We start from the raw sequence: 57,671 nt of genomic DNA, 5'->3' as shown, positions 1-57,671 counted from the left end.
GCCGTGAAATTGAATATCCCGTCCATTTCATCTGCCGCATGGTGGTAGTATTTTGCTCTCCATTCTTTCACAAAAGCATCGAGATTAAATCCGGGAACATTGGTCTTGTTGCCATACTTGATGTGCAAAGCCGGGATTCCACTGACTACAAAGCTGTACTGATCACTTCGCACAAATCGGTTTTGCTCAGGCTCGGGATCGGCTTCGATCTCCAAACCCAGGTAATCCGCTGCGAATTTTACATTGCCCAAAATACTGGAATGCTCCGCTCCCAATGGTACCACCGATAGTAAAGGAGCAATCACTGTTGGCATATCCGTATTCACATCAGCCACTATCGAAGACTTGGGCACGGTAGGATTGGCTGCAAAATACGAAGATCCGACCAAGCCCATTTCCTCTGCAGTCACCATCACGATCAACACTGAGCGCTTGGGTTTAGCATTCCCTTTGGAATAAATCCGGGCAATCTCCAGCAGGGATGCCACTCCGGAAGCATTGTCATGGGCGCCGTTGTAAATAGAGTCGCCGTTTTCAGGCCGTCCTATTCCCATGTGATCCAAGTGGGCAGAATGGACCACGTATTCATTTTTCAACTGGGGATCAGATCCGGGTATCAAACCTACCACATTGTAGCTTTCAAACTCACTATGGGTATTCGAATAGCTGGCTGAGAATTGAAATGGGAATTCAAAGGATGAATTTTTCCTGGATTTGATGTCGGCTAACACTTGGTTGAGGTTTTTCCCGGAATTCAAAAACAACCCGGTGAGTAAGGTTTTGCTTCCGTTGAGCGCAAAACCCAGATTGCCGACAAAGCCACGGCCGTATGCAGTAGTCTTATTCGGATCTAAGGCTACATTGGATTGAAGCGTTGGATTTGTATTGGTAAAAGGTTGATTAGGATTGACCAAAATCGCACCTACTGCACCTTTGCCAAATGCAGTGTTCATCTTATTTCCAGGACTGGAAAAATGTGAAATCAAAGTTGAAGCAGGAATACCATCCGGCACTCCGGTAACCATGACGACTACTTTTCCTTTGACATCTACCCCTTCGTAGTCAGAGTACAATCCAGGGATATCCACTCCATATCCCATAAAAACCAAAGCGCCTTCACCTGAAGCCTTTGCCAGCATGGGATGGGGAACAGGAAGGAAGTCTTTGGCAAATACCAAGGAATCCATATTTCCGTTTTTGTCTTTAATCCAAGCTCGGGCAGTTGAATTATTCACCACCGACTTTCTCAAAATCAGTTTCTGGGTGTATTGTCCGGGATCTCCACCGGGCTGTACTCCCATCTTTTTATACTGATCCACCACATAATCTACCGCCATTTGGTAGCCTTCGGTACCGGGCATTCTCCCTTTAAGCTTGTCATCAGCCAGGTAAGCGATGTGGTTTCGAATAGTAAGGGTATCGATTTGGTTCATGGCTCGCTTGACCGAACCGGGGATGGATACTTTTTGGGAAAATGCTTGGAAAGAGGTAAAAACCAGGATTAGGAATAAGTATTTTTTCATTTTTTGGATCATCTGTCCGCGAGAATTTTTTGACCGGCAATTTAAGTCAAAGCAAGTCCATAAAACCAAGCCGAAAACTCCTGCCAGGCAGGAATTTTATAAAAGGTAAAAAGCGAAACATGATAGATCAGCAATAATAGGAGTACAATCAAAAAGGCATCTTTTCTTCGGTGGGTTTTCCAATCCCATAATGCCAGTCCAATTACCAGTAAATCCGCCAACAAATAGCCGAAAAAGGGAACGATAGGAATTCCTTCCAATTTTGGTGCAAGCTCCACCAATCCGGGAATGTAGTTGAAAATGATCCGGTCAGTGATCGGAGTGAACAAGGGGAAAATCGTACATACCATGTATCGGGCATGGGTAAAGCGGTCCTTTTGGAAGTAAATCCCAAGACCGTAGATAATCGCCAACACAACGGTTGCATTGAGCATCAAGGCTAAAGAGAGGTAAGTGTCCAAATTGACCTCAGGACTTTTCCTAACTGTGGCATGAATCAGGAGAATGGTGGAAAGGATCAAAATGGGAAAAATCAGGTAAGATGCTTTGCCAACACCAGTATGAATTCGGTACTTTTTTACCCGGATCAGAACCGCCTGAGCAATCAGCATCAGACACCATAAGGTCATGAAAATCCCATGGAAATGGACATAAAAAGACATGTCCTGACCCAAAACAGAATAGTAACTACTCCAAAAGGCAATCAGGGTAAATCCAAAAAAGACAATCAAATAGATCGCACTTTTTTGATAAAGAAATAGGTTAAGATTAAGGGATTTTGCCATGGTTAGCGTCTTTTCCAAATCGGTTTTTTTCCGTTGTTGAATGAAATATCCGGATATACCTGCGCGTGCTGGATCAACCTTAAGGTCAGTTTTGATCCATACTTTCAGATGCTTATGATACTCTTTGAAAGTAGCAATCTGGTTGATTTCCCAAATTTTTGTACTCTGAAATCTAATTTAGTCCGCATACAGGGAACCAGAATAAGAAAGGAAGTTTGGGTTTAGAATGACTTACTTATTTTTTGAGCCCTTCTCCTTCTCGAATGAAATTGTTTGCTGGTTTAACAAATAGTGGTGAATTGCTTCCACATCTTCTTCACTCAGTGAATTACTGAAATTAGCCATCCCGTTTTCTGAAAGAATCCCCTTCAATACAATTTCATTAAATGTCATGTGTTTGGCCTCAGTCATCTTGGAAAGATCGGGATGTTGGGACAAATGATTATCACCAAAATTTCCATGACAAGTAATGCAGTAAAAATCATACAAAGTCGCTCCTTTTTGCAGCAACTCAGTTTTAATTACAGTATTTGGAGGAGCAGGAGTAGCAATGGGTTTTTTCTTCGGAGGCAGGGGAGTTTCGCCACCACCTAATTTGAAGGTGAGAATCCGGCCTTTATTCTCGTATTCAAAGACTACCCCATCAGGCAAATAGGCGTATGTCTCCGCCCCACCATACCCAGCCATAACAGAAACATACTGTTCGCCGTCAACAGTATAAGTGGTAGGTGCCGCCATGATACCTACACCTGTGAAAATTGATTTAAGCTTCTCACCTGTCTTTGCATCGTGGACATTCAAATATCCTGTACGTGTACCTTGAAACACCAAATCCGGCGTAGACATGATTCCACCATCAGGGCCGCCTTCGGTAAATTTCCAAACAGCTTTTTGTTGCACCGGATCATAGGCCAGCAAACTTTCTGACCGCAGTGTATCCTCAGCGCTTTTAATTTGATTTGCCACATTTTTTTTGAATTTATACATGTTGGCATAATCCAGGTTGGTATTGTCCACATCGGGAAGCCAATTATATGTCTCAAAAGTTTTAAATACCTGCGGAACTGACCGTTCGGGTATGTAGACCAAGCCTGTAACCGGATTGAAAGCCATGGGCTGCCACACATGTCCTCCACCCAGATAAGGCACCACGAGTTTAGGCTCTTTATCATACCACTGACCTTGTTCCGTCAACACAGGCCTGCCGGTTTTCAAGTCTACATGACTTGCCCAATTTACTTTTGTGTATTTCTCGGCAGAGATCAATTCCCCAGTGGCTCTATCCAACACATAATAAAAGCCGTTTTTTGGAGCCATCATCAACACCTTTCTTGAACTTCCATTGATATCCAGATCAGCAAGCACAATATTTTGAGTAGCGGTGTAGTCCCATATTTCACCGGGCGTGGTTTGATAGTACCAGGCCATTTTTCCGTTGTCAGGATTGATTGCGATGATGGAAGAAAGAAACAAATTATCTCCTCCAGCAGGACTTCGAAACCAAATGGGATAGGGTGTTGAGTTGCCCGTGCCAATATAAAGTAGGTTGAGTTCGCGATCATAGGCCGATTCGCCCCATACCGTGCCACCCATGCCAGAGGGCCATTGTGAATTGGGGTCCCAGGTTTTTGCAGCCATTTCCATTTCTTCACTTTCATGACCCTTGGCAGGGTCTCCGGGCACGATCCAGAAGCGCCACTTTTCCTCACCACTTTTCAAATCATATGCGGTCACGTAGCCACGCACCCCATATTCACCTCCGGAGTTTCCGATCATTACTATATTCCCAGCGACATGTGGCGGACTGGTAATGGTATAGGCTTTCGTGCGATCGGTAAAGGTATCCACACGCCATACCTCTTTCCCGTTTTCGGCATCCAAGCTTACGAGATACCCATCAAGTGTGCCCACATATACTTTACCTTCCCATACCGCCAACCCGCGATTCACCACATCACAGCATGCTCTACGTCCGTAGGAGGCATCTACTTTTGGCTTGTAAGTCCAGAGTTCTTTTCCGGTTTTAGCATCCAATGCATAGACCGCACCCCATGGGCCGGAAGTGTACATGATTCCATCCACTACAATTGGAGTTGCCTCCAGACCACGTGGCACATTGCCGATATAAGTACTGGCATCATATTCCCATGCAAATCCGAGATCTTTAACATTCTCCTTATTGATTTGACTTAGCGGAGAAAAATGTTGCATCATTTGGTTGCCACCCAGTGTGAGCCAGTCCTTCGAATCCTGATTTGCTAATCGATCGTAGTCGATCCAACCTTTTGGTTTCTCTTGCTTGCAGGATAAAACCAGAAAAAAAACAAAAAGGAAAACATATGTAAGTTTTTTCATAAGTATGAGGTTGGCGGTAAAAGTATAAGTTAGCAATTCCGACCTTATGAATCATGTATCCCTTACCCAGGAATTTTCATCTAGATGAAAAAGTCATCAACATTTTTGAACCAAAGTGCTCTTATAAATTAAACGAGTAAATATCTATTAAAACGGTGCATCCTTTCCTTCAAAAGTCGTCTTGGGTAGACTGATCACCTCGAAATCCGGAATGAGCCTAACTCCTTAGGTCGGTAGAAAAAGCAGCCAAAGGGTAATGCCGAACAGTTTTTCATACTGTTGGAGGCTTGGACTCATTCTGATAGTTAGAGAAGTTAGGAAAAAAGGGAAGGCTTCAATTCCTCAATTTTCATGACTTCCCGGATTTTTTGAAAAACGATCAAATCTTTGCCTGTTTGTTAAAATAAAACCAATCAGCACATTAGGATTATTTCAGCTATTTACACAACTTGAGACAATAGACATTAAACCCGATTAAACCATGAAAAATAACCGCCGCGACTTTTTACAGAAAATCGGCTTGGGAACAGCAGGTCTTGCCGCAGTTCCTTTTGCAGCAAGTGCAAGTCCTCTTCATCAAGCAACCGCCGAGGCGGATGATGAGCAATATTTAAAAATCGGAGATGATATCGCTGTGGCCGACACCGGTTTTGGAAAAATCCGTGGCTATCAGCTAAACGGCGTTTACACCTTTCTGGGAGTTCCTTACGGCGCCGATACTTCAGGCAAAAACCGCTTTATGCCACCCCAAAAACCTGAAAAATGGGAAGGCATCAAGGATACCATCTGGTGGGGTAATACCGCTCCGCAGATCATGGATCGGCGATATGCCAATGTCCACGCTTCTTTTGCCGATCACTGGAATTATGACGATGTCTCTGAAGACTGTCTAAAACTCAACGTTTGGACCAACGCAATTGCTGACGGGAAGAAGCGTCCGGTGATGGTTTGGTTGCATGGTGGAGGATTTACAAACGGCAACGGAATCGAACAGGACGGCTACCATGGAGAAAACTTCGCAAAAAAAGGAGACGTGGTTTTTGTCTCCATCAATCACCGACTAGGCCCAATTGGGTTTACAGATCTATCCGGTGTGGGTGGAGAAAAATACGCTGCCTCTGGCAATGTGAGCCAGTTGGACATCATCGCTTCGCTTCATTGGGTGCGAGACAACATTGCAAACTTTGGCGGTGATCCGGGCAATGTTACCATCATGGGACAATCCGGAGGAGGTGCCAAAGTCACTTGTACCATGGCGATGCCTGCCGCAAAAGAGTTGGTTCATAAGGGTGTCGCCCTCAGCGGCAGCATGCTGAAAGCAAACGACCAGGAGTATAGTAGAAAGCTGGGGCAATATGTGCTTGAAGCAGCTGGACTGACTTCAGGAGAAGTAGAAAAGCTTCAGGAAATCCCCTGGAGAGAATACATTGATATTGCGAACAAGGCCTTGGATCGGATGAGAAAGGAGTTTCCTCAACCTGGATTCAGAGGGGGATTTGGTCCAGTAGCTGATGGGGTAAATGTGCCGAAAGGGGAGTTTTTCTCCGACCCAAACAGTCATGAATCCGAAATGCCCCTGATGATCTGCACCACCTTCCATGAGTGGGGAGCTACAAGGACCAATCCAAAGTTGGAAGCTGCCGGTGAAGCGGAGATAATCGAGGCGATGAAACAACGTTTTGGAGACAAAGCCGGAGAAGTGTATAAAGCTTACGCAGCAAATTTCCCAGGCAAAAAGCCCGCGGAAATCATGACTCTGGCAGCCTCAAACCGAGCCAACGCAGTCTCCTGCGGAAATGCAAAAGCCAAGCAAAAAGCTCCAGTCTACATGGCTTGGTTCGGTTGGGAGCCCAATCTCTACAATGGCAGAATGCGGGCTTTTCACTGCATAGACATCTGCTTCTGGTATGACAATACCGACAGAATGTACACCCATACCGGAGGAGGCAAGCGTCCGAGAATGCTTTCAGAGAGAATGTCGTCTTCCTTATTGGCGTTTATGAAAACCGGGAATCCGAATGCTGGAGTACTTCCCAACTGGCCAAGATTCACCCCCCAAAATGGAGAAACTATGGTCCTAAATGATGTAAGTGAAGTGAAAAACGATCCCGATCGTGCGGCAAGAATGGCACTTCCTGTAGTTTAAAACTTGAATTGTCAGTAGTTCAAAGACTTGGATTTCCTAAAAGGCATCTGCTTTTTGGATTTTCAGGTCTTTGTTTTTTTTGGTTTATCAAAAGGATAAAAAACCATTTTTATCTTACTGACCGAATAGTTTTTTGGTGTAGGGTATTTCTTCCTTTCTGGGGAAAAAGTAATTTTCACCCTATGGTCCGGATAAACCTTGTTAACTTACCCACTCTATTTTGTCATCGAACCGATTTATTACTATGACCGACTTTAGAAACTATAAAGTTCCTTACGAACTGACTCCAGAATACTCCAAATCAGTGGCCTATTTCTCTATGGAATTTGCCATCCACCAGCCCCTCAAAATTTACAGTGGTGGCTTGGGATTCCTGTCTGGCTCTCATTTGCGAAGCGCGTATGAGCTCAAGCAAAACCTGATCGGGATCGGTATCCTTTGGAAATACGGCTACTACGATCAAGGCCGAAATCAGGACCAGACCCTGAAGCCAGAATGGTACGAAAAAACCTACAGCTTCTTAGTCGATACCGGGATCAAGTTCCAAGTGCCTGTGCACAATCAACCCGTCTGGGTAAAGGCTTGGTACCTTCCGCCGGATACATTCAAAAGCGCACCGCTTTTTCTATTAAGTACCGACTTGCCGGAAAATGACTACTTGAGCCAGACTATCACGCACCGATTATATGATGCAGATACGGCGGCCAAGATCGCCCAAATGATGATTCTTGGAATCGGCGGAGCCATGCTCGTCGACCAACTCAACTTCAATCCGGAGATCTATCACCTGAATGAAGCCCACGGCGTGAGTAGTATTTTCTACCTGATGAAAAAATTTGGAAGCAAAGAGGAGGTAAAAAAGAGACTCGTCTTCACTACGCATACTCCGGAGGAAGCAGGAAACGAAAAGCACGACTTTTTCCTCTGCGACAAAATGAGCTATTTCTATGGCTACTCAGTTCCGGAAGTTCATAAAATGACCGGAATTGATGGGCATTTGTTTAATCACAGTTTGGCAGCGTTGCGATTTGCCAGAGAGGCCAACGGCGTGAGCAAGCTTCATGGAGAGGTCAGCCGCAGGATGTGGGGACATTACCCCGACATTCCCGAAATCCAGTCCATCACCAATGCGCAAAATTGGAAATACTGGGCGGATAAGCAGCTTTATCGATTTATGGAAGAAGCTGACAACCCGGGGTTTGATGATAGAAAACGGTACCTGAAGAAAAGAGCATTTGACATCGTGGCCGACCAAACCGGTAAATTAATGGACCCGGATGTTTTGACGATTGTTTGGGCAAGGCGATTTGCGGCATATAAGCGCCCCGACCTTATTGCTCAGGACATGCAGCGATTTGAGGACCTCATGAGCAACACTGCCATGCCCGTTCAGATGATCTGGGCTGGCAAACCCTACCCGATGGATTATGGAGCCATCAGTGTATTCAATTCACTCGTGCACTTGAGCAAGCGATTCAAAAATGTCGCCGTGTGTGTGGACTATGAATTGACGCTTAGCAAACGCCTTAAGCAAGCCTCAGACGTATGGCTCAACAACCCGCGGGTGCCTCGAGAAGCGTCAGGTACCAGTGGAATGACAGCCGCCATGAACGGATCAGTGAATTTCAGCACCTTTGACGGGTGGATCTGTGAGTTTGCCCGCCATGGTGAAAACTCATTTATTGTCCCACAGGCAGACTATCACAATCTCAGTATTCAGGATCAGGATGATCAGGATCTGGATCACCTGTATGAAATTCTGAAAAATGAAATCCTGCCTATTTACTACAGCAACAAGCGAAAGTGGAGAGATATTGTCCAGGCAGGTATGCACGATGTACGCTTTGAATTCGAAAGTAACCGAATGGTCAAAGAATACTATGAGTTGATGTATCAGTAAGCCTCAATAATCCTAAATCAAAAAAGCCCGTTCAGTCGGGCTTTTTTGATTTAAAGCAATTGGTCGGGTCAAATTCTGGTTTTTGTTCTTCTTAACTTATGCCCTGATTAAACCCAAATATTGCTCCCAAGGTACAATGCAACAGTTTGATTTTATCATTGTTGGGGCTGGTTCGGCAGGATGCGTCCTAGCCAATCGCCTTTCTGAACTTCCCCAAAACTCAGTCTTACTTATCGAAGCCGGAGGGCCTGACAAAAAACCGGAAATCGGAATTCCGGGTGGATATGGAAAACTTCATCGCTCGGAAGTGGATTGGGGGTTTTCAACCGAGCCACAAGAATTTGTCGATAACCGAAGAATTTATCTCCCGAGAGGAAAAGTGCTCGGTGGCTGCAGTTCTACAAATGCCATGGCTTACGTTCGCGGAAATCGATCCGATTTTGATCAATGGGCAGAATTGGGAAATCCGGGCTGGAGTTATGACGAGGTCTTGCCATTTTTCAAAAAATCAGAGCACAATGAAGATCTGACGAATTCATTTCATGGGCAAGGTGGACCACTTCACGTGGGGTTTGCCAAGTCTTTCCGTACTCCATTTGCCTCGGCTTTTGTGGCTGGTTGTCAGGAGATTGGGATCCCAAGAAATGAGGATTACAACGGAGAAAAGCAGGAAGGATGCGGATTTTTTCAATTCACCATCAAAAACGGAAAACGCCACAGCACCGCAGCGGCATTTCTTAAGCCGGTACTCTCCAGAAAAAATCTCAAGGTAGTAACTGACACCCGGGTTACTCAGATTTTGATCAAAAAGGATCGGGCTGTCGGAGTCGAAATTTTTCAAGGCAAAGGAGCCCCTCAAAAAATATTTGCCAAAAAGGAAGTGATCCTTTGTGCAGGATCTTTTCAGTCTCCTCAGCTCTTGATGCTTTCCGGAATCGGCGAGCCGGAAGAATTGAAGCGGGCAGGCATTGCGGTCAAGCATGCACTTCCCGGAGTTGGGAAAAATCTTCAAGACCATCTTTTCTTTCCCGTTTCAGGATTGTCAAGCATTCAGCAAGGGTTCAATCATCACCTTTCTCCTTTGAATCAGGCAAAAGACCTGATCGTTTACCTATTGACTCATCGGGGCGTGTTGACTTGCAGCCCATTGGAAGCAGTAGCGTTTTACCATTCAAAAGGAAAAGAAGGGGTCGATTTTCAGCTTCATTTTACACCCATCCAAGTTGGAGATCGGTATGAGACCGATATGTACGATTTGAATACTTACCCCAGAACTGATGGATTCACCATTTTGCCAAGTTTGCTCAAGCCAAAAAGTGTGGGTTTTGTGGGACTCAGATCGGCAAATTATCTGGAAAATCCCCTGATCCAACCCAATTTCCTGTCCGCTGAGGAGGATTTGAACTCCTTGGTTGCCGGTGCAAAAAAGGCTCTTGAAATTCTAAAGTCCGATGCTTTTGGTCCTTACAGAAAGCGAATTATTACTCCTCCGCAAGAATCCGAAGATGCCATTGCCCAACATATCCGAAAATCAGTGGAGACGATCTACCATCCCGTTGGTACCTGCAAAATGGGAAATGATGCTGACTCGGTCGTGAACTGGAAGCTTCAGGTGCGAGGAATTGAAGGGCTTAGAGTGGCGGATGCCTCCATCATGCCAACCATCGTCGCTGGAAATACCAATGCTGCGGTGATTATGATCGGAGAAAAAGCCGCAGACTTGATTTCGAAATCCTAGGGCTTGATTTCATTTTTGCGATTTAGAACGTAATGGTAAAGGAGGTTCCCTCATTGACCGTGCTCTCCACCTCAATTTTTCCCCCCATCTGGGTTACGTGATTATAAACCAGATAAAGGCCGATGCCTTTGCTGTCGCTATAGCCGTGAAACTTTTGATGAAGACCAAAAATCCGGTTCCCTACTTCTTGCAAGTCAATTCCGATCCCATTGTCTCGGATAACCAGTTGCTTTTTACCGGATTTGAGTTTGGTTTCCAAGTGAATTTCAGGAGCAATCCCGGGTTTGGCATATTTGATCGAATTGGTAATTAGGTTTAGGAGAATACTTTCGAGTAGTCCCCTATTAAATTCAACCACTTCAAATTGCGTTAAATCGGTGTGAATTTTTGCCTGAGAACTACTCACCAAGGTACTGATGGATTCCAGTACCATATTCAGCGTATTTCCAAGGTTGACATCCTCGCGGATAGCCACTGATTCGTGTCTTTCCGTTAGGACATCCACATAACCATTCAGGGTTTTTTTCAGATTTTGGCCTGATTTTTTTAGAATTTCTACCAGTTCGAGCGTTTCCGGGTCGGTGATTTTGCCGGAATCCAAGAGATTAAACGCGGATAGCAAATTATTCACCGGGGCACGCAAGTCATGAGAAGTGGTGTAGGTCCATTGTTTAAGCCCATCATTGATCCTTGTCAACTGAGCTAAAAGTGAGTTGCGATCTGCTTCCAATCGCTTTTTGTGGGTGATGTTTTTGGCTATGGCGAAGACGACCTGTTGATCTTCCACAGGCATTGAAGTCCAGGAAAGCCAAACTATCTCCCCATTTTTGGTCAGATAGCGATTCTCAAAATTTAAAAGGGGCTTGGACTTGTGTAGCTGATCGCGAACCTGAGAGGTTGTACTTTTGTCCTCGGGATGGACAAATTCATTGATTGGCCGACTGTAAAGTTCTTCAAAAGAATAGCCCAAAACCTGTGTTACAGCAGGGTTTACTTTTTTGAAAAACCCATCAAAGCCTGCAATGCAAAGCAAATCAGGAGTCAGGTCAAAAAAAAGCGCGTAATTGAATTCAGGGTGGATCATAGAATTCCTAGAAACGGAAATTACAAAGCCTGAATTTCCTGATTTTCTAATACATGACGAATTGTTGAAATATGTAAACCAACTTCATGTTGCTAGGACCAGGGTTTTAAAGTCACTGAGGATGTCGGGTATTTGATGATCATCATGCGGTGTGAATATTATATCCACTCGATTTCATTTGAATTTGTACACTTTTCCTTCCGTTTTGCTCATGATGTACACATTCTTTTCGGCATCCAAACCAAACTTCAGGTCTACCCGGTCGTGATTGACCAAGGTCTTCATGGAGACTTCTTTTCCTTCAAAGCGGACTCCCCAAGTTTTCACCTGTGGGCTTGGGAAATCCTTTAGATCTGCAAAAAAGAGCCTTCCAGAAGGCACATCTCCGAAAACGAATTTTCCTTTCAAGGGACCCTCCGAAACCAAGTATCCTCCGATGATCGCTACCGTCTCATCGTGTTCCAATTGGATTAAAGGATAGGAAACGCCCAATTTTGCGTCATCTTCTGGCAATGGGTAAAGCGTACGAAAGCTGCCATAGGGATTTATCACAAATGTCCCTTCACGAACTGGCCAACCGTAGAATTTTCCCGGTTCAATCCGATTGATCTCTTCGATACTGTGCTGTCCTATGTCTGTAGCATAAAGTTGCCCCGCTTCATCCCAAAAAATCCGGTTCGGGTTCCGAAATCCATAAGCAACGACTTCTCCTGCTTTTCCTTTCATTCCCGCAAAAGGATTGATTTTTGGAATTCCATATTTCCCATTCTTCCCGTCAGTGCCCGCGGGATCAATTCTCAAAATGCTGCTGTAAATTCCAGCCCCATTATGGTTGGAAATTCCCGCAAACCGCTTTTCTGCAGTCCCTCCGTCACCGTAGCCAATGTAAAGAAGTCCATAATCAGGATCCCCTTTTTTGGAAGTTGGATTGAAGGTAAGTTCCTGCATCCCATGGGCTTGGGAAGCATTGTCGATTCGGAGGATTTCCCGGTCTGTCCCCTTGAAAACTTTAGCCTTTGGGTCTTCCGCTTTCCATTCGGTTAGGACCCACTGCATAAAAACACTCAAACTGTCCGTGTATCCAAAGTCCGAAGGTTTTGTGCCTCCCGGTTCGGTGTGGGAAGTGTAGAATAGTCCGTTGGTTTCAAAATCAGGGTGAAAAGCAAAACTTCCTACGCCAGTGGCCCAACCGGGCTTGCTGACCATGGCCGGACGCTTTTCCTTCAGATTGAGGTAAAGCGTTGGCTTTTGATTTTCAAGCTCATAAAGACCGACTCTTTGGTCGTTGATGAATAGCCGCTTACTGCCTGGAATGGGTTCCATTTTGGTCATTTTGGCCAGTGGAGGAACAGAGTCAGATGCAGGTAGTTGCGCGAATAGCTCCAGCTCCACCCGAATGCCTGAGTCTTGGATTTTCTCTTGAATCAGGTTGGAAGTGGTGTCTCCTACGATCTCAAGCGGGATGGTTTCGAAAGTATGAAGGTAGCTGAGCAAAGCCTCGATATCCTGATCGGTTAAATTCGGGAATCCTGGCATTTGACTTTTATATTTTTCGAGGAGCTCCACTGCCCGAGGATCCTTGGCTTCGATAGCTGCAGCAGGATTTTTGATAAACTCCCTTATCCACTGAGTTTCGATCTGTCGGGTAATTCCGCTGAGGTTTGGCCCGATGGCATCTTCATTGAAATTATGGCAAGTGGAGCAATTTTGCTCGAACAGTGCTTTGCCTTTTAGAATCTGATTGGCGTCTGTTGAGATCTCCACACCGAATTCTTCCTGTTTTGGTTTGCAGGAATAGACTAGTGTAACACAAACTACGGAAAGGATCAGGAGCTTTTTCATCGCTGCTAATTTGGGATTTTACTTTCCCAAGAAAAACAGTCCCAAGATTTCTTTATCCCTTTTCTACGCAATCCTTTTCCGATACAAAAAGCAAAGTTGCTCACCACTACCTGATATTCGTCATAAATTAACCCCAAACCAACCCATAACTTGTCGAAAACTTTGATTACAAAGGGAATCAAAGAGCCATTTGGAGTGAAGAAAAAAACCAACCGATGAAAAGTCCCATGATTCAACTTTCCTTTATTGATTTTATCAGTCCATGGGTGATTGGATTGATTTTGTTTTTTGTGCTGATACTGGCTTTCGTAGCGGGTTTTAGAACCAGAAAGCGGAAGGTAAAAAAGGATCCTACTCTGGAGCATGAAGACTTGGGCTCTATCAGTTCTACCTTGTTGGGTTTGTTGGCCTTGATCCTTGCCTTCACATTCAGCATGGCCAATTCTAGGTTTGACACCCGAAGGGAGCTGGCTATTCAGGAGGCAAATGCGATTGGAACTGTTTTTTTGCGTACTGAATTTTTCCCGGACAGTGTTCAAAAGGAGCTTAAGTCCAATCTGAAAATGTATGTGGAAGAACGTATTGCATTCTATTATGCCGGAATGGATATGGATATATTGATTGGCCACATGAAAAATTCGGATGTCTTGGGGAAAAAGATTTGGGATCAGGTTACTGCCTATTCCAAAGTAGACCCAAATCTGGTCAAGACCTCGGAGATAGTTTCGTCCCTAAATGAAATGATTGATCTGACTACCTCTCGAAGGGCAGCCGGGGAAGCCAATATTCCAGGCTCCATTCAATGGTTCCTGATCATTTTGAGCATTTTTTCCACCTTCTTACTGGGATATGAGCGGAAAACCCATTTTGATTGGATCATCGTCATGGTTTTTTCCCTGATGCTTTCACTCACTGTCTTTTCCATTTTTGATCTGGATCGGCCGCGGTCCGGATTAGTCACATTGGATGAGGCCAACTCAAAGATTCTTGAACTAAGGCAACTCTTTGAATAAGTGATTTTTCTAAACTTAAGAGTCTAAAGAATTTATGCCCAACTGACTTTTCTCATTAAATAATTTCGACAAGAATGTCACATTTGAATAGAAAGTATCTGAATTCACATTATATCAATCACTCCATTATACGATGAACACGTTAAAATTATTTCTTCTGATAATTTTTGTCGGGACGGGCTATTTGGCCAGTGCCCAGCAAACTCCTACTGTGCCGGACACCGCTAAAATGTCCTACAATCAAATCTCCCAAGCTATGGGCCTGTTTGTGTATCCTTCCAAAGGACAAAGCAAGTCTCAGCAAAAAAAGGATGAGTTTGAGTGTTACAATTGGGCTGTGGAGCAATCGGGAATTGACCCGCTAAACCTTCCAAAAATTGAAGCTGCTCCAGTTCAGTCCGGACCGACAGGTGCAGGAATCGGCGGTGCCGCAAGAGGTGCTGCTGCAGGTGCTGCCATCGGGGCCATCACGGGTGACGCAGGCGAAGGAGCCGCAGTGGGAGCAATAGTTGGAGGTCTTGCAGGTAGAAGAGCAGGAAAGGCTGCTCAACAGCAATCAAACCAACAGGCCCAAGCAAATGTCAAAGCCCAGGAACAACAAATGAAAGACAGCTTCAAAAAGGCCTTCACGGTCTGCATCGAAGGTAAAGGCTACACCATCAAATAATCCCAAACTTAAAAGAACCATGAAATCAATACAAAAACTCGTGCTATTTGCAGGATTGGGATTATCCTTAGTTGCCTGCTCCCCATCTGCGGAAAACACCAATGCGGAAGACTTGGCTGTTGTCAAAAACTACGTGAAGGCAGTTGAATCCTTGGACTATGACGCCATGAATAATTTTTTGGCTGACAATTACCTTGGGCTTGGTCCATCTTACGGGGATTCGACCAACAAAACTCAGGCTGTAAATAGCTGGAAATTCAACGCGAGTAACCTTTACAAAAAGATTGAACATACCAAGGCGCAATACGCCTATGTCTCGATTCCTGAAGGTGGTGGAAAAGGGAATTGGATCGCTTCCTGGTCTGAACTTAAAATTACCTTTCAAAATGAACAGACAGTCATGATTTGGGCGAACAGTAACTATCAGGTCAGTGATGGGAAAATTGTAAAAAGCCTCACCTTTTACAATGAAGCGGATGCCCTTCGACAGTTGGGGTATGACTTTTTCCCTGTCGAATAGGTTGGGATTTTGATTTATCTATTCTAAATCAATTGATTCATAAAAAAAGAAAGGGGCCTTAGCCCCTTTTTTAATTATCATCATCCTCATCGAAGTCCTCGTCTTCTTTCATGTCAAACATGGAACTGAAGAGGTCTTTGAACTGGAGCCCGGTGTCCAATAATTTTTTGCTCAACTGGGAGTACTCGGCCAAGCCATGAAGCGCAAATTCCATAAAGAACTCTTTTTCTTTTTCAGGCAAAGTTTTCACCATCTGGGTTACTACTTCTTCCAATCCGGGCACGGAATGAAGAAGCATTTTATACTCCTTATCTGACTGGGATGCCAAGATATCGAGCTCGTTTCCTTCCCCAAACCAAGCCAGCGGAATCACATAAGGATTGCCGCTTTTGTCCTTTTTCTTTTGCTCAGGAGATGGGAAATAGTTGACAAACTGAGTGCGGATAGCTTTTCCGATCAGGTTGTATGCCACCAATCCGGCGCCTTCCTGCTCGCCTTCATAGACCAATTCAACCTTACCTGTAATCGCAGGAATTACTCCGATCAAGTCAGCGATGCGGACTACGGTATTAGCTTCCCCATTGAGGTAAAGTCGTCTTTCCGCGGCAGAAATCAGGTTTTCATAGGCCGAAATGGTCAATCGAGCAGATACTCCACTTTTTTCATCCACAAATTCGGATCCTCTTGCCTCAATGGCGATCTGCTCAATCAAATCCTTCATGAGTTCGGGGACATGGATATTCTCCACGGGTTTTCCTGCAAGATTGGCTTCCTGAGCTGTGATTTTCCTGCCGATCTCAATGGATTTGGGGTAGTGCGTGATGATTTGACTTTCGATTCGGTCCTTAAGTGGAGTTACGATGCTTCCCCGGTTAGTATAATCTTCCGGATTGGCGGTGAAGACAAACTGAATATCAAGCGGTAACCTCAACTTGAATCCCCTGATCTGGATATCTCCTTCCTGCAGAATGTTGAACAAAGCTACCTGAATCCTCGCCTGCAAGTCAGGCAGCTCGTTGATCACGAAAATGCATCGGTGGGAACGCGGAACCAATCCGTAGTGAATCACCCGCTCATCATTATAGCTGAGCTTCATCGTAGCCGCTTTGATTGGATCCACATCTCCGATTAGGTCGGCCACGGAAACATCCGGTGTGGCAAGTTTTTCCGCGTAGCGATCGTCCCGATGTAACCAAACGATCGGTGTATCATCTCCTTTTTCCTCAATCAGATTTTTGGCAAATGTGGAAAGTGGATGCATCGGGTCATCGTTGAGTTCGGAGCCAAAGACCACCGGCACATATTCATCCAGCAGATGCGTCATCATGCGGGCGATACGGGTTTTTGCCTGACCGCGAAGACCGAGAAGGTTGATGTTGTGACGGGAAAGAATGGCCCGTTCGATGTCCGGGATCACCGTGTCCTCGTAGCCCCAAATGCCTTCGAAGACATTTTCTTTGGACTTGATCTTCAGGATCAAGTTTTTACGGAGTTCTTCTTTGATGGACTTGGGTTGGTATCCTGAGGCCTTCAACTGGCCCAGGGTTTTGATTTGAAGGAGTTGATGTCCGGTGAGTTTTTTGTAGTCCATGCTTAGAAGCGTTTGGTTCGGTTTCGTCTATAATCTTCAAAAATGAGGTCCCCTAGTCCCTTCAGGCTGCTGTAGTAGGCATTTCCATTGTTGACTTTGGTAAACTCTTTAACAAATTCTTTGAGGTAAGGATCCGAGGCGATCATAAAGGTCGTCACGGGAATTTTCAGTTTTCGGCATTGTGCTGCCAGTTTGAGCGTTTCGGCCAGAATTTTACTGTCAATGCCAAAGGCGTTTTTGTAGTACTTGATCCCGATTTTGAGACAAGTTGGCTTACCGTCGGTGATCATGAAAATCTGTTTGTTGGGATTTTTTCTTCGCCTGAGTAAATCCATGGCAAGTTCCAATCCGGCAACGGTATTGGTGTGGTAAGGACCGACCTGGAGATAAGGCAAATCTTTGATTTCTATTTGCCATGCATCATTTCCGAAAACGATGATGTCCAGCGTGTCCTTTGGATAGCGGGTTTTGATCAGTTCGGCCAAAGCCATGGCAACCTTTTTTGCAGGCGTGATACGGTCTTCACCATAAAGAATCATCGAGTGGGAAATGTCGATCATCAGGACAGTGGAGGTCTGGGATCGAAATTCATTTTCAACCACTTCCAGATCATCCTCAGTCAGTAGGTAATCTCCTGAAATACCATGATTTGCCTGGGCATTCCGCAGGGAATCTGTCAGGGCGATTTGATCCAAATTATCGCCAAACTCATACGCACGGCGGTCGGTTCCTCTTTCCTCTCCCTGCCCAGAATGGGTGGTTTTGTGCTGACCCGATTTGCCCCGTTTGAGTTTGCCGAAGATTTCTTCCAAGGCGGATTTTCGAATCGTTTGCTCGGCTTTTCCGGTGATTTTGAACTCGCCCTTCTGGTTTTCTTCGGTCAGGTAGCCCTTGGACTTGAGGTCTTCGATAAAGTCGCCAATGCCATAATTGGGATTGGTCATGTTGTAGCGCTTGTCCAGGTTGGTAAGCCAACTCAAGGCCTCGGCCACATCTCCTCCGGTCATGGTGACAAGCTGAAGGAAAATATTCAGCAGGTTTTCAAATGTATTTTTTTCCGGGTCTAGGGGCGGGACGTATTGGGTAAATCGGAAGCCTTTCATGGAATATTATTAGAAGCAAGACATAAAGAAGCAAGAATAAAGGACTTGCGAACTGGCTTTAATAAAAGGTTTAACAAAGCGATGGGCTGCTGAGTTTAATATTTCTGGCAAATTCCAAGGAAAAGATGAAATCGAGCATTTCATTCAGGTTAAACACTATGAGATTTAGCTTGAATGCGAGATTCCATCTGACCATCAAAAATCAAATTATTGACAGATGAAAAACTATCATAGCGCAGTCGGAATTGTGACGGGGGTATTGATCCTGTTTGTCACTTTAATTCAGTTTAATATTGCTCAACCAGTAATTTGGTCGATTTTTTTAGCGGGACCTTTTTTGATTTTGTGGATGGTTTGGGCGGTTTTGTCTGCCCCAGTGGAAATCAAAGAGAAGTTTGAAGACCAGTGGTATCAGGATCGTTCTGATCTCAAAAGAATGGAATAATCCCTAAATTTCGGTCATGACCCCAGCCGAAAAACATGCCCAAGTACTCAAATCCACCGCCAAAAGACTGGGCTTTGACTTTTGCGGGATTGCCAAGGCGGAGTTTTTGGAGTTGGAGGCACCACGACTGGAAGAATGGCTGAATCGAAACTATCAGGGCAAAATGTCCTACTTGGCCAACCACTTTGAAAAGCGCCTAGATCCCACCAAACTCGTCGAAGGCGCCAAAACTGTTGTTTCCCTGATCTATAATTACTTTCCCGAAAAGCAGCTTCCCCATCAGCCCGAGGACATAAAACTCGCTAAATACGCCTATGGAGCCGATTACCATGACGTGATTCGAGCTAAGCTCACCGAGTTTTTGGAAATCCTGGGAGAAGAAGTTGGAGATATCAACGGTCGCTCCTTTGTGGATTCGGCACCTGTAATGGAGCGGCAATGGGCACAGCGGGCTGGGCTGGGCTGGACCGGGAAAAACAGCCTTTTACTCAACAGGGAAATGGGTAGTTTTTTCTTTTTGGCAGAGCTGATCATTGATCTGGAGGCGACTCCGGACACACCCTTGGCCAAGGATTACTGCGGTACCTGCACTGCCTGCATTGATGCTTGCCCGACCGATGCGATTGTACAGCCGGAGGTGATCGACGCGTCCAAGTGCATTTCCTATTTGACCATAGAATTAAAAGAGGCTATACCCAATGAGTTTGCCGGTAGGATGGAAAATTGGGTTTTCGGCTGCGATATCTGTCAGGATGTGTGTCCTTGGAACCGCTTTTCCCGACCGCATCAGGAAACTGCTTTTCAGCCCAATGCCGAGCTTTCCCATTTCACCAATCGGGAATGGGTCGAAATGACCGAAGAAACTTTCAAACGGGTATTTGACAAGTCCGCTGTGAAGCGGACCAAGTTTTCGGGAATTAAGCGAAATGTGGATGTTCTAATCCTTAAAAAGCCTTCAAGCTGATATCCAGACTTTTCACGGAGTGGGTCAAAGCTCCCATCGAAATGTAATCCACTCCACACTCAGCTACAGCTGCGAGAGTTTCTTCTGTGATTCCTCCCGAGGCTTCTGTGGAATATTTTCCGTCAATCAGTCGCACAGCTTCCTTCATGGTGGCATAGTCCATGTTGTCCAGCATGATGTAGTCAACTCCTCCTACGGTCAAGACTTCTTTTACTTCCTCCAGATTCCGCGTTTCCACCTCGATTTTTAAGTTGAGGTTATGGTCCGAAAGGTATTTTTTGGTTCGCTCGATCGCAGGACGAATTCCCCCTGCAAAGTCCACATGGTTATCCTTTAGCATGACCATGTCATAGAGTGCAAAGCGGTGATTTACCCCTCCGCCAATATAAACAGCCCACTTTTCCATCAGTCGGAAATTTGGAGTGGTCTTGCGGGTATCCATCAGCCTTGCTTTGGTATGGAGTATCAATTGGGTGAGGTGATGGGTTTTGGTGGCGATCCCACTCATGCGCTGCATGCAGTTGAGCACGAGTCTTTCGGCTGAAAGGATGGAAGCAGAAGGCCCGGAAACAATCAATCCCACATCGCCGAATTTGACTTCATCCCCATCTTTTTTCAGGAAGACTACTTCAAGGGAAGGATCGACAGCCTTGAAAATTTTTCCGGCCATTTCCACTCCTGCGAGGATTCCTTCGTCTTTGATCAGAAGCTGGGCCTTGCCCGTCTTGCCTTCCGGAATGGAAGCTAAAGAGGAATAATCTCCTGGACCGATATCTTCTCTAAGAGCTGAATCAATGAAATTTTGGAGGGCTTCCGGAGTAAGGTAGGCAGGCTTCATGTCCCAAAAATAGCCAAAACCCTTGGGTTGAACCTTGGGAATTTAGTTTTTTACGAAATCCAGGCTGTAAATCCGGAATGAATTGTCGTTTTGGGAAACCTTGATAAAAACTTTAAATGTCCCCTGTCCTGAGGCATATTCACCGATATAAGTGCTGAGGCTGGTCGGTTTTTCACTTCTAAAAACGAGGGAAAAGCCAAGAGGAGGGTTCTTTTTAAAAAAATCTTTCAGTACAATTTCCGCCTGATTTTTTGAATATTCTCCCTGCTGACCGTTGACATTCAAAGAGATACTGGTATTGAAGTATCTTGCCAAATCACTGCTTGAGCCACTGTCAATCGCGGATACGACCGGATCAATGGAATCCACTGTTTCCTTGCCGGGGTCCGGGAAGGAAAACCAAAGAAATGTGGATAATATGAGGTTGAGCAGTAGCATCAGCCTTGTTTGGCAAAATCCAAGCCAAAAAAAGAAAGGCTAGTTTAATTTTCAGATAAGAAAAGTGGGGCGTACATCCAGTGTCAGAAAAGATTTCACGGGAAAGATTGGACCGAAAAGTAATATATTTGCCCCATGGACAAGAAAGTATTACTGATGATTTTGGACGGTTGGGGCATTGCGACCAACCCTGCAGTTTCTGCCATTGACAAAGCCAAAACGCCTTTTGTAGACAGCCTTTATACGAAATATCCACATGCCACATTGGAAGCTTCCGGACTTGCCGTTGGTCTTCCCGAAGGACAGATGGGTAATTCTGAGGTGGGGCACATGAATATCGGTGCCGGAAGGATTGTATTTCAGGATTTGGTGAAAATCAACCTTGCAGTCGCAAACGGTGAACTTAATTCTCATCCCGTATTAGCCGCAGCTTTTGCCAAAAACAAAGCCGCAGGTAAGAAAGCACACTTTATTGGACTCGTTTCCGACGGAGGAGTTCATGCCCATATCGATCACCTCAAAGGCCTTTGTGATGCCGCAAAACATCATTCCATGGATCAGGTGTTCATCCATGCATTTACGGATGGACGTGACACCGATCCCAAAGGAGGCCTCAAATACTTGGCGGATCTTCAGGATCACCTTAAAAACTCAGCTGGTCAGATTGCTTCCGTAGTCGGCCGGTATTATGCCATGGATCGCGACAACCGTTGGGAAAGAGTAAAATTAGCCTACGATGCCATGGTGCACGGAGAAGGGGAAAAGTCAAAGGACATCCTCGCGGCTATCAAAAAATCCTATGATAACAACGTGACGGATGAGTTTATCCGACCAATCATTCATGTGGGGGCTAACAATAAGCCGTTGGCAACTATCGAAGAAGGGGACTTGGTTATTTGCTTCAATTTCCGAACTGACCGTGGTCGCGAAATCACCCAAGTGTTGACTCAGAAGGATTTCGAAGATTACAACATGAAAAAGCTAAACGTGGATTACATCACGTTTACCAACTATGACGATACCTTCCAGGGAGTGCAGGTGCTTTTTGAAAAAGACAACCTGAACAACACCATCGGGGAAGTCCTGGAGCGTGCCGGGAAAAAACAGATTCGCATCGCTGAGACAGAAAAATATCCTCATGTTACCTTCTTCTTCTCCGGGGGAAGAGAAAAGGAATTTGTAGGTGAAAGCAGAATCCTGTGCCCTTCACCGAAAGTGGCCACCTACGATCTCAAACCTGAAATGAGTGCGTTTGAAATCGCTGCCAAAATTAATCCTGAACTGAAAAAGAAAAGCGCGGACTTCATCTGCCTCAATTTTGCCAATGCGGACATGGTTGGTCATACCGGAGATTTTGATGCGGCAGTGAAAGCCTGCGAAGCGGTGGATGCCTGTGCACAGTCGGTAGTTACGACGGCTTTGGCCAACGGCTACACCATCATTGTAATTGCCGACCATGGCAATTCCGATATGATGATCAATGAGGACGGTACTCCAAATACCGCCCATACCACGAATCTGGTTCCTTTTATTATGGTTGATGACAACGAACAAATTCCGGTGAAAGACGGGAAATTGGGAGATTTGGCGCCTACTATTTTGAAATTGATGGGTGTCGAAATCCCAGCCGAAATGACCGGAGATATCCTGTTGAACTAATGAAAATTCAAAGACTGATGCTTTCAGGGCTGCTCCTTTGGGCAGCCTTTTCCTGTGTATCCAGTGAAGGAGAAAAGAAGCTCGAGAAGTTGCCTTATTTTGACCTTTCCGGGTTTATTGATTTGGAAATTTCCAAGCTGGATGGTGCCCAAGTGACCAAAACCTCCCGAATCAACGGTGAGGAAAAAATTGTAGACACAACTTATTCCATTACGGATTGGAAGGAAGAAATGGAGGCCTTTTATCAGGCTGACATCAATACTCCATCCCTTGCCCTTTCCTATTCTACCGAAACGAAGTTTGAATACCTAATCCATAAACTTCTACCTGAGGCGAAAGGGAAGGTAAAGGAGATTAAGGTTTCCTACTACAAAAACTATCCTTCCTCGGTGACTTTCAAGATGTCTGATGAAAATATGTTTTTCTCCACAGTTACGATGGGAGAGTTTTTCATGAGCCAAAGCACCAATAAGCTGGATCATTATTCCATTGAGACCACCCAAAAAGTCTGGTTTTTGAAACCTACCAACATCAAAATCTCAGGAATTGTAAAGTAGGAACTGAATCTGATTGGAATTAAAAAAGGCCCTGAATTCGAAATTCAGGGCCTTTTTTGTCATTTATTTATCAAACATCGGCGGACGCTTGGCCTGCCAGTCTGTATTTTCCTGGATCAATCGACCAAGCATGATGAGCTTTTCTTCCTCAAAAAGATTGGCAAGTAAGGTGATGGAGGTAGGGCTTCCATTTTCTGCAAATCCATTGGGCAGACAAAGCGCCGGATGTCCGGTCAAGTTGGTAATCTGAAGTTGCTGTCCGGCAAAAGAAGGCGTCACGATCACATCATATCCTTTCATCAGTTCATGCATTTCCTGGATCAGCAGACTTCGCTGACGGCTCATTTGCACATATTCTACGGCAGGGATAAATCTCGCAGCCCGGAAGATGTTTGGCCATGCATTTCGGTGCTGTGCCACGAGTTGGTCATCGAGATTCAATCGGGTAAGGTCATCAAATGCTGCGGCACCTTCGACCAACAGCATGTTGACAATCGGTGCGGGATTCATGCTCGTCTTCAGCTCAAGGGGATGCAACTCGATGCCCTGGCTTTTCAACACTTCAAGGACTGCCTGGTCATTTTTGATGTTGGGTCGGTCTCCTTCAAAGAAAGGTTTGAAGTAGCCCACCTTTAGTTTTTTGACCTCGTTTTTTGCCGAATAATTAAATGCCGCCGGGATGGTGGAGGCATCTCTTTCATCCATTCCATTGATGATGGACAGCACAATCGCATTGTCCAAAACAGATCGAGAGATGGGACCGATTTTGTCCATGGACCAGCTGAGTGCCATGGCTCCATGCTTGCTTACCCGTCCATAAGTTGGGCGTAGTCCGGTGACTCCGTTTCTGGTAGAAGGCGATACGATTGATCCCAAAGTTTCTGTTCCGATTGCAAAGGGCACCAAACCTGCACTGACCGCTGATGCCGAACCAGCAGAGGAACCGCTGGATCCTTGCTTCAAATTCCAAGGATTTTTGGTGACTCCACCGTACCAGACATCACCCATCGCCAAGGCACCCAAGGTGAATTTTCCCACCAAAACTCCTCCTGCAGCATCCAGTTTTTCGACCACGGCAGCTGTTTCCTCGATCACCTGATCTTTGTATGGGTTAGCGCCCCATGTCGTTTTGGTCCCTGGGACCGCCAAAAGATCCTTGATGCCATACGGGATTCCGTGGAGTGGTCCCCGGTATTTTCCCTCAGCCAACTCTTTGTCCATGGCTCGAGCCTTTGCCATTGCAGGCTCTTCCAATAAAGAAATCAGACACTGAAGCGTATCCGAATAGGTTTTGATTCGATCCAGGTAAATTTTAGTCAGGCGCTCGGAGCTGATTTGCTTGTTTTTGATCAAAACTGAAAGGTGGCTAACCGGTAGATAGGCGATGTCATTTTCTTTGGTTGGCAACTCCACTTTTGCAGGCAATCCCCAGTCGAAGGCTTTTTGATCCTGGCTTGGGTAAAATCCCTGAGGCAACGGGTTAAACACCAAAGCCGGAGCAGTGGAGTTTTCAAGCTTGGTCTGCCGGAGGATTTCAAAATTATTCCGTTGAGTTGTGAGAGTATTGATCATGCTGTCTTTTTCCTGAGGTGTAAAAGACAATCCAATCAGGTCGGCGGCGTAATCAATATTAGCTGGGGTGATTTCACCGGCTTTTCGACCAAGTGTAAATCCAACTGCCAAGAATGCAGTGGCACCCAAAATCATAAAAGCGCGGGAGCGGAGGTGTTTTTTTCGTTCCATTGGATAGTTTTGTACAAATACCAAACATTGAGCGCCTGAAGGTGTTCAAATCACCCAAATAAATCAAACCACCCATGGATCAAAAACCCGTGTTTCCCACTTTTCCCATGCATTTTAGGGGATTATTGCTCTTGGCCGGAATGTATACAATTGCCTGGTCGGCGTTTTACAAGTGGTTTGGTCCGCAGTTGCTGAAGTGGATGGCGATGGGCAATTCCGAATTGGCAAGTCTCCCTTCCAATTATTTTGGCACTTTCGGGATTGTGGTCGGGTTGGTGATTTTTGTTTCGGCTTTTTATCCGGTGAGCTGGGTTTGGCTGATTCTGGCAGGAATCACCGGAAAAATAATCACGGCGATATGGTTTACGCTGGGATTTGCACCTGAACTCAGCTGGAACAAGCGGAGCATCTTTCATTTGATTTTCAATGAACTGGTCTGGCTGATTCCTTTGATTTTGATTTTTTTAAGGTCTCTTCAAGTGAAAAACTACCTAGATCGGTCAGATTCAGGAGCTTGATAAAGCAAGCCGTTTCGGAGAAAAATCAGATTAAAAAATTATTCTCCGGCAAAAATCAAGGAGCTCTGATTAATGTCAAAAAATAAAACCTTCGTAAAAATTTTAGGAGCGAAGGGTTTTAAAGGCTTTAAGGAAAATTGAGTTTACTCCCCTTATACCAGAAGGATTAAAAGGAGTATTATGATAATGACTGCACCAATAGAAAGGTAAACACCGTTGCCGGATGCTCTTGCCTCTGCTTTCATTTCCTTCATCTCCACTTTCACATTTCGGATCTCATCCTTACTCATGGATTTGAAATCCATGGCTTTGATTTCTTCAAGTCTGCTTTCCATTTCTTTTGCCCGGATTTTTTGAGCTTCTGTCAATTCTGGGTTTTTGGTTTTTGGATTGGAATCCGGAGCGGCTGTAAGCCCCTGCATACTGAATACAAAGACTAAAAGAATAAGTAATTTTTTCATGATTTTGTAAGATTGATGATCTGTTACATTTGGCTTATCAAAGCGGTGTCCAAAGTGTGTCTGTAGGTGGCAGAAATAAAAATCTAAGAAATCCGCTAAAGGAAAAATTGTAACTTACCGACTTGTGTTTTAGAGCACATTCAATTCAAAAAATCCCGAAAATGTCCCAAAAACAAGCCCATAAGCTATTTTTATTGGATGCCATGGCCCTGATTTACCGGGCTCATTTTGCCTTCAGCAAAAACCCAAGAATTAATTCCAAAGGCCTGAATACCGGAGTTATGCTGGGCTTTACCAACACCTTGCTGGAGGTCCTCGAGAAGGAAAAACCTACCCATATTGGGGTGGCTTTTGACACTTCTGCCCCAACTTTCCGACATGTTCAGTATGATAAATACAAGGCCAATCGGCTCGAGCAGCCCGAGGATATTACGGCCTCAATTCCTTGGGTAAAAGAAATCGTCAAGGCGTTCCGGATTCCGATTTTGGAAATGGATGGTTTTGAAGCAGATGACATCATCGGCACCATAGCCAAAAAAGCCGAAAAAGATCATTATACCGTCTACATGATGACGCCGGATAAGGATTATGGACAAATCGTGGACGACCATATTTTTCTGTACAAGCCTGCTTTCATGGGAAACGGAGTAGATGTGATGGGGCCGAAGCAGGTTTGTGAAAAATGGGACATTGAGCATGTGGATCAGGTCCGTGACATACTTGGACTCATGGGAGATGCTGTGGATAACATTCCCGGTATCCCGGGAATCGGTGAGAAAACCGCCGTGAAGCTTTTGAAGGAATTTGGTACAGTCGAAGGTCTCATCGCCAACGTGGATAAGCTGAAAGGAAAGCAACGGGAAAATGTCGAAAACTTTGCCCAGCAGGGTTTGCTGTCCAAGGAACTAGCAACGATCAAAATCGATGTTCCTGTTGACTTTGATGAAGCCGCACTTCGGTGTGACGGGATAGATGAGGAAAAACTCCGGGCCCTTTTCACCGAGCTTGAATTCAGAACGCTTGCAGCCCGGATTTTTAAAGAACCGAGCGCAAAAAAAGCCACCATCAGCGCCCCTGCCCAGATGGATTTGTTTGGAGCTGCGGCTGCTCCGGTTGTCACAGGAGCTGTCCCCGAGGAGGAAGGCGAAGCCGGAACCTTGGAAGTTGGCCCACCTCCTATCCTGGATACGATCTGGTCCAACGTGCACAATTACCATAAAATCAAGGGAAAGGCAGAGGTCACTGAATTGGTGGAATACCTGCAATTGCAAAAGGAAATCTGCTTTGATACGGAAACCACCGATTTGGATGCAATGAAAGCTGAATTGGTCGGACTTTCTTTTTCTTACGTTCCCGGGGAGGCTTACTATATCCCGGTTTCAGCGGATCAAAAAGAAACCCAGGAAATCCTCGAAATCCTCCGCCCGGTATTTGAGAATGAGGCCATCACCAAGATCGGCCAAAATGTAAAGTATGACATGCTGGTCCTGAAAAATTACGGGATTGAAGTCAAGGGGACACTTTACGATACCATGCTGGCGCACTACCTGATCGAGCCGGAAGGCAAGCACAGCATGGATTGGCTGGCTCAGCAGTACTTGCAATACAGGCCGGTTTCCATTACCGAACTCATCGGTAAAAAAGGGAAAAACCAGGGAAACATGAGGGATGTAGACGAGGACGAAGTCACCGCCTATGCCGCTGAAGATGCAGACATTACGTTGCGATTGAAGGAGAAATTTGATCCGATATTAAAGGCCAATGGTTTGGTAAAGCTTTTTGATGAGGTGGAAAATCCTCTGATTCGGGTTTTGACGGATATGGAATTTGAAGGGGTGAGAATCGATATCAACAGCTTGGCAGATCTTTCCGTTTTGCTGGAAAAAGAAAGCAAGGAAATCGAAAAGCAAGTGTACGAACTGGCTGGTGTTCGATTTAATCTGGCTTCACCCAAGCAGTTGGGCGATGTCCTTTTTGAAAAACTGAAACTCGATCCCAAAGCCAAAAAGACAAAAACTGGTCAATATGCGACTGGGGAGGAGATTTTGAGCAAATTGGCCAACGAGCATCCCATTGCCGAGGCGATTTTGGATTACCGTCAAATGGTCAAGTTAAAGTCCACCTACGTGGACGCCCTGCCGACCATGATCAATCCAAAGACCGGTCGTATTCACACGACTTACAATCAGTTTGTGGCGGCTACCGGACGCCTTTCGTCCATCAATCCCAATCTCCAAAATATCCCGATCCGAACTGCAAGAGGGCGTGAAATCCGGAAAGCATTTGTGCCTCGGGACGAAAACCACGTCTTGCTTTCCGCGGATTATTCCCAAATCGAATTGCGCATCATGGCGGCATTTTCAGGGGATGAATCCATGATCGAGGCATTTAAAAGCGGACGGGATATCCATGCTACCACGGCAGCGAAGATTTTTAAAGTACCCTTGGAGGAAGTCACATCTGACATGAGGAGAAAGGCCAAAACTGCCAACTTTGGAATTATTTATGGCATTTCAGCTTTTGGGCTTTCTCAGCGTCTGTCGATTCCAAGAACAGAAGCCAAGGAAATCATTGATGCGTATTTTCAGGAATTCCCTGCTGTAAAGCAATACATGGATGGGGCCATCGAAAAGGCCCGAAAGCATGAGTATGTGGAAACCATCCTAGGGCGTCGCCGCTACCTGCGCGATATCAACAGCCGAAACATGACTATGCGCGGCTTTGCCGAGCGAAATGCCATCAACGCACCGCTTCAGGGTTCGGCCGCAGACCTCATCAAAGTCGCCATGATCCATGTGTACGACTGGATGAAAACCGAAAAACTCCAATCCAAAATGATTCTCCAAGTGCATGACGAATTGGTCTTTGATGCGCATAAAGACGAGGTCGAATTGCTTAAAAAACATATCCCCGGCCTGATGTCCAACGCAATCAAACTGGCCGTGCCGATTGAGGTGGAGGTGGGTGTTGGAACCGACTGGCTGGAAGCGCATTAAGATTGAAAGATTGGAAAATTTCGTTCTCCACTTTTCAGACTTCGATAAAGGTTTTAGGCTAAAAATTTCTCATCCCGCCGTAATTCGAATTTCGTCCCTCGTACTTAAAAAATGTCTAAAGTAAAAACCACCTTTTTCTGCCAAAACTGCGGAGCGCAAAGTCCAAAATGGTTAGGCAAGTGCCCTGCTTGTGGGGAGTGGAATACCTATGTGGAGGAAATACTCCAAAAGGAAGAAACAGGAAAAGGGAGTTGGAAGCCACAAGGCTCCGGCACCAAAAAGGCCAGTGTCCCCAAGAAGATCACCGAAGTCAACTACGAGGAGCAGCCACGCTGGATCACCGGAGACCCGGAATTGGATCGGGTACTTGGTGGGGGCATCGTTGCAGGTTCCTTGGTGCTGATTGGCGGGGAGCCTGGAATCGGCAAGTCCACCCTGATGCTTCAGATTGCGCTGACATTAAAGGGGAAAAAAGTACTCTACGTCTCCGGTGAGGAAAGCGAAGCCCAAATCAAAATGCGGGCGGATCGGATGAGTGCCAAAAATCCAGATTGCTACGTCCTGTCCGAGACCAATACCCAGCAGATTTTCCAGCAGATCGAAATCTTAAAGCCGGATTTTTTGATTATCGATTCCATCCAGACCCTGAATAGTCAGCATGTGGAATCTGCCGCCGGATCGGTTTCCCAAGTACGTGAATGCACCGCCGAGCTGATGAAATTTGCCAAAGAAACTGGAACGCCTGTTTTCCTGATCGGACACATCACCAAGGATGGATCTATCGCCGGACCCAAAGTATTGGAGCATATGGTGGATACAGTCCTGCAGTTTGAAGGAGACCGACACCTGACCTACCGGATTTTGAGAACTTCGAAAAACCGTTTTGGCTCCACCCACGAATTGGGCATCTACGAAATGCGGGCGGAAGGCCTCCGGTCTGTAGCCAACCCTTCGGAAATTTTGTTAACGCAGCGGGAGGAAGTCCTCAACGGAGTCGCAATCGGCGCCATGATGGAAGGAAATCGCCCGCTGTTGATTGAGATCCAGTCTTTGGTCAGTCCGGCGACTTATGGAACCCCGCAGCGAAGCAGCACCGGCCATGATGCCAAGCGACTGAATATGCTCTTGGCAGTATTGGAAAAAAGAGGAGGCATGCGATTGGGTCAGCAGGATGTTTTTTTGAATGTAGCAGGCGGACTTCGGGTGGATGATCCCGGATTGGATTTGGCGGTTTGTGCTTCGTTGATCTCCAGCTATGAGGATACACCGGTTTCGGAGCAGATCTGTTTTGCTGGAGAAGTGGGACTTGGTGGAGAAATCCGCGCTGTCTCCCGCATCGAAAACCGAATCGCCGAAGCAGAAAAGCTGGGATTTAAAAAGATCGTTGTCTCCAAATATGCGGTCAAAGGATTGGACTTGAAGAAATTCAAAATTCAGGTCATCCAGGTTAGTAAGTTGGAGGAGATGTACAAGCTGATTTTTTAGGATAAAAAGGATTATCGGGAGACAAACTCTTGGAGTTGCCTGATAAGCTGATCTCCTGAACTCGGACGGTGGATACCTTCACGGATTAGCTTACCCTCTTTAGTAAGGATCAAGTAGGTAGGAAACCCAGTGATCTTAAATTCTTTATCGAATTGTTCAAATTCTGTCTGGCTGAGGAAAAAATGTTCTCCTTCGAGACCAAATTTTTTGACCAGATTTTCAAAGGCACCTCGTTCGGACTGGGCGCAGATATAGGCAAATACGACCCCTTCAGGAGCATCCTTTTTTAATGTTGCTGCATGTTTGAACTCACTGATACACGGGCCACACCAAGTAGCCCACACATCAACGTAAATCACTTTTCCCGGATTCTTATCCTTAAGTTGGGATAGAATATTCTCGCCGTTTGCAGCGATGGATACCCATTCGACAAACCGTTCATTTTTGCCCCGCTCAAAATCCTCTATTTCTTCTCTGATAATCGCCAAAATCCTAGGCTCAAGGTTGATCTCTTCCAATTGATTTTGAATGGACAGTGGAATTTCCTTTCCTACAGACTGATAGTTCATATCGAGGTAAGTGGCAATGACACTGGAGCGGGGAATCAACTCCAAATCCTGGATTTTTGCCAGCAAATGAGGCCATTGTACTTCCAAAAAAAAGTCAGACAACTGATTTAGATACGTTTTGGATAAGGATTTATATTCTTCAGAAAGAATAAGGCTGTCTCTTGGTACACCCTTTTTGATTTGATCATACCAAGCGTCCACAGCTTCCGATTGCGCGGAATTCAATTCCTGTTTTTTGAAAAAATCATACGTCATTTCATCCATTTTACCAATCAAAGATTTCATTTCTGAGGGCTGAATAGGCATTGTAAACTCCCGAATCAATCCCGCATAGTCAGGAGCCATAAGATCGGCTAAATCACCGGTCATGAGTTTTTCTACCTCCTGAAGGTAGGAATCTGGGACATCGACGGGATTCAGCCGTCCTTCATTGATGCCTCCGTGAAGCCAGATATATCTTCTCAGGTCGTTGGCAGCATAGATTCTGGCACCGCGCAGACTGATCTCCTTGGTTAGTGGACTTACCGGAATGGAATCAAAATAGCTGTTAAAAAAGGCCTGATGCTTTTCCATCAAGCCGATTCTGTACTTCAAAAAATCCATGGGTTCAAGGGCTTTTTGGAGGCTGTCTGTCACGAAGTAATCCCGAACTTTCATAAACTCGGGGTCCAGCAATCTTCGTTCTTCATTTTCGACCGCCAAGTCACCCATAAAATCCAATTCTTTTAAGGTTGTCCAAGCCTCTATTCCATTTACAAATGACTTTTCATAGACTACCATAGCTTGTTGTGCTCCTGGTTTGGAAAAAAAAGTAAAGATTGCACTACCTGCCCTGACCATGACCTCTTGAGGATAGTCCAAGGGGAAAATCAGTTTGAATCTACCTTGGTCATCCACACTACTGCTAAATTGTCGCTGACCTTCTCCAAAAGCATGGTTATAAATGACACTAACAGTGGTGGGCATGGAGTCTTTTGGCACGATCAATCCCTGCAAAAGCACTTGATCCTTTTTGAAAAAAGAATCGGAAACATCCGTTTGTCCGACTTGCCGAGTTTTGAGATTGGTTGATTTTTCAGGTTGAACTGAGATTTTGACTGCCCCTTCTTCCAGAAAAAAGTTTTCTCCTGCTTTGGAAATGGAAATCTGCTTTTCATGATCCAGATTTTTCAACAGGTACTTTCCGGGCTGAATGGAATCCATTTCCCATATCTGACTTTGATAAAGAGCAAAATCATCGGCCAGTAGAAGGCGAAGTTCATTTCTTCCGTCAGTGGAGTACCAAGTATGCTTGATTTTCCGTTGGGGCGAGTTTTGGGGAAAAACAGAAAAGGAAATTAAAAGGAAACAAATTAAACAATATGATATTTTCATAGATAGAAATACTTCTTAGGTAAATGTATCTACTAATCAGTTATGCACTTAGCTAAAAAGTAAATTTTATTTTTATGAAGTCATTTTTTGAGTTTCAGATTTTAATGCCATTCCTCCTATTAATTTTAGTCCTTCCAGTTTTTCAATTAATACTTCAGATTTGAATCAACAAAGAATTGCCATCCTAGGCGCAGGCGGATTAGGAGCATGTGCCGCCTTGGAACTTTCCCAGCGTGGTTATAAGGTCGACCTTTTCGAAGAACATTCCGAGCCAATCAAGAAAGCAAGCTATGCCAATGAAGGCAAAGTCCATGTGGGGTTTATTTATGCAATGGACCGGAGTTTTCATACGGCGCATCAGATGTTGGTTGGTGCAGTACATTTTATGGAATACCTGCAACGGTGGGTCGACGTGAAGCCCGAAGAAATGATCTCCACTCCGTTTTATTATTTGGTCCAAAAAGGCTCCCTGCTCAATTCTCAGGAGCTGAATAGTCATTATCAGCGTTGCTGCCAGGTTTATAAGGAGCTTTCAGGAGGAGGGAAAAAGAAGTACCTCGGATTATTTGATTCTTTGGAGGCGAGACTTCTGCACAAATCCAGAATTGATGGAATAGCCAATCCGGAATTCACAGAGGATATTTTTGAAACGACCGAGTATTCTGTTGAGCCTCGTTATATCGCAGAGAAATTAACCCAGGCGATTTCTTCTGACCCCAATATCAATCTCTTTTTGGACTCCAAAGTTGAAGCTGTGGCTAAAGTTGGGGATCGTTTGAAAGTGATTTTCCGAAATGCTGGAATTCAGATAGAAGAAGAATATACCGATGTTGTTAATTCCACATGGAACGGGCTTCTTGAAATTGACCGAACCATGGGGATTGAGCCACTGGGTACTTGGTCCCACCGCTATAAGTTTGGTAACAAGCTTTTGATCCCGCTCAAAGAAGCAGATTTGCCTTCCTGCACGATGGTGCTGGGACCATTTGGGGATATAGTCAATTTTCGGGAACGAGGCGCATTTATGTCTTGGTATCCAGTTGGACGTACAGGTTGGTCAGAGGACTACAGACCTCCCGAGTGGGATTCGATGTATTCTCCGGAGGAACGAATGGATGTATTTCAGCGAAGCTTTGAAGAACTGAAAAAGCGAATTCCTGCTGCTGGTAATCTGAAATTTCCTTTAGAGGCAGTGGATCCGGTGGGAGGTGACATTCTTGCCCTTGGCAATACCGAAGTGGACCAATCCAAAAGCAGATTTCATGAGCGATTTGAAGTGGGCATTCGGTCATTTGGAAATTACCATTCTGTCGATACTGGAAAATATACCCTGATTCCTTATTTGGCGGTCAAAGTGGCCGACCGATTGGAAGGCATTGATTGAAAAAGACATGAACTCACCGCTCGTATCCATCATTACCGCAACCTACAATTCCAGCCACCTGCTGAAATATGCGATTCAAAGTGTGTTGGACTCATACTTTCAAGATTGGGAGTTGATTGTAGTTGGGGATTGCTGTACCGACGATACTGAGGAGCTGGTTAGGAGTTTTGGGGATCCGAGAATTTCTTTTTTCAATCTGGAGCAAAACAGTGGGCAGCAAGCTAAGCCCAACAATTTTGCTTTGGAAAGAGCCCGTGGACAATACATCGCTTTTCTCAACCAGGATGATATGTTTTTCACTTTGCATCTTCGGGAATGTGTTGCTGAGATTCAAATCAGCGAAGCCGATTTTTTAATCGTTCCTGGACTGGAAATTCTTCCTTCAAAGAAGGAGAATCTGGAAGAAGGAAAAATTGAAGCCCAATTGTGCAGTGTTCATCCCGACGGGAATTTTTCAGCGAATGTATTCAGTGTGGCTTCCACTTGGTTTTTTAAGAGATCCCTTGTAGATCGGTTGGGCCCATGGAAGATGGAAAAAGATCTCTACGTTACTCCTTCCCAAGAATGGCTTTTTCGGGCTTGGAAATCGGGGATAAAATTTCATTTCCCCGCCCGGTGTGGGATTTTGGTTATTATCAGTGGTGCGCGAAAGGGGTCCTATAAAATGAACTCAAGTTTCGAGCATGAATTTTTTTACCAAAGGCTAAATGATCATGCTTTGAAGTCCAAGCTTTACGAAAGGGCCGCAATTTTTGTATCTAAAAAGCTTCACAAGGAATTGTTCTTTGATCCCAAGTTGTTGATCAAAAGGCTGGGAGGCTACCAATTGGATTGGTTCCTGAAAAAGTTGGGGATCCATCCGACGGCGGTTCGTTTCCGATTTGCTTGGGGTAAAAAGGGGGGTCTGATTGAGTATGCCCGAAAGAATTCCGGCCTTTAACTCGAATAAAAACTTTACTTTTTGGGCATTCCCTACTCAGTAAAATCTTTTGCAAATATGATTTTTATCATGATAAAATTTGGCAAAAAATGGAAATAAAAGGTCAAATTTAGACTAGAATCGCAGTGCACCCATCAATTCTTAGTCTACTTTGCCATGAAAAAGATCCTTAAAAACGCTCCTGTATTCTTCCTTTTTCTTTTTGCCGCATCTCTGCTTAACCCGGTTTTCGGACAGGATACCCAGAAAGTTGCTCCAACCGACACCACCCAACTTGCAGCTGCCGATACGACTGCCAAAAAGGAAAAAGCTGATCGAAAAAGAAAAGATTCTTTTGTTGTTTACATTGGAGCAAATGCTAATGAGTTGAGCGTTTCGCCCGATCAGTTTAACTCAGACACGGAGTTGGGCTATCAATTGGGCTTTAATTACAGAAGAGGAAAATTTTTGTATTGGGGTGCCGGGGCAAAATATACGAATGCAATTTATGGACTGAAAGCGGTGGACAGTGCTTCCGACTCCTCGTCCATTTCTGTTAAAAGCATCGATATTCCGCTTACTGTAGGACTGGATTTATTGTTTTTTACAAGCCGACTCTTTACCGTGCGCACCTTTGTGGGCGTAGTTCCTTCTTTTGTGCTGAATGTAACAGATGATTCAGGGCTTGATATAACCAAGGATGACTTGAATACTTTCAACCTCCTTGGTCAAGGAGGGATTGGAATTGATATCGCCTTCCTCGATATCGAACTAGGATATAATATGGGTTTCCAGGATGTGTTAAAAGATCAGGAATCGAAACCCGGGCAAGCATTTGTCAATCTGGGATTCAGGTTTTAGCGATTCTCTGCTTGATCTGTACCCTGAATCTGTGAGTTCTCCCTTTCTCATCCGGATATAGGAAGAGATAAGGGCAAGTTGAGTCAGGAAGTCGTCTTATTTCTGCCGAAAAGGAGCTTTCCCCTCCCGCTCAGGCAAGAAGAAAAAACGTTTAGCCATATGGGTATTTTCAAATCTACCAAAGAAGAAAATGGAGGGCCGTATTCCCGGGAAAATGATCCTAACAGAAATGAGCCACGAAAAATCCCCTCCTCAAAGACCTGGCTGATTTTTATCGGGATTCTGATTCTTAATTACCTGGTAGTGAATTTCTTTTTCCCTGACAAAGAAGAGGCGATTACCATTCCTTACACCTTGTTCAAAGAAGAAGTAACGAAGGGAAATGTAAGGTCAATTTACTCCAAAGGAGAACTTATCTCGGGTAAATTTACCACTGAAGTCAGTTATACAGCAGCAGCGTCGCCAGACGGGAAAGTCCCAGAGCCCGAAAAAATTCTTGAGTTTAAAACTGTCGTTCCGGCTTTTGCCGATCAAGGGTTGGAGGCTTTATTGGCTGGGCATCAGGTGGAGATATTGGCTGATCCGGTATTGGATGAGAGCAATTCTATCTGGTCGCTTTTGGCTTCATTTGGTCCTGCTCTGCTGATTATTGCTTTTTATATCTGGTTGTTTCGAAAAGCTCAGGCAAGGGGTGGTTTTGGAGGTTTGATGGGAATGGGTGAGAGTAACGCAAAAATATTTGATGTAAGGACAGAGGAGCGAGTCACATTTGATGATGTGGCGGGGATAGATGAAGCCGAAAATGAACTGGTTGAAATCGTAGATTTTTTGAAAAACCCTGAAAAATATACCCGATTGGGCGGAACTGCACCGAAAGGAGTTTTGCTCGTGGGTGCTCCCGGAACCGGAAAAACGCTTCTTGCTCGGGCTGTGGCAGGAGAATCAGGAGTTCCGTTTTTTTCAATGAGTGCTTCCGAATTTGTGGAAATGATCGTGGGAGTAGGTGCGGCTCGGGTTCGAGACCTATTTAAGTTAGCTCGGGAAAATGCCCCCTCCATCATTTTCATTGACGAATTGGATTCTATCGGTCGGTCCCGTGGACAGTACATCGTGGGCGGAGCGAGTGAGCAGGAGCAGACCCTCAATCAAATTTTAACAGAAATGGATGGTTTTTCCAGCAAGGAAGGGGTCATAGTTTTGGCTGCGACCAATCAACCGGATATTCTGGACAAGGCACTTCTTCGTGCAGGTCGTTTTGACCGAAGGATTGTGATCAATCCTCCGGATAAAACCGGAAGAATCGCCATTTTGAAAGTCCACACGCGCAAGGTTCCCTTGGATAAGAAGTTCAGTTTCGAAGAAATCGCAGCCATTACACCTGGATTCACGGGTGCAGACCTCAAAAATCTCGTCAATGAGGCAGCGCTTCAAGCCGCACATGAAAATGCCGAGAAGGTCACCACGGAGCATTTTATGAATGCGTTGGAAAAAATTGTTCTGGGGCCGGAGCGACCAATCCTGCTGAGTAAAGAAGATCGGGAGCGGATCGCCTACCACGAAAGCGGGCACGCTATCCTCGGACTTTTAGTTCCCGGAGCCGAACCCGTCAATCGGGTGACTATCGTCCCGAGAGGTCAGGCCTTGGGAGTGACCTATCAGCGACCTGACCGGGATAAGTATAATTATGAGGAAGAATATCTCCGGGCTCGGATCATTGGGATTTTGGGAGGTCGATCCGCTGAAGAAGTGGTTTATGGGACGAAAACTACCGGAGCTGAGAATGACATTGAGCAGGCCACCGAAATTGCTTGGGGAATGGTAACACGCTGGGGAATGAGTGATGAGTTGGGATTGGTTCAGTTAGGACCAACTCAGAATGAATATCTAGGGGTTTCTTATGGAGATCTCCCCTATACCTACATTGAAGAAACTGCCAAAAAGATTGACGCGGAAATAGTCCGAATCATCAATGAATGTCATGATGAGGCTATTCGATTGCTGAAATTGCATCGAAAAAAGTTGGATGCCCTTGCCAACGCATTGCTTGACAAAGAAACATTGGAGGAAAAGGAGATTTTGGAAGTGACCGGACTGCCACCCGCACCTGATCTGGAGATCAAAAAGCACTAAGAGCCATTCAATAACCCATTCTTTCGCTTTAGGAAGGTGGCCAATTTTCAAAATTTGATGAGATTTGGCTGAATTAAAACTTCCGCAGATGAAAGCACTTCTTACCATCGGACTCTTGGTACTTTCCAACACTTTTATGACTTTGGCCTGGTACGGTCATCTGAAATTTGCAGAGTGGAAGTGGTTTAACAAGCTCGGCTTGGTTTCCATTATTTTGATCAGCTGGGGGATTGCTCTTTTTGAATACATGTTTCAGGTTCCGGCTAATAAAATCGGTTTTTCCGGAAATGGTGGGCCATTTTCTCTGGTCCAACTGAAGGTCCTGCAAGAAGTCATCACCTTGCTCATTTTTATGATTTTTACCCTGATCGCCTTCAAAAATGAAACCCTAAGGCTTAACCACCTGATCGGAGCAATCTTCCTTGTGCTTGCAGTTTACTTTATTTTCAAAAAGTAGTGCGGCAAAGCAACCCCTATCCCTTATTTACAGTCTTCTGAAAAATCCCTTCTCATGTCATTAGAAAACAATAATAAAGACCTTACCCTTGATCCTGAAAACTGGGACCAAATGCGCGAATTGGGGCATCGGATGATTGATGACCTGTTTGAGTATTGGAAAGGAATCAGGGAAGAGAAAATCTGGAAGCCCATTCCGGCCGAAGTCAAAGATTTTTTGGATCAGCCCATTCCTGAAAAAGGCCAAGATCCGGAAGAAGTGTATCAGGAGTTTAAGCAATTCATTTTTCCCTACAACAAGGGTAACGTGCACCCCCGGTTTTTTGCCTGGATTCAGGGGACGGGTACCCCGCTGGGAGTTTTGGCGGACTTGTTGGCCTCCGGAATGAACCCGAATGCGGCCATTGGGGAGCACTCCGCGATGTATGTGGATCGGCAGGTAGTCAACTGGTGTAAGGAGTTGATGAATTTTCCGAAGGAGGCATCAGGAATTTTGGTCAGCGGAGGCTCCATGGCTAATATCACAGCCCTTACTGTTGCAAGGAATTCTTTTAGGGATGAAAAAATCAGAAGCAAAGGACTAAAAGCCGCCTCTGCCCAACTGGTTCTTTATTGCTCAGTCGAAACGCACTCCTGCATCCAAAAAGCCGCTGAAATCATAGGACTTGGTACTGATGCTGTCCGGAAAATCGGAGTGAATGAGCGGTTTGAGATGAGAACAAATGAACTGGAAGCGCAAATTCAGGCTGATTTGCAAGCGGGTTTGCTGCCATTTTGTATTGTAGGCACTTCTGGTACTGTCAATACAGGAGCGATTGATCCGATGGAAGAGCTTTTGGAGATTTCAAGAAAATACGGAATGTGGTTTCATGTGGATGGGGCCTACGGGGCTTTGGCCAAATTGGATTCGAAGTATTCTGGGCGGTTGAAAGCCATAGAGGAAGCGGACAGTTTGGCCTTTGACCTGCACAAGTGGCTATATGTCCCGTATGAAGTAGGATGTACTCTGATCCGGGATGCCAAAAAGCATCGGGAATCTTTTGCCGTTACACCGAATTATTTGCTTCAGGAAAGCAGAGGACTTGCCGGAGGCTTGGATTCCGTCAATAATTATGGGTTTGAGCTTTCCCGAGGATTCAAGGCACTAAAAATCTGGATGTCGCTCAAAGAGCATGGACGGGAAAAGTACGCTCAAATGATTGCCCAAAACAACCGACAGGCGGAGTACCTCGCACATCTGGTCAATCAACATCCTGAATTGGAATTGACCGCACCGGTTTCCATGAGCATCACCTGCTTCCGAATGATCCATCCGGACTTCTCCGAAAGTCAACTGAGGGAATTGAATCGGGAGATTCTGCTTCGACTTCAGGAAGAAGGCATTGCTTCACCAAGTTCTACCATTTTGAATGGGAAATTCACTCTGCGAGTGGCAAATGTCAACCAACGAACCCGTATGGAAGACATGGATTTGTTGGTGAGAGAGGTGCTTAGAATTGGCGGAGAAATTCAAAATTCTGGCACTTAAATCCGTGTTTTGATCGCGATTGGCTTAATTTTAGCTGATGGCAGTTGAACCTTTAAAACCGATTATGAAAACTTTAAAACTACTTGTTCTTGTATTTGGGCTAGCCCTTTTTGCTACACTTGAGTCACAGGCTCAGGAAGTCGGTATCCGATTTGGAAACGTAAATGGGAACAATGTCGCCCTGGATGGGGTATTTGCACTGGGTGAGTTCAGCAGAGTTCACGCTGATTTGAGCTTCGGAAATGACGGTGTGGGTATCGATGCACTTTGGAACCCGGTTTATGATGACATCGCGTCATCGGATTTCAAATGGTATGCGGGTTTTGGTCCATCGCTTTTCCTTTCGGAAAACTTTAGATTCGGAGTAGCAGGAGAAATTGGTGCTGAGTATCCGTTTTCGGAGATTCCTTTGACCATCGGTTTGGATTGGAGACCTTACTTTATTTTGGTGGAAGACACCAGTTTTGATGCTGGTGGGTTTGGTCTAAACATCCGCTGGAGATTGAATTAATTCGTCAACAAAATAGATTGGAGCGGGAAAACCCGCTCTTTTTTTTGCCATGGAATTAATCATACAAGGCGAATTTCAATTGGAAAAATTTCCCGGAAAAGGGGGATGGACTTTTATTCGCCTTCCCGTTTCCGTCCTTCCATCGTCAAAGGTCTTTGGAATGATTAAAGTGTCCGGAACTCTTGATGACTTTGAATTTGAAGGAAAACACCTCATGCCCATGGGAAATGGGTTTCTTTTTTTACCGGTAGCCAAAGTGATCCGAACTGCAATCCGAAAAGAAACAGGTGATAAAGTCCGGGTCAGACTTTACCGCGATGAAATTCCAAGTACACTCCCGGAAGAATTGGTGGCTTGCCTGGAGGATGACCCCGGTAAACTTTCCCTTTTCAATCAACTCACCGAACCTGAACAGAAGCACTGGATTGAATATATCTACAGTGCCAATTCGGTTGAAGCCAAAGCCCATCGGATCGTCAGACTACTTTCCGAACTGGGATCAAAGGCTTAAAACTCCACTATTATCCCTACAGTAGGCAGGATGTTTCCTGCGGGATTATCGATCAACTTCAACTGATAGCGACTAGGGTCGTTTGGATCAACTAGAATATTTCCTGAGTCATCTCTGACAGGAATAAGAATCGGTGCTTGCTCTGCCTGGAAGTTGTAAAGGTTTTGGATGTCCACATACCAGTTTAGATTCCAGCGATCAAAGAAATACTTCTTGTCAATTCGGAGATCCAGTTGGTGAAAAGGATCCAGTCTGATTGCGTTGATTTGAGAATAATCAAGGATTCCTGAATTTCTAAGATCCCAATTGCTGATCAGACTCGATTCTTCCAAATCGAACGGGGTGTATGGGGTTCCACCCAAAAATCTCCATCGGGATCCGATCTCCCAGTTTTTACCAAATCGCTTTCCTGCACTCAGGCTGACAATGAATTTATTGTCCCAAGAGGAAGGCACAAAACCATCGGTGTTTGGGTTGGTGAATTCACTTCTCACCAAGGTAAGCGCTGCAATTCCATAGAAATTGTTAAAAAAGCGCTGCTGTGCAAGGAACTCTAAACCGTAGGCCCTTCCTTCAGAATTGGACTCAACAGGTTCATTGCCAATCACACCAAAATCTGCTCCCAGATTAGCCAGAGAAATGCCGTTTCGGATGGAGGAAGGGTAATTGCTGTACTTTTTGTAAAAGGCTTCTGCAGTGAATCGGCGGTTTTTCTCAGGCACCAATAATTCAATTCCACCAATGATTTGAGAATTTCGGATGTATCGGACGTCATTTTCCTGATTGACCAAATCACCTTCATTGTCCCGGAAGCCGAGTACCGAATAAGAGGGTTTTTGGTAATAGATCCCTGCATTGGCCGTAGCAAAGAGGTTTGGCCTCAACTGATAGGAAACAGAAACTCTTGGGCTGATTTGATTTAGGGGATTTGAAGCGGTTTCGGCAAAATCTGCTCCATCCATCCGAATTCCTCCGGTAATCAATAACCTTTCTCCGTAGAAGTTTTTACTTCCCGAAATAAATGCCCCGTACTGGTTGAAAAAAGAAGTTGATTCTACATCGATCACACCACCTGTGGTAGAAAGAGTCGATCGGTCAAAGTTGCTGATGAAGTAGCGCGAATATTGGTAATTCACTCCGTACTTGATGGTGTATCCTTTTCCAAAAATGCTGTTTTCAGCCCGGAACTTGTTTTCGGATTCCTGAGAGGAATAGTCAAAAAGCAAATTGTCTTCCGTGCTTTCGTCATTTCCTGCATATTTGATGGATTGGTTGTTCAGCATGTTTCGGCTGAGCACAAAGGTCCAGAAACCATTTTCCCGGAATCGTTTCAACTTTACTCCGGTTGTATAATTCCACTGGGTTTGGACAGGAAGTACATCAAGTAGGTAAAGCCGGTTTTCCCGTTCTTCTTCTGTTTCGTCTTCCGGAATATCCTCATTCAGCTCAAAATTGTCTATGGCACCAACCCCGATGAAGGTCAATTCGGTTTTCTCGTTGATTTTGGTGGTGGTTTTTAACTGAAAATCATTGAAAGTCGGTAGAAAGGGAAGTCCCAAAAGTCTGAACAGTCCCTGGAGGTAAGATCTTCTTGCGGAAAGTGAATAGGTGGTTTTTTCGGATAGAGGCCCATCATTGGATAAGGTCAATTCTGAGGCACCAACAGTCAATTGGGTAAACATCTTATCCCGACGTCCCTCCTTGAGTTGGATGTCAAAAAACGAACTCATGGCATCCATCCTATTGGCTGGGAAGCCACCTGCGATCAGATCCACATTTTTAATCAGGTTCACGTTAAGAATTCCCACAGGTCCACCGGATGATCCCTGAGTAGAAAAGTGGTTGATTACAGGCACTTCAATCTCATCCACAAAAAATTTATTCTCATTAGGTGCTCCTCCCCGGATCAAAATATCATTTCGGAAGGATGGGGTACTTGCCACGCCTGGAAGTGCTTGAATAACTCTTGAGATATCCCGATTTCCTCCCGGATAGCGCTCAATTTCGTTGGTGTTGAGTTTTCTTACTGAAAGTGGCGTCTCTTCCGATCGGGTAAATTCACTGCTCACCACGACTTCGCTGAGGTCTGATGCCTCCTCTTCCAGCTGAAAATCAAGCTGTGTCGCTCTGGCCAAAGTCACTTGCACCTCGAAAACGGAGGAGGTTTTATATCCTACAAAACTCGCTCGGACGTTGTACAATCCGGGAGGAATATTTTTTATTTCGTAGAACCCGTTTTCATCGGTGATGGCTCCCAGATCCGTCTCAAGTACCAAAATATTTGCAAATGCAACAGGTTCATTGTTGATTGGATTGAAGGCTTTTCCTCGGATGATACCCTGTGAAAATGCCTGAATGGATGACATAAAAATGACCAAAATGGCCAATCTGATTTTCATGTGTGTAGTTGGTTTAGGTCTAGAATCAAAAAACGGGATTAAAGTTTCGTCAATGACAAAAATTTGACAAAAATCAACGGATTCAAGCCGTTTGTTGCTCTTTTACTCTCCAAAGTCTCCACCAAGGAGTACCGGGTGAGTCGTGATGCTCGTAGTGGTATCCAAAAAAGTAGCAACTGATAAATGCCCAAAAGTGATTTTTGGATTGGGAGCGAGAATGATGTTTGTTGTCGCTTTCTCCCATATGAGGAAGGTAGGTTCCAAAGAAAAAAAGCTGGAGTGTAGATAAAATCGCAGGAAGCATCCAAAAGACAATCAAATTTTCGGTTGGAAGAAAAAGCTTCAGAACATTGAAGGTAACTGCCATCAGTAGGATCTGCCAGATCGTTACATACTGACGGATAAAGCTTAAATACCAGATCAAAAATTTTCCTGACGGGTGGTAATCCGGATCCTGATCGGTAGCTACAAACCGGTGATGCTCGTGATGTTTAGGGAAGAGTTTCCAGTAGAAGTTGTAGGAGAATAGCATCGCTGCAATCCAACCAGTCACATGATTTAGTTTTTTGTTGGACGAGACGATTCCATGCATGGCATCATGAGCCGTGATAAAAAGTCCGGTATACAAGTGCATCTGCACGACTATTCCGATATAGGTCAGGGGATTGGACCAGCTGAGAGGGAAGTAAAGTAAGAAAACGAGTGATGTTGCCCAGAGCAGGATAATTCCCCAACCGATTAATAGTCCTTTCGGATCTATGGAAAAGGAATTGGATGGCTTAGCCGAATTCATGGCTGAAGTGTTGATCAGAAAGTAAGAATTCGCTCTTTTACCTGTTCCATCAGCCACATCGGAGTAGAAGTGGCACCGCATATCCCTACCGATTCGTTTTGGCCAAACCAAGAAGCTTCAATTTGCTCAGGATTAGACACGAAATATGTGTTTGGGTTTCGCTCTTTGCAGACGTTGTAAAGAACCTTTCCATTGGAGGATTTTGTCCCGCTTACGAAAACGATTTTGTCAAATTTTTCAGCAAAAGCCCGGAGTTCTTTGTCCCGGTTGGATACCTGCCTGCAAATGGTATCGTTGGTATTAACCGCGATTCCGTTTTGGGTCAGAATATCATTGATTTCGTAAAACTTGTCAGTGCTTTTGGTAGTCTGACTGTAAAGGGTAAGATTTTTCGGAAGACTTGGGATATCCAATTCTGAAATATCCTGAAATACGACCGCTTTGTTATTGGTTTGACCCAATAGGCCAATCACTTCTGCATGGCCATGTTTGCCATAGATGTAGATCGTTTCGTCTTTATCAAAGGAATTTTTAATCCGATTTTGCAGTTTCAATACGACTGGGCAACTCGCGTCAATAAGGGTAAGGTTATTATTGATTGCCAGTTCATAGGTTGATGGGGGTTCGCCGTGAGCACGGATCAGAACTTTTTCATCCTTCAGTTCATGCAGATCACTGTGGTCAATAATTTTCAGGCCTTTTCTTGTAAGCCGGTTAACTTCTTCGTCATTATGGACGATGTCACCCAAGCAATAGAGATACCCCTGCTCGTCCAGTATTTCTTCGGCCATTTCTATGGCATAGACCACACCGAAGCAAAAGCCTGAATGGTCATCGATTTGTACCTGGAGATTTTTCATAGCCTATTAACTTCAGTAGGTTTCAATTGTTTTTGGCTTCGAATCTTTTCGAATATACTGATATTCATGAGAAACAGGGTCATGGAGTAAACGGTATCCTCAATTGGAACCGTCCAAATCCGGATTCCCAGATTTTCCGCATTGTTGTAAATGACTACCGGTTCTTCTGTAAGTCCTCCGGTAAGTATTCCATTGCAGAGCATCAAAGGAATGAGGTGTACGAGGTATGCGAAAATAAATCTTCCCAAATACCGGTCATTGAAAATCAGAAAATGAGCAAGCAATGTCCCAGCCCCCACAAACATATTCACAGAAGTGTACCATTTGTCCATATGAAGGATTCCCATACCGATCAAAAATGGCACAGTAATATAGACAACAGGTTTTGCCAAGGGTTGAAAGTAATCTTTGGGGAAGAAGTAAATCAGGACCTCGTAAATGAAAACGCAGGCAAATGGGACCACAAAGAAAAACATCCATTCTTCCAGTGGTAGGTCAAGAAAGAAAATTCCTAGGACATAGCGGGAGTTGAATTCCCAGACCCCAATCTGTGTAAACCAGTAATCCCAAACAATGAAAAAAGCAGCCGTAATCAACAAAGCAGGGAAAAGCGCATACCATTTTGTAGCATATTGAATCCGGTGCTCAAATGACTGGGCCAAAGGATAGGACAATGCAAACAGGATTACTCCGAGGTAAACAAACTTTTCCATTAGACGAGACCCAGTTTGGATTCAAAATAGGTTCCTATCAAAAGTGACAATTTTTGGGAATTAGGAATTCGGATGCGCTTCTGCGTAATGGTTTCAGCTGGAAGTCCTTTGATTTTATCAAACAGTTTTTGGTAATACAAATAGGCTACTCGTACTCCCAGTTTTGCCCCAGAGGGAAGTCCTTCAATCCCAATCAACGAATCGTTGAAATCTTTTTGAATATCTTCCTCGATCAGGCTTTTTGCTGGTTTATCGAATTGGGTAAAATCCACCCCGGGAAAATACACTCTCCCACGCTCTTCATAATCACTTTTAATGTCCCGTAGGAAATTGACTTTTTGAAAAGCTGCTCCAAGCTTGCAGGCAGGTTCTCGAAGACGCTGGTACATTTGGTCATCTCCCTCACAAAATACTTTCAAACACATTAACCCGACCACTTCGGCAGACCCATAGATGTATTCGTTGTATTTAGAGTCGTTGTAAGTTTTGAAGTCCAGGTCCATTTCCATGCTATGCAGGAAAGCTTCGATTAAGTCAAGATCAATTTTATACTTATTGACCATCAGCTGAAATGCGTGGAGAACCGGATTTAAAGAAATCCCGCTTTCGATTGCCTCGTAGGTGTCTTTTTTAAACCGAGCTAGGAGCGCTTGTTTGTCTTGATTGTGAAAGGTGTCCACGATTTCATCGGCATACCTAACAAAACCATAAATGGCATAAATAGGCAAATGGAACTTCTTGTCCAGAGTTTTGATCCCCAGCGTAAAACTGGTGCTGTAGCGCTGAGTGATCAGTCGGCTACATTCCAGAGTGGTTTGGTCGTAAAGCGCTATAGCATCCATTGCTTTAATATACCTTTTTGTCTACAAATTGTTTTCTTTCATCACTTCCTTGGCCACAACCCTGCCAGAAATCAGCGATGGAGGAACACCTGGGCCCGGCACAGTCAATTGACCGGTATAGTACAGATTTTTCACTTTTTTGCTTTTCAAAGAAGGCTTTAAAATCGCAGTCTGAAGTAAGGTATTGGCCAATCCGTAGGCATTGCCTTTGAATGCGTGGTAATCTGATTTGAAATCAGAATGTGCATAGGAACGTTTGTAAATAACATGGGAGCGAATTTCTTGTCCGCTTATTTTTTCCAATCGATCCATGATGATGTCGTAATATTTTTCCCGCATTTCCTCTGAATCCTCCAGATTGGGAGCCAGCGGAACCAGCAGGAAAAGGTTTTCCATTCCTTCCGGAGCTACTGTTGGATCGGTGATGGATGGTACCGATGCATAGAAAAGGGGTTTTTCAGGCCAACGGGGATTCGTATAAATTGCATCTGCATGAGGACCAAGCGGCTCATCAAAGAAAAGATTGTGGTGTCGGAGGTTGGACAATCGTTTGTTGACTCCAAGGTAAAAGAGCAAACTGGATGGGGCCATGACCCGCTTGTCCCAGTAGTCTTCAGAGTAATTACTGTAATTTGGATTCAGCAAATGTTTATCCACATGGTGATAATCAGCCCCAGCCACTACGATATCTGCATTGATTTTTTCCCCAGACTTTAAACGAACTCGTCTAGCCTGACCATTTTCCACTTCAATTTCTTCCACTTCTGCAGAATAGCGGATCTTAACTCCTTTTTCCTCCGCAAGCGAAACCATTCCTTTGATGATTTCATGCATTCCATTTTTTGGGTACCAGGTGCCCAAGGCAATGTCAGCATAGTTCATCAAGCTGTATAAAGCAGGGATGTTTTCGGCAGTTTCACCTAAGAAAAGCACGGGAAACTCCATCAAGCGTATGATTTTGTCGTGTGTAAAATATTTACGCACGTGCTTGGCCATGGACTGGAAGATATCCATTCGGATCATGTCTACCAGTAGACCAGGAGAAGTAAATTCAAAAAGTGATCTGCTTGGTCTGTTGACCAAATCGTGGATTCCGACTTCGTACTTGTATTTAGCCTGAGCAAGAAACTTGTCCAGCTGACCTCCGGCACCGGGCTCAATCTTGTCGAGCATGGCTTTAAAATCCGATAAATCTGCCGGAATATCCAAGACATCCTCTTCTCCATATATCACGGCATAGGAAGGATCCAGGCGGAGTAGATCATAATAATCTGAGGGCCTTTTGCCAAAAGCGGCGAAGTAATCTTCGAAGACATCCGGCATCCAATACCAGCTTGGACCCATATCAAAAACAAACCCCTGGTGTTCGAACTTTCTAGCTCGACCACCTGGGGAATCATTCTTTTCTAAAATGGTGACTGAACAACTAGTTTTATCAGCCAGATAGGTGGCTGCCGATAGTCCCGCGAATCCGGAACCAATGACCACCACTTGTTTTTGAGACATAAGATCAATTTTTATGCTTGTACACCATCAAGTCTTCCTTGAGTAGTTTGCGGGCAATATGGATCCTATTTTTTACAGTTCCAATTGGGATTTGAAGCTTATCTGCAATCTCATGGTATTTGAATCCACGGAAATGCATCATGAAAGGAGTTTTATAAACATCTTCCAACTTTTCAATTGCGGTTTGAATGTCATCCATTGCGAAGCTTCCAAACACACCGTTTTCAATCAGTGCATCGCTGGAATTGATGTAGTGAAGATTGTCTGTTGTATCTACAAAAGTTCCTCTTCTCACCATACGCTGATAGTTGGTGATGAAGGTATTCTTCATGATGGTGTACAACCATGCCTTTAGATTAGTACCATCAGTAAATTTGTCTCTGTTTGTAAAAGCCTTAACCATGGTGTCTTGCAAAAGATCATTCGCATCGTCCACGTCTCTGGTAAGTTTCATGGCAAAAGGCTTCAACGAACTGGAAAGCTTGTTAAGTGAATAACTGAATTCTAGAGTTGTCATGGCTGCTTTGTTTTGTTTAATCAAATGTAACAATCATTAAACAAACCGCAAGTGTTTTGTTGAATTTTTTTTCAATTAGATTAAACAAAAGTTGATGAAGGGTCGAAAAGTGTGCTGAATCGCTGTATATACATGAAAATGGGCCTGAGAATGCCAACCTGAGAAATTACAATAGCCTGACAGCAGTCTGGAATAGCCCTTTGAAAAAACTATAATCAAAGAAAAAGGCTCTTTTTGATGAAGAACCTTTTTGTATAAAGTGGAAATTGGAGCTGAATTATTTTTCCTGATGAACTTCGCTTAGTTCTTCCAGCATCTCTTTGATGTCCCGGATGTAGTTCATCTGGCGGACATTGGAAGGGAACGTCAGGTCTTGGCCGATCACCTGATATCCGGTCACCAGAATCTGGGAATCGGAAAACCGTTCTGAAAGTGAGTTGATGTACTCCTGTGCATATTCTGCTGAAGGGGAAGTGGTGATCACCGTCAACAGAAATTCAGGTTGATGGACTTTGTACACGGACAGCAGATCGTCCTTGGGAGTACTTTGACCCAAGTAAATGACCTTGTGACCTTTCGATTTGATTAGGTAACTCGCAAAAAGCAGTGAAATTTCATGTAATTCTCCTTCCGGAAGAAAGAGTAAGAATTTTTTTCCTCCATTAAACCTTTTTTGTCCGTCGATCGCAACGATCATTTTTTGACGAACAAGATTGGATATAAAGTGCTCTTGGGCAGGATTGATAGCCCCTGTTTGCCATAGCACTCCAATTTTGGACATGAACGGATAAATAATATTGAGCATGGTCTGCTCAAATCCAAGTTTGGAAATATTGCCTGACAGCACCTTGTCAAATCGCTCTTCGTCCATTTCAATCATTGAGATTGTCAGGGCATGGATTTGATCATCGTGAGTCAGTGACCGTTCGGTTAGTTTTATTACTTCATTTCGGATTTCATCCGAAGCCATTGAAGCAATTTTGCTGATCTTGACTCCATTGTCATTTAACAATGCCACATTCAAGATCAACTTGAGGTCATCGTCGTCATAGAACCGAATATTGGTATCCGTGCGTTTGGGGCTAAGCAAATTGTAACGTTGCTCCCATATACGCAACGTATGGGCTTTTATGCCTGACAGTTGTTCCAGATCCTTGATCGAATAGGTGCTCACTTTTCTTCGTTTTTAAAGAATTCTTTGGGTACTACAAACAATCCAAACGAGACAGCGTCTTCTTTTTGATTTGTTCGATGATGAGCCTGATGGGCTTTGAAAATGCCTTTCAGGAATGTGTTATTAGGCCGGTCAAACCATTTTAGCCTTCTGTGAACCAATACATCATGCAAAATGAAGTATAAAATTCCATAAAGACTGATTCCCATGCCTATCCAGAATCGGTAGTCAAAATTGTCTACCCCGAGTAAAATCAGAACTACAGCAATGCTTCCAAATAGGACAGAAAACAAGTCATTCAGCTCAAAGAAAGTCTTTGAAGGCTGATGGTGAGTCTTATGAATCATCCAAAGAGGACCATGCATCAGGTACTTATGGATGAACCATCCAGAAAATTCCATGGCTGCAAATCCCAGTATTATGAACCCTATTGCTGTAATCATTATCGTGATAACCAGAAATTTGAAGTTTTGTTAGATAATAAATTCAAGATCAAAGTATGTGTTCAGAAATAAAGTCCTTTAATCCATCGAATCAAATGTCAAGGGTAAGATTTAAAACTGCAAAGAACAAAATCAAAGCCATTATTAGAGGGAAGGCAATTGGGTTTGATTTTTCGAATTGGGCTTTCCTATAGATCAAATGGATCAGGAATGATACGCCAAACCAGCCCAAATAATTGCCTGGAGGTATAATGTCAAACTTCCATGCCCAAAAATCCAAGGCCACAGCTACCGGCTCCATGATGTAATCGAGGCAGGTCATCGCAGTGGCACCAAGGATTGCTGCGTAGATGTCATTCGGGATTTTATGAAATAGAGTTCCTGTAAGGTAACTAAGAATAAACCAATTAACGCCTATGATAATGGGGACGTCCCAAAGCTTAGTTCCCAAGGTAGGGCCATAGACATAGTCCCCATAAAGGTAGCCGGTGTGGATTCCGATCAATTCCGAACCGAAACCTATCCAAAAAGCGGCAGCAGCAAAAACTGGGAAAGCATCATTCCAACCTTTATGGAAGAATAAAATCAGGAACAGGGAAATCAAAAGCTGGGTTGGAGTGAGTTTCAGAAACAATTCCTGGAACTCTGGCAGACTTAGGCCAATTACCCCGACCAGATGAAGTGCAATGATCACCACTTTGGCAATCAATACTCTGGAAATCCGGGATTCCCCACGAGAAGGGACGTATTTATGCATAATTAATCAGGTGGGCGAAGTTTCGTTTTGGGATTCCTAACTTTACTGCCTCTTTATTGTTAGCAAAAAAAGTAAATAAAACCCAATTCACTGATTATGATCCTATACAATATCACTATAAACGTCACCTCTGACATTGAGCAGGACTTTGTTTCTTGGATGAAATCGGTCCATATCCCGGAAGTGCTTGAAACTGGCATTTTCCATGAACACAAGTTTTTCCGCTTGCTGCATGATTCCGATGACGGATCTACCAACTACTGCATTCAGTATTTTACTGACAGTATTGATCAAATGATGGAGTATGAGAAAAAGCATGCGGCACTTCTCCGAGCCAAAACTCAGGAGCGCTACAAGGATAAAGCGATTGCCTTCCGAACCCTTCTTGAAACGATCTGATCCATGCCAAACTACCTTAAACTGATCATCAGCCTTGCCTTACCACAACTTGCTGGAGGATTGGGTGCATTCTTTACAATTAGTTCGGTTCAGAGCTGGTACTTGACAATCAACCGTCCCACTTGGAATCCACCCAACTGGCTTTTTGGTCCAGTTTGGACTTCGCTCTATGTGCTGATGGGAATTGCCTGTTTCCTAATTTGGAAAAGCGAAAGTCCTTATAAAAAGCAATTGCTTACCCTGTATTTTGTACAGTTAGGATTGAATGCCCTTTGGTCACCGGCCTTCTTTGGGATGCAGTCTCCGATCCTGGGACTTGTTGTGATCGTTCCACTTTGGATTTCCATTTTGATGTGCATCTTTCAATTTCGAAAGGTTAGTCCGCTCGCTTCCGGCTTGCTGTTGCCCTATTTGGGGTGGGTTTCTTTTGCCACGGTGCTGAATGCGTCGATTTGGTGGTTGAATTAAAAGCAAAAACCCAGCTCAAATCCGAGCTGGGTTTTTCATTTTGAGATTTTTTAGATTTTACTCCTTCACACTGGTAGTCACTGCTGGAGCAGGTTTGGTCCAAGGCGTAATGTCGAGTTTTCTTGGAGTTGGGAGGATTTCATCAAGCGTATTTCCGTCATACACTCTGCCGTTTTTCACCACATGCGTGATGCTATTGGTGTTTCGGATATTCTCCAGTGGGTTTTTATCCATGATCACCAAGTCGGCAAGTTTTCCGGATTCAATACTTCCCAGCTCTTTGTCCAATCCTAAAGCTTCTGCTCCAAGAATTGTTGCGACTTTAATGGCATCGAGATTACTCATTCCTCCGCTGGCTACTGACCAAAGTTCCCAATGGTATCCCAAGCCTTGAAGCTGTCCATGCGAACCAACACCTGCCAGTCCACCCTGCTTCACAATTGAATTTACACCCTGGGCATGTTTTTGAAATACATGGTCCTCCGGCGCAAACCATCCACCCAGGCCGCCCACTCTTCTGCGTGCTTTGGAGTTCATTTCATCGTAAGGAGTGAAGCGATTCAACTTGGGATCATGAAGTGGACTTTCATTGATATAATAGAAATTTTCGGCCCAAGGACCGCCATACGCTACGAGTAAGGTAGGTGTATAGGCCATTTTGCTTTCTGCCACGGCACGGGTCACATCACCATAAAGCGGGTGAATTGGAATAGCGTGCTCATGTCCAGGATATCCGTCAAACAACTGAGTCATGTTCAGTTTGAAATCCAGTCCACCTTCAGTGGTTGGCATGAGTTGTTGCTCTTTGGCAGCCATAATCACCCATTGACGATGCTGTCGGTTACCCACCAAATACATTTTGATATACTGGGTATTGTAGTATTTGCTGTACTGCTTCAGGACATTCTTGGTTTGGTCCAGAGATTTCATATTGTACATCCAGAATCCGACACCTGGTCCGGTGGAGTACACCCTTGGTCCAGGAACCATCCCAGCCTCAACCATATCTCCGTAAGTTAGCACATCGGTGGTAGCTGTCTGAGGATCACGGGTTGTCGTAACGCCATACGCCAAGTTTGCTGCATAGATCCAAACCGAATTTTTGTGCAGTCCCCAAGTAGGCCACATGTGGGCATGGGTATCGATGAAGCCCGGAGTGATGGTTTTGCCTGAGACATCAATGACTTGAGCACTTCCTGCATCAAGAGTTCCGGTTTTCCCGACGGCTTTGATTTGGTTGTTTTCAATCAAAATGTCTCCATTTTCTATTACCTCTGACCCGTTCATGGTAATGATTCGGGCATTTTTCAGGAGAATGCTTCCTTTAGGAGTATCCTTGGCAAAGTAGACTTTCACCTGATGCTCAGTCGGCTTGTAGCTTTCTTTTTCCTTGAGTTGAGCTTTATAGGTGCTGTCGGCTTTTGCTTTTTCTTTATCAGTTTTGAAAAGCTCTTCGATTCGTTTCTTTTCAGCTTTTGCCAAAGAATCAGCCAGTTTTACTGCGTCTTCACCTTTTGCTTTTAGAGTGGCTACGCTGTCGGCATCGGCAAGCGTTTTTGCTTTTTTGGCAGATTTTACGGAGTCTTCCACAAACTCTGCCCTAGCGATATCATAAACCCAATGACCATTTCCCAATGACCAGTGTACTTTTTTGCCATCGGCTTCCCAAGCAGGCCATTCTCCTCCGATTTCAGTCAATTGACGGGATGGGAAATTGCTCGCACTTGGTTCGGCCACATTGATGGTAGGTACCTTTCCTGCAGTTGGAATCGTGACTACATAGACGTTGTTGTTGACTTGTGCCAAAGCTTTGTTCCCTACAGGAGCCATCAAAATGGTACTGGCACTTGCCGGCATCATCTGCGGTTCGCGGGAATTTGATCCTTCAGGAAGCATGCAGTAATTAACTGCATCGGCATTGGAAATCGGTTTTCCCATTACATATCGAACCGTGGAGGCTTCCTCCAGGCTGGCATGTTCATGGTCAGCATGTGGATCTGCAGCAGATCCAAATGGGGTAATCCCAGTGATTCTGGCGTAGATTTTTTCGTCAGTTCCATCCCACTTTACACTGAGTAAAGATCCTCCAGCACCATTTAGGAATATTCTTGTTGTGTCCCGGGTAAAATGAGGATTTCCATAATTTCCAGCATCCATTATTTTTCTGAATGATCCACCCGAAGACGGAATCCATACCAACTCTGCTTCCGCACCATTTACTCTGGGTCCTTCAGCCTCTTGAAGTAGACGATTGGATCCTTTATAGACCACGATTTTATTATTTGGACCCCAGACAGGACCTACATAAAAAGCAGATTCTGCGGTCAATTTAGTCACGCTGCCTCTGCCTGTAACGGAGGCTATGTAGAGATTTCCCCCGAGTTTTTCATCCCAAGTGGTGAATACAAGTTGTGTTCCGTCAGGACTCCAAGAAGGCATGGCCTCAGTAAAATCATGGGAAGTGACTCTTTTTGGAGTTCCGTTGGGATAGTCCATTACGTACAATCTGTTGAGTGCCGTGAAGGCTAGCTTTTTTCCGTCCGGAGAGGGTACAGCATCACGGATTTGGGTGGCAAGTTTGGCTGTTGTGTCCTTGATTTCATAATTGAAATAAAGACGAGGACCCATTGCCAGTTTCACATCCACCTCAAAAGGAATTTCCTGAGCCGGTGCTCCGTCTACAGAAAGTTTCCAGATTTTTCCTCCATAGGAAGCAATTACAAACTTACTGTCCGGAGTGAAAGCCATAGCTGGAAGGACACCTTGAGGGGCGATGGACTCTTGCTCATCCCGTTGGACTGGATAGGCGAGCCATTTTTCCTCTCCCGTTTTTAAGTTTCTAAGTACAAAGCCTGTTTTGTCTTCCCATCGGGATCCGTAGACCATCCAGTTTCCGTCTTTACTTAAGGTAGGAGTGAATGCCGATCCATATCGGGAGGTGATGCTGGTAATTTGGCCTTTCTCAAAATCATAGGTCCCGATTTGGTATTGAGGCAAAAGCGCATTGTAGTTCCAGGATCCTGTTCGCCAGGAGAAATAAACTTTCTTCCCATCTGGACTTACTACCGGGTCAATGGTTTTCATCGTTGCAGGATTCTCATTCAGCTGAATTCCTCCTCCACCGTCTTTATGATACATCCATAGCTTGGAGATTCTCCTTCCTTTGGAGACAATAATGTATTCTCCGTCAGGAGTCCATGCAGCGCCTGGCACATCGCCATTTTTATCTTTGGTGACCTGGACGGTATCTTTTTTCACCTGATCGATATACCAAAGATTGTCGCTGCCCGCACGGTCTGAGGTAAACAGGATTTTACTTCCGTCAGGGGAAAAACGCGGATGCGTTTCATAAGCCATTCCGGATGTAAATGGAGTAGCTTTTCCTCCTTCGATAGGCAAGGTGTAAATGTCACCTAGCAAATCAAAAGCTAACGTTTTTCCATCCGGACTCACGTCCAAACTCATCCAGGTTCCTTCCTGGGTGGTAAATTTGACCTCACGTTCTGCCTTTAATGGAAGATCTTTGAATTTTGGGTAGTCAATACTGTCTTTTTTCACACTGTCAGCAGAGGCCTTGACTTCCTTTTCCATGGGGAACAATGCCTCCCCGGATCGTGGAACCAAAGCCGCAAAACTGACCGATGCGCCTAAAGCCACCAGTAATGCGGGTTGGGTAAGTTTTTTCATCTGTTAATAATTTGTTGTTTTAAAATCAGAATGCCTGTCACAAACCTATCTATTTCCGGCAGGCATGTTTAGGGAGAATCAATTGAGACAGTTTGTCTTTTCGTTGTGCGTCCTTTGGGAAATGCTCCATCTCAAGTCCATTGGATTTGGGCATATAATCTACTGGGAATCTTTGGTCTTTTACAAATACAAACTATGTCCAAGGCTTAAATAGATCGTTTTCGGACATTTTCCCTTAGACTTCTTTGGCTAAGAAGAATGGAAAATCCCGATAAACAGAATTTATGCAGGGGTGGAATTAAGTTCCTCTTCTATCAATAAAATCAAATCTTCGATCGGAGGAAGGAGGCTTTCTAATCTGTTTTTGGTGGTGTAGGTACTATTTTTATGGAGCTGGATTAAGTGTAAAAACTCCTCCCTGTAAATAACCTTGGGATCAATCATTCTTCCCCGGATGGTTTTTTCTCCGTTTTCCAAAGGAACGATTACCCGGGTGGTCAATTGCTCCACCAAGGCACTTTCAACCGGGTCCAAATTGCTGAGGTTTTCAAAAATTTTCTCAGATCTCGGGATCAAAAACTCATAAATATCGGCCATTTTGGCCCGGATCGAGTCATTGGAGATTTTGTCGATTCCTCCCGATTTTATTGACCCATATGCCCCGGCATTGTATTGAAACAGAATATCAAACCTCAGATCAGCAAAGTATTTATTCAATGTGTCGAGATTTTCCTCCTTGTTTTCAATCATGGCCAAAAGCCGGTTTGCGGCTTCCTGCTTATGGCTAAGTCTGGGAATTTGGGATGAAAAGTAATTCCTGTCTTTTTCCAGGGTTGATTTTAGCTCTTTGAGCATTTTGATCTCGTATTGCCTGGTCTTTCGCAACTCATTCCAGGTGTTGATCTGGAGGGCAATTAATATCCCAATGACCACCAAAAAAATCTCTCCGACTGCATAGGCCAGGTATTGGGTTATACGGTGTTGGCCTAAAAGTTTTTGACGGATTTTTCTGAAAAGCGAAACCATAGTCCAACCGCTTTTCTAGCTAAGTACTTCAAAAACTGTAACAGGATTGGCCTTGTTTTTCAGCTTCATTTCCCCAAATGGATTGACTTTGAATCTGTCTTTGATCTGGTCGGCACTTTTGTCCAAAATCAGAATTTGACCTGGATTTGCCGCATTTTGAAGCCTGGAGGCCACATTCACAGTATCGCCGATCACAGTATAATCCAATCGTTTCAGTGATTTGGAGCCAATATTTCCCGAGACCATCTCTCCTGAATTAATCCCAATGGAGACTTGAGGTCTGAAATGTGTTATCGTCGAATACTCCGGGATTGCTTCCATTTTATCGCGGATTTCAATACAGGCTTTTACAGCACGGCCAAGGTGGTCTTCTCCCTGAAATACTGCCATCACTGCATCACCTATAAATTTATCCACGCTACCTTTTTGTTCGATGATTTCCCGTACCATCAGGTCAAAATACTCATTAAGCAGCCCAACAACAGTGTTGGGATTTTCGGTTTCGGAAATTTTGGTAAAGCCAACCAAGTCAATAAAGGCTGCAGTCGCATCAATGGTGACATTCTCCATCAGTGCTGACTCGATTTCTTTTCCACCCATGAAATTCAGCACCGTCTCATCGACGTACATTTTCAGGATGTTATTTTCCCGCATAGCTTGGAGGGTGCCTTTTACCTGATTGATGTAGCTGAGGGTTTTTTCGATGGTAATTTCCAAATCCTGGAAGTCCACCGGTTTGGTCACAAAGTCGAACGCTCCAAGGTTCATTGCTTTGCGGATGTTTTCCATGTCCCCATAGGCAGAAATGATGATCGTTTTGATCAGCGGATTTTTTTCTTTGGTATGGGATAGAAGCGTCAGGCCATCCATGACCGGCATATTGATATCGCTCAGTATCATATCCACATCGGGATGTTCATTGAGGGTGTCCAAAGCCAACTGCCCGTTTAGCGCAAAAAGCATTTCATATTCTCCGGCGCGGATTTTCTGACGATACTTTTGCCTAAAAAGCATCTCCAGATCCTCCTCATCATCTACTACCAGTATTTTCGCCATTTTATTTATTGGTTAGCAGTTCTGCTATTTCATTTTTTAGGGATTCAAAGTCTACGGGCTTGGTAAAAAATCCTTTTGCTCCTGACTTTATCGCTTTATTGTAATTTTCCCGATCCCCATAAGCCGAAATCATACTGACCTGGATGTGGGGAAATTTGGTTTTAATGTTTTCCAATAGTTCAAGTCCACTCATTCCAGGCATGTTGATGTCTGAAAACACATACACAACATCGGGTGAACCAAAACGTCCAAGCATTTCCAGAGCTTGTTCCCCTGAAAAAGCAAATTCTACTTCCAGGAGTTTGCTTTTGATTTCTCTCCGGAATTTTTGAAGGAACATGATTTCAACATCCTGTTCATCATCTACAATCAAAATTTTCATTCGAAAAAAAAGTTAAGTTGTTGATTTGGGCAATA

The 57,671-nt window shown here is 44.5% G+C and carries 49 protein-coding genes (1 of these 49 only partly in view); 23 read left to right on the top strand and 26 right to left on the bottom strand.

Features of this window, described 5'->3' with window-relative positions:
* The 3 genes from D0X99_RS00650 to D0X99_RS00640 all read right to left on the bottom strand — a co-directional run.
* Positions 1–1,523 carry the 5' portion of a M28 family peptidase gene (locus D0X99_RS00650; protein WP_119476360.1) on the bottom strand. Its footprint begins 109 nt before the window's first position, so 1,523 of the gene's 1,632 nt are visible here — the first part of the coding sequence; it begins with the start codon at positions 1,521–1,523; the stop codon falls past the left edge of the window.
* A 41-nt stretch (positions 1,524–1,564) separates the two neighbouring features.
* Positions 1,565–2,308, bottom strand: a complete 744-nt coding sequence (locus D0X99_RS00645) for a hypothetical protein (RefSeq protein ID WP_119475720.1) — start codon at positions 2,306–2,308, stop codon at positions 1,565–1,567.
* Between the two features lie 231 nt (positions 2,309–2,539).
* The gene (locus D0X99_RS00640) at positions 2,540–4,663 is read right to left on the bottom strand and encodes a PQQ-dependent dehydrogenase, methanol/ethanol family (RefSeq protein WP_119475719.1); all 2,124 of its coding nucleotides are present in this window, start codon (positions 4,661–4,663) and stop codon (positions 2,540–2,542) included.
* Between the two features lie 481 nt (positions 4,664–5,144).
* Here D0X99_RS00640 and D0X99_RS00635 point away from each other — a divergent pair, with 481 nt between their 5' ends.
* The 3 genes from D0X99_RS00635 (at position 5,145) to D0X99_RS00625 (ending at position 10,447) form a co-directional block, all read left to right on the top strand.
* On the top strand, positions 5,145–6,809 hold the full coding sequence (locus D0X99_RS00635; protein ID WP_119475718.1) for a carboxylesterase/lipase family protein: 1,665 nt from the start codon (positions 5,145–5,147) through the stop codon (positions 6,807–6,809).
* A 244-nt stretch (positions 6,810–7,053) separates the two neighbouring features.
* Positions 7,054–8,709, top strand: coding sequence for an alpha-glucan family phosphorylase (glgP, locus tag D0X99_RS00630; protein ID WP_119475717.1), 1,656 nt, complete (start codon positions 7,054–7,056; stop codon positions 8,707–8,709).
* 136 nt (positions 8,710–8,845) lie between these two features.
* On the top strand, positions 8,846–10,447 hold the full coding sequence (locus D0X99_RS00625; RefSeq protein WP_119475716.1) for a GMC family oxidoreductase: 1,602 nt from the start codon (positions 8,846–8,848) through the stop codon (positions 10,445–10,447).
* A 22-nt stretch (positions 10,448–10,469) separates the two neighbouring features.
* On the opposite strand, the gene D0X99_RS00620 is transcribed toward D0X99_RS00625, so the two are convergent.
* Positions 10,470–11,531 (bottom strand): PAS domain-containing sensor histidine kinase, encoded by a 1,062-nt coding sequence (locus tag D0X99_RS00620; protein WP_119475715.1) that lies wholly within the window; start codon positions 11,529–11,531, stop codon positions 10,470–10,472.
* A 174-nt stretch (positions 11,532–11,705) separates the two neighbouring features.
* A complete protein-coding gene (locus D0X99_RS00615) occupies positions 11,706–13,373 on the bottom strand; it encodes a PQQ-dependent sugar dehydrogenase (protein WP_119475714.1) in 1,668 nt (555 codons plus the stop codon).
* A gap of 215 nt (positions 13,374–13,588) precedes the next feature.
* Here D0X99_RS00615 and D0X99_RS00605 point away from each other — a divergent pair, with 215 nt between their 5' ends.
* From D0X99_RS00605 to D0X99_RS00595, 3 genes are all read left to right on the top strand, one after another.
* Positions 13,589–14,386: a bestrophin-like domain gene (locus D0X99_RS00605; RefSeq protein WP_119475712.1), complete on the top strand. Its 798-nt coding sequence runs from the start codon at positions 13,589–13,591 to the stop codon at positions 14,384–14,386.
* A 133-nt stretch (positions 14,387–14,519) separates the two neighbouring features.
* Complete coding sequence (locus D0X99_RS00600; RefSeq protein WP_233553614.1) at positions 14,520–15,053, top strand: glycine zipper domain-containing protein; 534 nt, start codon at positions 14,520–14,522, stop codon at positions 15,051–15,053.
* Between the two features lie 19 nt (positions 15,054–15,072).
* On the top strand, positions 15,073–15,573 hold the full coding sequence (locus D0X99_RS00595) for a hypothetical protein (RefSeq protein WP_119475711.1): 501 nt from the start codon (positions 15,073–15,075) through the stop codon (positions 15,571–15,573).
* A 70-nt stretch (positions 15,574–15,643) separates the two neighbouring features.
* Here the strand turns inward: D0X99_RS00595 and D0X99_RS00590 are convergent, their stop codons facing one another.
* Both D0X99_RS00590 and D0X99_RS00585 read right to left on the bottom strand, forming a co-directional pair.
* The gene (locus tag D0X99_RS00590) at positions 15,644–17,164 is read right to left on the bottom strand and encodes a P-loop NTPase family protein (RefSeq protein WP_119475710.1); all 1,521 of its coding nucleotides are present in this window, start codon (positions 17,162–17,164) and stop codon (positions 15,644–15,646) included.
* A 2-nt stretch (positions 17,165–17,166) separates the two neighbouring features.
* Complete coding sequence (locus tag D0X99_RS00585) at positions 17,167–18,267, bottom strand: vWA domain-containing protein (RefSeq protein ID WP_119475709.1); 1,101 nt, start codon at positions 18,265–18,267, stop codon at positions 17,167–17,169.
* A 217-nt stretch (positions 18,268–18,484) separates the two neighbouring features.
* On the opposite strand from D0X99_RS00585, the gene D0X99_RS00580 reads away from it, so the two are divergent.
* Positions 18,485–18,712: a hypothetical protein gene (locus D0X99_RS00580; protein WP_119475708.1), complete on the top strand. Its 228-nt coding sequence runs from the start codon at positions 18,485–18,487 to the stop codon at positions 18,710–18,712.
* Between the two features lie 16 nt (positions 18,713–18,728).
* A complete protein-coding gene (queG, locus tag D0X99_RS00575; protein WP_119475707.1) occupies positions 18,729–19,676 on the top strand; it encodes a tRNA epoxyqueuosine(34) reductase QueG in 948 nt (315 codons plus the stop codon).
* Here the strand turns inward: queG and nadC are convergent.
* Both nadC and D0X99_RS00565 read right to left on the bottom strand, forming a co-directional pair.
* On the bottom strand, positions 19,657–20,514 hold the full coding sequence (nadC, locus tag D0X99_RS00570) for a carboxylating nicotinate-nucleotide diphosphorylase (RefSeq protein WP_119475706.1): 858 nt from the start codon (positions 20,512–20,514) through the stop codon (positions 19,657–19,659). The genes queG and nadC overlap by 20 nt on opposite strands.
* A gap of 42 nt (positions 20,515–20,556) precedes the next feature.
* Positions 20,557–20,952 carry a DUF4783 domain-containing protein gene (locus D0X99_RS00565; RefSeq protein ID WP_119475705.1) on the bottom strand — a complete coding sequence of 132 codons (396 nt, stop codon included), beginning with the start codon at positions 20,950–20,952 and terminating at the stop codon, positions 20,557–20,559.
* 135 nt (positions 20,953–21,087) lie between these two features.
* Here D0X99_RS00565 and gpmI point away from each other — a divergent pair, with 135 nt between their 5' ends.
* Both gpmI and D0X99_RS00555 read left to right on the top strand, forming a co-directional pair.
* Positions 21,088–22,611: a 2,3-bisphosphoglycerate-independent phosphoglycerate mutase gene (gene gpmI / locus D0X99_RS00560; protein WP_119475704.1), complete on the top strand. Its 1,524-nt coding sequence runs from the start codon at positions 21,088–21,090 to the stop codon at positions 22,609–22,611.
* Positions 22,611–23,168: a hypothetical protein gene (locus D0X99_RS00555; RefSeq protein ID WP_119475703.1), complete on the top strand. Its 558-nt coding sequence runs from the start codon at positions 22,611–22,613 to the stop codon at positions 23,166–23,168. Before gpmI ends, D0X99_RS00555 begins: the two co-directional genes overlap by 1 nt.
* A 63-nt stretch (positions 23,169–23,231) precedes the next feature.
* On the opposite strand, the gene D0X99_RS00550 is transcribed toward D0X99_RS00555, so the two are convergent.
* Positions 23,232–24,911: an amidase gene (locus tag D0X99_RS00550; RefSeq protein WP_119475702.1), complete on the bottom strand. Its 1,680-nt coding sequence runs from the start codon at positions 24,909–24,911 to the stop codon at positions 23,232–23,234.
* Between the two features lie 74 nt (positions 24,912–24,985).
* Between D0X99_RS00550 and D0X99_RS00545 the strand changes: the two genes are divergently transcribed.
* Positions 24,986–25,429: a hypothetical protein gene (locus tag D0X99_RS00545; RefSeq protein WP_119475701.1), complete on the top strand. Its 444-nt coding sequence runs from the start codon at positions 24,986–24,988 to the stop codon at positions 25,427–25,429.
* Between the two features lie 152 nt (positions 25,430–25,581).
* On the opposite strand, the gene D0X99_RS00540 is transcribed toward D0X99_RS00545, so the two are convergent.
* Positions 25,582–25,890 carry a hypothetical protein gene (locus D0X99_RS00540; RefSeq protein WP_119475700.1) on the bottom strand — a complete coding sequence of 103 codons (309 nt, stop codon included), beginning with the start codon at positions 25,888–25,890 and terminating at the stop codon, positions 25,582–25,584.
* Between the two features lie 161 nt (positions 25,891–26,051).
* Between D0X99_RS00540 and polA the strand changes: the two genes are divergently transcribed.
* Positions 26,052–28,886, top strand: a complete 2,835-nt coding sequence (gene polA, locus D0X99_RS00535) for a DNA polymerase I (protein ID WP_119475699.1) — start codon at positions 26,052–26,054, stop codon at positions 28,884–28,886.
* Between the two features lie 111 nt (positions 28,887–28,997).
* The gene (radA, locus tag D0X99_RS00530) at positions 28,998–30,371 is read left to right on the top strand and encodes a DNA repair protein RadA (protein WP_119475698.1); all 1,374 of its coding nucleotides are present in this window, start codon (positions 28,998–29,000) and stop codon (positions 30,369–30,371) included.
* Between the two features lie 11 nt (positions 30,372–30,382).
* Here radA and D0X99_RS00525 read toward each other — a convergent pair whose 3' ends face one another.
* Positions 30,383–32,314, bottom strand: a complete 1,932-nt coding sequence (locus D0X99_RS00525; RefSeq protein ID WP_119475697.1) for a TlpA family protein disulfide reductase — start codon at positions 32,312–32,314, stop codon at positions 30,383–30,385.
* 160 nt (positions 32,315–32,474) lie between these two features.
* On the opposite strand from D0X99_RS00525, the gene D0X99_RS00520 reads away from it, so the two are divergent.
* From D0X99_RS00520 to D0X99_RS00485, 8 genes are all read left to right on the top strand, one after another.
* The gene (locus D0X99_RS00520) at positions 32,475–33,698 is read left to right on the top strand and encodes an FAD-dependent oxidoreductase (RefSeq protein ID WP_158587663.1); all 1,224 of its coding nucleotides are present in this window, start codon (positions 32,475–32,477) and stop codon (positions 33,696–33,698) included.
* A 7-nt stretch (positions 33,699–33,705) separates the two neighbouring features.
* Entirely contained in the window at positions 33,706–34,638 is a 933-nt protein-coding gene (locus tag D0X99_RS00515; protein WP_147392168.1) for a glycosyltransferase family 2 protein, read from the top strand.
* Between the two features lie 156 nt (positions 34,639–34,794).
* A complete protein-coding gene (locus tag D0X99_RS00510; protein WP_119475694.1) occupies positions 34,795–35,478 on the top strand; it encodes an outer membrane beta-barrel protein in 684 nt (227 codons plus the stop codon).
* A 159-nt stretch (positions 35,479–35,637) separates the two neighbouring features.
* The gene (ftsH, locus tag D0X99_RS00505; protein WP_119475693.1) at positions 35,638–37,608 is read left to right on the top strand and encodes an ATP-dependent zinc metalloprotease FtsH; all 1,971 of its coding nucleotides are present in this window, start codon (positions 35,638–35,640) and stop codon (positions 37,606–37,608) included.
* Between the two features lie 88 nt (positions 37,609–37,696).
* The gene (locus D0X99_RS00500; protein ID WP_119475692.1) at positions 37,697–38,065 is read left to right on the top strand and encodes a DMT family protein; all 369 of its coding nucleotides are present in this window, start codon (positions 37,697–37,699) and stop codon (positions 38,063–38,065) included.
* A 54-nt stretch (positions 38,066–38,119) separates the two neighbouring features.
* Complete coding sequence (locus D0X99_RS00495; RefSeq protein ID WP_119475691.1) at positions 38,120–39,592, top strand: pyridoxal phosphate-dependent decarboxylase family protein; 1,473 nt, start codon at positions 38,120–38,122, stop codon at positions 39,590–39,592.
* A gap of 64 nt (positions 39,593–39,656) precedes the next feature.
* Positions 39,657–40,103, top strand: a complete 447-nt coding sequence (locus D0X99_RS00490) for an outer membrane insertion C- signal (RefSeq protein WP_119476358.1) — start codon at positions 39,657–39,659, stop codon at positions 40,101–40,103.
* A gap of 49 nt (positions 40,104–40,152) precedes the next feature.
* A complete protein-coding gene (locus D0X99_RS00485) occupies positions 40,153–40,614 on the top strand; it encodes a DUF1905 domain-containing protein (protein ID WP_119475690.1) in 462 nt (153 codons plus the stop codon).
* Here the strand turns inward: D0X99_RS00485 and D0X99_RS00480 are convergent.
* From D0X99_RS00480 to D0X99_RS00435, 10 genes are all read right to left on the bottom strand, one after another.
* The gene (locus D0X99_RS00480; protein ID WP_119475689.1) at positions 40,611–43,013 is read right to left on the bottom strand and encodes a TonB-dependent receptor; all 2,403 of its coding nucleotides are present in this window, start codon (positions 43,011–43,013) and stop codon (positions 40,611–40,613) included. The two genes, D0X99_RS00485 and D0X99_RS00480, sit on opposite strands and share 4 nt — an antisense overlap.
* An 82-nt stretch (positions 43,014–43,095) precedes the next feature.
* Complete coding sequence (locus D0X99_RS00475; protein WP_119475688.1) at positions 43,096–43,806, bottom strand: fatty acid desaturase; 711 nt, start codon at positions 43,804–43,806, stop codon at positions 43,096–43,098.
* Between the two features lie 14 nt (positions 43,807–43,820).
* Positions 43,821–44,666 (bottom strand): 4-hydroxy-3-methylbut-2-enyl diphosphate reductase, encoded by an 846-nt coding sequence (locus tag D0X99_RS00470; RefSeq protein WP_119475687.1) that lies wholly within the window; start codon positions 44,664–44,666, stop codon positions 43,821–43,823.
* Positions 44,663–45,379 carry a lycopene cyclase domain-containing protein gene (locus D0X99_RS00465; protein WP_119475686.1) on the bottom strand — a complete coding sequence of 239 codons (717 nt, stop codon included), beginning with the start codon at positions 45,377–45,379 and terminating at the stop codon, positions 44,663–44,665. The genes D0X99_RS00470 and D0X99_RS00465 overlap by 4 nt, the downstream gene beginning before the upstream one ends.
* A complete protein-coding gene (locus D0X99_RS00460) occupies positions 45,379–46,221 on the bottom strand; it encodes a phytoene/squalene synthase family protein (protein ID WP_119475685.1) in 843 nt (280 codons plus the stop codon). The genes D0X99_RS00465 and D0X99_RS00460 overlap by 1 nt, the downstream gene beginning before the upstream one ends.
* A 21-nt stretch (positions 46,222–46,242) precedes the next feature.
* Positions 46,243–47,727, bottom strand: coding sequence for a phytoene desaturase family protein (locus D0X99_RS00455; protein WP_119475684.1), 1,485 nt, complete (start codon positions 47,725–47,727; stop codon positions 46,243–46,245).
* 4 nt (positions 47,728–47,731) lie between these two features.
* On the bottom strand, positions 47,732–48,244 hold the full coding sequence (locus D0X99_RS00450; RefSeq protein WP_119475683.1) for an RNA polymerase sigma factor: 513 nt from the start codon (positions 48,242–48,244) through the stop codon (positions 47,732–47,734).
* A gap of 277 nt (positions 48,245–48,521) precedes the next feature.
* Complete coding sequence (locus D0X99_RS00445; protein WP_119475682.1) at positions 48,522–49,418, bottom strand: MerR family transcriptional regulator; 897 nt, start codon at positions 49,416–49,418, stop codon at positions 48,522–48,524.
* Positions 49,415–49,861: a sterol desaturase family protein gene (locus tag D0X99_RS00440; RefSeq protein ID WP_119475681.1), complete on the bottom strand. Its 447-nt coding sequence runs from the start codon at positions 49,859–49,861 to the stop codon at positions 49,415–49,417. Before D0X99_RS00440 ends, D0X99_RS00445 begins: the two co-directional genes overlap by 4 nt.
* Positions 49,862–49,952: 91 nt before the next feature.
* Entirely contained in the window at positions 49,953–50,618 is a 666-nt protein-coding gene (locus D0X99_RS00435; protein ID WP_119475680.1) for a carotenoid biosynthesis protein, read from the bottom strand.
* A 96-nt stretch (positions 50,619–50,714) separates the two neighbouring features.
* Here D0X99_RS00435 and D0X99_RS00430 point away from each other — a divergent pair, with 96 nt between their 5' ends.
* A complete protein-coding gene (locus D0X99_RS00430) occupies positions 50,715–51,017 on the top strand; it encodes a DUF4286 family protein (RefSeq protein WP_119475679.1) in 303 nt (100 codons plus the stop codon).
* Positions 51,018–51,020: 3 nt separating this feature from the next.
* Entirely contained in the window at positions 51,021–51,485 is a 465-nt protein-coding gene (locus tag D0X99_RS00425) for a TspO/MBR family protein (RefSeq protein ID WP_119475678.1), read from the top strand.
* 57 nt (positions 51,486–51,542) lie between these two features.
* On the opposite strand, the gene D0X99_RS00420 is transcribed toward D0X99_RS00425, so the two are convergent.
* From D0X99_RS00420 to D0X99_RS00405, 4 genes are all read right to left on the bottom strand, one after another.
* The gene (locus D0X99_RS00420) at positions 51,543–55,172 is read right to left on the bottom strand and encodes an amidohydrolase family protein (RefSeq protein ID WP_119475677.1); all 3,630 of its coding nucleotides are present in this window, start codon (positions 55,170–55,172) and stop codon (positions 51,543–51,545) included.
* A gap of 282 nt (positions 55,173–55,454) precedes the next feature.
* Positions 55,455–56,198 (bottom strand): DUF6090 family protein, encoded by a 744-nt coding sequence (locus tag D0X99_RS00415; protein ID WP_119475676.1) that lies wholly within the window; start codon positions 56,196–56,198, stop codon positions 55,455–55,457.
* Positions 56,199–56,213: 15 nt separating this feature from the next.
* The gene (locus tag D0X99_RS00410; protein WP_119475675.1) at positions 56,214–57,254 is read right to left on the bottom strand and encodes an adenylate/guanylate cyclase domain-containing protein; all 1,041 of its coding nucleotides are present in this window, start codon (positions 57,252–57,254) and stop codon (positions 56,214–56,216) included.
* 1 nt (position 57,255) lies between these two features.
* The gene (locus D0X99_RS00405; protein WP_119475674.1) at positions 57,256–57,636 is read right to left on the bottom strand and encodes a response regulator; all 381 of its coding nucleotides are present in this window, start codon (positions 57,634–57,636) and stop codon (positions 57,256–57,258) included.
* Between the last annotated feature and the right edge of the window lie 35 nt (positions 57,637–57,671).

This window comes from Algoriphagus lacus (genome assembly GCF_003583985.1).
Taxonomy (GTDB): domain Bacteria; phylum Bacteroidota; class Bacteroidia; order Cytophagales; family Cyclobacteriaceae; genus Algoriphagus; species Algoriphagus lacus.
The sequence above is the reverse complement of the archived record's forward strand: the minus strand, read 5'-3'. Positions and strand labels throughout refer to the sequence as shown.

What these genes read in the sequence shown, in the direction of transcription:
- D0X99_RS00645 (WP_119475720.1), bottom strand. Translation starts at nt 2,308, where the DNA reads ATGGCAAAATCCCTTAATCTTAACCTATTTCTTTATCAAAAAAGTGCG.
- D0X99_RS00640 (WP_119475719.1), bottom strand. Translation starts at nt 4,663, where the DNA reads ATGAAAAAACTTACATATGTTTTCCTTTTTGTTTTTTTTCTGGTTTTA.
- D0X99_RS00635 (WP_119475718.1), top strand. Translation starts at nt 5,145, where the DNA reads ATGAAAAATAACCGCCGCGACTTTTTACAGAAAATCGGCTTGGGAACA.
- glgP (WP_119475717.1), top strand. Translation starts at nt 7,054, where the DNA reads ATGACCGACTTTAGAAACTATAAAGTTCCTTACGAACTGACTCCAGAA.
- D0X99_RS00625 (WP_119475716.1), top strand. Translation starts at nt 8,846, where the DNA reads ATGCAACAGTTTGATTTTATCATTGTTGGGGCTGGTTCGGCAGGATGC.
- D0X99_RS00620 (WP_119475715.1), bottom strand. Translation starts at nt 11,531, where the DNA reads ATGATCCACCCTGAATTCAATTACGCGCTTTTTTTTGACCTGACTCCT.
- D0X99_RS00615 (WP_119475714.1), bottom strand. Translation starts at nt 13,373, where the DNA reads ATGAAAAAGCTCCTGATCCTTTCCGTAGTTTGTGTTACACTAGTCTAT.
- D0X99_RS00605 (WP_119475712.1), top strand. Translation starts at nt 13,589, where the DNA reads ATGAAAAGTCCCATGATTCAACTTTCCTTTATTGATTTTATCAGTCCA.
- D0X99_RS00600 (WP_233553614.1), top strand. Translation starts at nt 14,520, where the DNA reads ATGAACACGTTAAAATTATTTCTTCTGATAATTTTTGTCGGGACGGGC.
- D0X99_RS00595 (WP_119475711.1), top strand. Translation starts at nt 15,073, where the DNA reads ATGAAATCAATACAAAAACTCGTGCTATTTGCAGGATTGGGATTATCC.
- D0X99_RS00590 (WP_119475710.1), bottom strand. Translation starts at nt 17,164, where the DNA reads ATGGACTACAAAAAACTCACCGGACATCAACTCCTTCAAATCAAAACC.
- D0X99_RS00585 (WP_119475709.1), bottom strand. Translation starts at nt 18,267, where the DNA reads ATGAAAGGCTTCCGATTTACCCAATACGTCCCGCCCCTAGACCCGGAA.
- D0X99_RS00580 (WP_119475708.1), top strand. Translation starts at nt 18,485, where the DNA reads ATGAAAAACTATCATAGCGCAGTCGGAATTGTGACGGGGGTATTGATC.
- queG (WP_119475707.1), top strand. Translation starts at nt 18,729, where the DNA reads ATGACCCCAGCCGAAAAACATGCCCAAGTACTCAAATCCACCGCCAAA.
- nadC (WP_119475706.1), bottom strand. Translation starts at nt 20,514, where the DNA reads ATGAAGCCTGCCTACCTTACTCCGGAAGCCCTCCAAAATTTCATTGAT.
- D0X99_RS00565 (WP_119475705.1), bottom strand. Translation starts at nt 20,952, where the DNA reads ATGCTACTGCTCAACCTCATATTATCCACATTTCTTTGGTTTTCCTTC.
- gpmI (WP_119475704.1), top strand. Translation starts at nt 21,088, where the DNA reads ATGGACAAGAAAGTATTACTGATGATTTTGGACGGTTGGGGCATTGCG.
- D0X99_RS00555 (WP_119475703.1), top strand. Translation starts at nt 22,611, where the DNA reads ATGAAAATTCAAAGACTGATGCTTTCAGGGCTGCTCCTTTGGGCAGCC.
- D0X99_RS00550 (WP_119475702.1), bottom strand. Translation starts at nt 24,911, where the DNA reads ATGGAACGAAAAAAACACCTCCGCTCCCGCGCTTTTATGATTTTGGGT.
- D0X99_RS00545 (WP_119475701.1), top strand. Translation starts at nt 24,986, where the DNA reads ATGGATCAAAAACCCGTGTTTCCCACTTTTCCCATGCATTTTAGGGGA.
- D0X99_RS00540 (WP_119475700.1), bottom strand. Translation starts at nt 25,890, where the DNA reads ATGAAAAAATTACTTATTCTTTTAGTCTTTGTATTCAGTATGCAGGGG.
- polA (WP_119475699.1), top strand. Translation starts at nt 26,052, where the DNA reads ATGTCCCAAAAACAAGCCCATAAGCTATTTTTATTGGATGCCATGGCC.
- radA (WP_119475698.1), top strand. Translation starts at nt 28,998, where the DNA reads ATGTCTAAAGTAAAAACCACCTTTTTCTGCCAAAACTGCGGAGCGCAA.
- D0X99_RS00525 (WP_119475697.1), bottom strand. Translation starts at nt 32,314, where the DNA reads ATGAAAATATCATATTGTTTAATTTGTTTCCTTTTAATTTCCTTTTCT.
- D0X99_RS00515 (WP_147392168.1), top strand. Translation starts at nt 33,706, where the DNA reads ATGAACTCACCGCTCGTATCCATCATTACCGCAACCTACAATTCCAGC.
- D0X99_RS00510 (WP_119475694.1), top strand. Translation starts at nt 34,795, where the DNA reads ATGAAAAAGATCCTTAAAAACGCTCCTGTATTCTTCCTTTTTCTTTTT.
- ftsH (WP_119475693.1), top strand. Translation starts at nt 35,638, where the DNA reads ATGGGTATTTTCAAATCTACCAAAGAAGAAAATGGAGGGCCGTATTCC.
- D0X99_RS00500 (WP_119475692.1), top strand. Translation starts at nt 37,697, where the DNA reads ATGAAAGCACTTCTTACCATCGGACTCTTGGTACTTTCCAACACTTTT.
- D0X99_RS00495 (WP_119475691.1), top strand. Translation starts at nt 38,120, where the DNA reads ATGTCATTAGAAAACAATAATAAAGACCTTACCCTTGATCCTGAAAAC.
- D0X99_RS00490 (WP_119476358.1), top strand. Translation starts at nt 39,657, where the DNA reads ATGAAAACTTTAAAACTACTTGTTCTTGTATTTGGGCTAGCCCTTTTT.
- D0X99_RS00485 (WP_119475690.1), top strand. Translation starts at nt 40,153, where the DNA reads ATGGAATTAATCATACAAGGCGAATTTCAATTGGAAAAATTTCCCGGA.
- D0X99_RS00480 (WP_119475689.1), bottom strand. Translation starts at nt 43,013, where the DNA reads ATGAAAATCAGATTGGCCATTTTGGTCATTTTTATGTCATCCATTCAG.
- D0X99_RS00475 (WP_119475688.1), bottom strand. Translation starts at nt 43,806, where the DNA reads ATGAATTCGGCTAAGCCATCCAATTCCTTTTCCATAGATCCGAAAGGA.
- D0X99_RS00470 (WP_119475687.1), bottom strand. Translation starts at nt 44,666, where the DNA reads ATGAAAAATCTCCAGGTACAAATCGATGACCATTCAGGCTTTTGCTTC.
- D0X99_RS00465 (WP_119475686.1), bottom strand. Translation starts at nt 45,379, where the DNA reads ATGGAAAAGTTTGTTTACCTCGGAGTAATCCTGTTTGCATTGTCCTAT.
- D0X99_RS00460 (WP_119475685.1), bottom strand. Translation starts at nt 46,221, where the DNA reads ATGGATGCTATAGCGCTTTACGACCAAACCACTCTGGAATGTAGCCGA.
- D0X99_RS00455 (WP_119475684.1), bottom strand. Translation starts at nt 47,727, where the DNA reads ATGTCTCAAAAACAAGTGGTGGTCATTGGTTCCGGATTCGCGGGACTA.
- D0X99_RS00450 (WP_119475683.1), bottom strand. Translation starts at nt 48,244, where the DNA reads ATGACAACTCTAGAATTCAGTTATTCACTTAACAAGCTTTCCAGTTCG.
- D0X99_RS00440 (WP_119475681.1), bottom strand. Translation starts at nt 49,861, where the DNA reads ATGATTACAGCAATAGGGTTCATAATACTGGGATTTGCAGCCATGGAA.
- D0X99_RS00435 (WP_119475680.1), bottom strand. Translation starts at nt 50,618, where the DNA reads ATGCATAAATACGTCCCTTCTCGTGGGGAATCCCGGATTTCCAGAGTA.
- D0X99_RS00430 (WP_119475679.1), top strand. Translation starts at nt 50,715, where the DNA reads ATGATCCTATACAATATCACTATAAACGTCACCTCTGACATTGAGCAG.
- D0X99_RS00425 (WP_119475678.1), top strand. Translation starts at nt 51,021, where the DNA reads ATGCCAAACTACCTTAAACTGATCATCAGCCTTGCCTTACCACAACTT.
- D0X99_RS00420 (WP_119475677.1), bottom strand. Translation starts at nt 55,172, where the DNA reads ATGAAAAAACTTACCCAACCCGCATTACTGGTGGCTTTAGGCGCATCG.
- D0X99_RS00415 (WP_119475676.1), bottom strand. Translation starts at nt 56,198, where the DNA reads ATGGTTTCGCTTTTCAGAAAAATCCGTCAAAAACTTTTAGGCCAACAC.
- D0X99_RS00410 (WP_119475675.1), bottom strand. Translation starts at nt 57,254, where the DNA reads ATGGCGAAAATACTGGTAGTAGATGATGAGGAGGATCTGGAGATGCTT.
- D0X99_RS00405 (WP_119475674.1), bottom strand. Translation starts at nt 57,636, where the DNA reads ATGAAAATTTTGATTGTAGATGATGAACAGGATGTTGAAATCATGTTC.